The sequence below is a fragment of the Allobranchiibius sp. GilTou38 genome (assembly GCF_017565325.1).
Classification (GTDB): Bacteria; Actinomycetota; Actinomycetes; order Actinomycetales; family Dermatophilaceae; genus Allobranchiibius; species Allobranchiibius huperziae.
On sequence record NZ_JAGEKN010000005.1, the window covers coordinates 168,362 to 223,912 of the forward strand.

General features: G+C 70.6%; 58 protein-coding genes and 1 pseudogene (2 of these 59 only partly in view). 16 read left to right on the top strand and 43 right to left on the bottom strand.

Translation table 11 applies throughout. The features are described from left to right. On the top strand, window positions 1–1,265 hold the 3' portion of the coding sequence (locus JOB34_RS04230; protein WP_208051547.1) for a glutamine synthetase family protein. Its footprint begins 91 nt before the window's first position; 1,265 of the gene's 1,356 nt are visible here — the last part of the coding sequence; its start codon lies beyond the left edge, outside the window; the stop codon is at window positions 1,263–1,265. A 7-nt stretch (window positions 1,266–1,272) separates the two neighbouring features. On the opposite strand, the gene JOB34_RS04235 is transcribed toward JOB34_RS04230, so the two are convergent. From JOB34_RS04235 to JOB34_RS04370, 28 genes are all read right to left on the bottom strand, one after another. Beyond that, window positions 1,273–2,016 carry an N-acyl homoserine lactonase family protein gene (locus JOB34_RS04235; protein ID WP_208051548.1) on the bottom strand — a complete coding sequence of 248 codons (744 nt, stop codon included), beginning with the start codon at window positions 2,014–2,016 and terminating at the stop codon, window positions 1,273–1,275. A 23-nt stretch (window positions 2,017–2,039) separates the two neighbouring features. After that, on the bottom strand, window positions 2,040–2,273 hold the full coding sequence (locus JOB34_RS04240) for a DUF4229 domain-containing protein (protein ID WP_179478848.1): 234 nt from the start codon (window positions 2,271–2,273) through the stop codon (window positions 2,040–2,042). A 5-nt stretch (window positions 2,274–2,278) separates the two neighbouring features. Further along, window positions 2,279–3,277 carry a c-type cytochrome biogenesis protein CcsB gene (ccsB, locus tag JOB34_RS04245; protein ID WP_208051549.1) on the bottom strand — a complete coding sequence of 333 codons (999 nt, stop codon included), beginning with the start codon at window positions 3,275–3,277 and terminating at the stop codon, window positions 2,279–2,281. After that, the gene (locus JOB34_RS04250) at window positions 3,274–4,896 is read right to left on the bottom strand and encodes a cytochrome c biogenesis protein ResB (protein WP_208051550.1); all 1,623 of its coding nucleotides are present in this window, start codon (window positions 4,894–4,896) and stop codon (window positions 3,274–3,276) included. Before JOB34_RS04250 ends, ccsB begins: the two co-directional genes overlap by 4 nt. Beyond that, window positions 4,896–5,645, bottom strand: a complete 750-nt coding sequence (locus JOB34_RS04255) for a cytochrome c biogenesis protein CcdA (protein WP_208051697.1) — start codon at window positions 5,643–5,645, stop codon at window positions 4,896–4,898. Before JOB34_RS04255 ends, JOB34_RS04250 begins: the two co-directional genes overlap by 1 nt. 5 nt (window positions 5,646–5,650) lie before the next feature. Then, entirely contained in the window at window positions 5,651–6,241 is a 591-nt protein-coding gene (locus tag JOB34_RS04260; RefSeq protein ID WP_208051551.1) for a TlpA disulfide reductase family protein, read from the bottom strand. After that, window positions 6,238–6,885 carry a histidine phosphatase family protein gene (locus JOB34_RS04265; RefSeq protein ID WP_208051552.1) on the bottom strand — a complete coding sequence of 216 codons (648 nt, stop codon included), beginning with the start codon at window positions 6,883–6,885 and terminating at the stop codon, window positions 6,238–6,240. Before JOB34_RS04265 ends, JOB34_RS04260 begins: the two co-directional genes overlap by 4 nt. Window positions 6,886–6,966: 81 nt before the next feature. Beyond that, window positions 6,967–8,280, bottom strand: a complete 1,314-nt coding sequence (gene hemL, locus JOB34_RS04270) for a glutamate-1-semialdehyde 2,1-aminomutase (RefSeq protein WP_208051553.1) — start codon at window positions 8,278–8,280, stop codon at window positions 6,967–6,969. Between the two features lie 186 nt (window positions 8,281–8,466). Further along, window positions 8,467–8,943: a MarR family transcriptional regulator gene (locus tag JOB34_RS04275; protein WP_208051554.1), complete on the bottom strand. Its 477-nt coding sequence runs from the start codon at window positions 8,941–8,943 to the stop codon at window positions 8,467–8,469. Window positions 8,944–8,987: 44 nt separating this feature from the next. Then, a complete protein-coding gene (gene hemB, locus JOB34_RS04280; protein ID WP_208051555.1) occupies window positions 8,988–9,962 on the bottom strand; it encodes a porphobilinogen synthase in 975 nt (324 codons plus the stop codon). Continuing rightward, window positions 9,962–11,581, bottom strand: coding sequence for a bifunctional uroporphyrinogen-III C-methyltransferase/uroporphyrinogen-III synthase (locus tag JOB34_RS04285; RefSeq protein WP_208051698.1), 1,620 nt, complete (start codon window positions 11,579–11,581; stop codon window positions 9,962–9,964). Before JOB34_RS04285 ends, hemB begins: the two co-directional genes overlap by 1 nt. 53 nt (window positions 11,582–11,634) lie before the next feature. Next, a complete protein-coding gene (gene hemC / locus JOB34_RS04290) occupies window positions 11,635–12,627 on the bottom strand; it encodes a hydroxymethylbilane synthase (RefSeq protein WP_208051556.1) in 993 nt (330 codons plus the stop codon). Further along, entirely contained in the window at window positions 12,624–13,928 is a 1,305-nt protein-coding gene (locus JOB34_RS04295) for a glutamyl-tRNA reductase (protein ID WP_208051557.1), read from the bottom strand. Before JOB34_RS04295 ends, hemC begins: the two co-directional genes overlap by 4 nt. Further along, window positions 13,925–14,605, bottom strand: a complete 681-nt coding sequence (locus JOB34_RS04300) for a redox-sensing transcriptional repressor Rex (protein WP_218883514.1) — start codon at window positions 14,603–14,605, stop codon at window positions 13,925–13,927. Before JOB34_RS04300 ends, JOB34_RS04295 begins: the two co-directional genes overlap by 4 nt. A 180-nt stretch (window positions 14,606–14,785) precedes the next feature. Further along, entirely contained in the window at window positions 14,786–15,028 is a 243-nt protein-coding gene (locus tag JOB34_RS04305) for a glutaredoxin family protein (RefSeq protein WP_347813714.1), read from the bottom strand. Then, on the bottom strand, window positions 15,025–16,080 hold the full coding sequence (locus JOB34_RS04310) for a lysophospholipid acyltransferase family protein (protein WP_179478826.1): 1,056 nt from the start codon (window positions 16,078–16,080) through the stop codon (window positions 15,025–15,027). Before JOB34_RS04310 ends, JOB34_RS04305 begins: the two co-directional genes overlap by 4 nt. After that, entirely contained in the window at window positions 16,073–17,062 is a 990-nt protein-coding gene (locus JOB34_RS04315) for an NAD-dependent epimerase/dehydratase family protein (RefSeq protein ID WP_208051558.1), read from the bottom strand. Before JOB34_RS04315 ends, JOB34_RS04310 begins: the two co-directional genes overlap by 8 nt. Window positions 17,063–17,170: 108 nt before the next feature. Next, window positions 17,171–17,269, bottom strand: a complete 99-nt coding sequence (locus JOB34_RS04320) for an AURKAIP1/COX24 domain-containing protein (protein ID WP_082775156.1) — start codon at window positions 17,267–17,269, stop codon at window positions 17,171–17,173. A 111-nt stretch (window positions 17,270–17,380) separates the two neighbouring features. After that, window positions 17,381–17,581 carry a helix-turn-helix domain-containing protein gene (locus JOB34_RS04325; RefSeq protein ID WP_179478822.1) on the bottom strand — a complete coding sequence of 67 codons (201 nt, stop codon included), beginning with the start codon at window positions 17,579–17,581 and terminating at the stop codon, window positions 17,381–17,383. Between the two features lie 277 nt (window positions 17,582–17,858). After that, the gene (locus JOB34_RS04330) at window positions 17,859–19,055 is read right to left on the bottom strand and encodes an acetoin utilization protein AcuC (protein WP_208051559.1); all 1,197 of its coding nucleotides are present in this window, start codon (window positions 19,053–19,055) and stop codon (window positions 17,859–17,861) included. A 24-nt stretch (window positions 19,056–19,079) separates the two neighbouring features. Continuing rightward, window positions 19,080–19,646, bottom strand: a complete 567-nt coding sequence (locus JOB34_RS04335; RefSeq protein WP_208051560.1) for a GNAT family N-acetyltransferase — start codon at window positions 19,644–19,646, stop codon at window positions 19,080–19,082. 57 nt (window positions 19,647–19,703) lie between these two features. Next, on the bottom strand, window positions 19,704–20,522 hold the full coding sequence (proC, locus tag JOB34_RS04340) for a pyrroline-5-carboxylate reductase (protein WP_208051561.1): 819 nt from the start codon (window positions 20,520–20,522) through the stop codon (window positions 19,704–19,706). Continuing rightward, complete coding sequence (locus JOB34_RS04345) at window positions 20,519–21,469, bottom strand: proline dehydrogenase family protein (protein ID WP_179483547.1); 951 nt, start codon at window positions 21,467–21,469, stop codon at window positions 20,519–20,521. The genes proC and JOB34_RS04345 overlap by 4 nt, the downstream gene beginning before the upstream one ends. Before the next feature lie 19 nt (window positions 21,470–21,488). After that, the gene (locus JOB34_RS04350) at window positions 21,489–22,334 is read right to left on the bottom strand and encodes a transglutaminase family protein (protein ID WP_208051562.1); all 846 of its coding nucleotides are present in this window, start codon (window positions 22,332–22,334) and stop codon (window positions 21,489–21,491) included. Beyond that, complete coding sequence (locus JOB34_RS04355; RefSeq protein WP_179478812.1) at window positions 22,331–23,260, bottom strand: alpha-E domain-containing protein; 930 nt, start codon at window positions 23,258–23,260, stop codon at window positions 22,331–22,333. Before JOB34_RS04355 ends, JOB34_RS04350 begins: the two co-directional genes overlap by 4 nt. After that, window positions 23,261–24,832, bottom strand: coding sequence for a circularly permuted type 2 ATP-grasp protein (locus JOB34_RS04360; RefSeq protein ID WP_208051700.1), 1,572 nt, complete (start codon window positions 24,830–24,832; stop codon window positions 23,261–23,263). 167 nt (window positions 24,833–24,999) lie between these two features. Beyond that, window positions 25,000–25,917, bottom strand: a complete 918-nt coding sequence (locus JOB34_RS04365; protein ID WP_208051563.1) for an ABC transporter permease subunit — start codon at window positions 25,915–25,917, stop codon at window positions 25,000–25,002. Beyond that, a complete protein-coding gene (locus tag JOB34_RS04370) occupies window positions 25,914–28,502 on the bottom strand; it encodes an alpha/beta fold hydrolase (protein ID WP_208051564.1) in 2,589 nt (862 codons plus the stop codon). The genes JOB34_RS04365 and JOB34_RS04370 overlap by 4 nt, the downstream gene beginning before the upstream one ends. A 218-nt stretch (window positions 28,503–28,720) precedes the next feature. Between JOB34_RS04370 and JOB34_RS04375 the strand changes: the two are divergent. The 3 genes and pseudogenes from JOB34_RS04375 to JOB34_RS04385 all read left to right on the top strand — a co-directional run bounded on the left by JOB34_RS04375 (window position 28,721) and on the right by JOB34_RS04385 (window position 30,531). Continuing rightward, window positions 28,721–29,220, top strand: a pseudogene (locus tag JOB34_RS04375) (DinB family protein). Between the two features lie 132 nt (window positions 29,221–29,352). Continuing rightward, the gene (locus tag JOB34_RS04380; protein ID WP_208051566.1) at window positions 29,353–30,069 is read left to right on the top strand and encodes an MgtC/SapB family protein; all 717 of its coding nucleotides are present in this window, start codon (window positions 29,353–29,355) and stop codon (window positions 30,067–30,069) included. Window positions 30,070–30,177: 108 nt separating this feature from the next. Further along, window positions 30,178–30,531, top strand: a complete 354-nt coding sequence (locus JOB34_RS04385; protein WP_208051567.1) for a UBP-type zinc finger domain-containing protein — start codon at window positions 30,178–30,180, stop codon at window positions 30,529–30,531. Between the two features lie 135 nt (window positions 30,532–30,666). Here JOB34_RS04385 and JOB34_RS04390 read toward each other — a convergent pair whose 3' ends face one another. Continuing rightward, complete coding sequence (locus JOB34_RS04390; RefSeq protein ID WP_347813730.1) at window positions 30,667–31,467, bottom strand: sugar phosphate isomerase/epimerase; 801 nt, start codon at window positions 31,465–31,467, stop codon at window positions 30,667–30,669. A 2-nt stretch (window positions 31,468–31,469) separates the two neighbouring features. Further along, window positions 31,470–32,411, bottom strand: coding sequence for a Ppx/GppA phosphatase family protein (locus JOB34_RS04395; protein ID WP_208051569.1), 942 nt, complete (start codon window positions 32,409–32,411; stop codon window positions 31,470–31,472). A gap of 122 nt (window positions 32,412–32,533) precedes the next feature. Between JOB34_RS04395 and JOB34_RS04400 the strand changes: the two genes are divergently transcribed. The 4 genes from JOB34_RS04400 to JOB34_RS04415 are packed head-to-tail and all read left to right on the top strand — an operon-like array spanning window position 32,534 to window position 36,755. Beyond that, window positions 32,534–33,337 (top strand): hypothetical protein, encoded by an 804-nt coding sequence (locus tag JOB34_RS04400; RefSeq protein ID WP_208051570.1) that lies wholly within the window; start codon window positions 32,534–32,536, stop codon window positions 33,335–33,337. Window positions 33,338–33,378: 41 nt separating this feature from the next. Further along, on the top strand, window positions 33,379–34,773 hold the full coding sequence (gene radA / locus JOB34_RS04405; RefSeq protein WP_179478792.1) for a DNA repair protein RadA: 1,395 nt from the start codon (window positions 33,379–33,381) through the stop codon (window positions 34,771–34,773). A 10-nt stretch (window positions 34,774–34,783) separates the two neighbouring features. Then, complete coding sequence (gene disA, locus JOB34_RS04410; protein ID WP_233763843.1) at window positions 34,784–35,860, top strand: DNA integrity scanning diadenylate cyclase DisA; 1,077 nt, start codon at window positions 34,784–34,786, stop codon at window positions 35,858–35,860. Window positions 35,861–35,870: 10 nt separating this feature from the next. Further along, the gene (locus tag JOB34_RS04415) at window positions 35,871–36,755 is read left to right on the top strand and encodes an A/G-specific adenine glycosylase (protein ID WP_347813715.1); all 885 of its coding nucleotides are present in this window, start codon (window positions 35,871–35,873) and stop codon (window positions 36,753–36,755) included. Here the strand turns inward: JOB34_RS04415 and JOB34_RS04420 are convergent. Next, window positions 36,737–37,297 (bottom strand): gluconokinase, encoded by a 561-nt coding sequence (locus JOB34_RS04420; RefSeq protein ID WP_208051571.1) that lies wholly within the window; start codon window positions 37,295–37,297, stop codon window positions 36,737–36,739. The two genes, JOB34_RS04415 and JOB34_RS04420, sit on opposite strands and share 19 nt — an antisense overlap. A 75-nt stretch (window positions 37,298–37,372) precedes the next feature. Here JOB34_RS04420 and JOB34_RS04425 point away from each other — a divergent pair, with 75 nt between their 5' ends. Genes JOB34_RS04425 through JOB34_RS04440 form a run of 4 tightly spaced genes read left to right on the top strand, consistent with a single transcriptional unit; the run spans window position 37,373 to window position 40,290 of the window. After that, complete coding sequence (locus JOB34_RS04425) at window positions 37,373–38,167, top strand: ABC-2 family transporter protein (RefSeq protein ID WP_343048382.1); 795 nt, start codon at window positions 37,373–37,375, stop codon at window positions 38,165–38,167. After that, window positions 38,160–38,975, top strand: coding sequence for an ABC-2 family transporter protein (locus JOB34_RS04430; RefSeq protein ID WP_208051572.1), 816 nt, complete (start codon window positions 38,160–38,162; stop codon window positions 38,973–38,975). The genes JOB34_RS04425 and JOB34_RS04430 overlap by 8 nt, the downstream gene beginning before the upstream one ends. Next, window positions 38,972–39,928 (top strand): ATP-binding cassette domain-containing protein, encoded by a 957-nt coding sequence (locus tag JOB34_RS04435; RefSeq protein WP_208051573.1) that lies wholly within the window; start codon window positions 38,972–38,974, stop codon window positions 39,926–39,928. Before JOB34_RS04430 ends, JOB34_RS04435 begins: the two co-directional genes overlap by 4 nt. Then, the gene (locus tag JOB34_RS04440) at window positions 39,928–40,290 is read left to right on the top strand and encodes an MGMT family protein (protein ID WP_208051574.1); all 363 of its coding nucleotides are present in this window, start codon (window positions 39,928–39,930) and stop codon (window positions 40,288–40,290) included. The genes JOB34_RS04435 and JOB34_RS04440 overlap by 1 nt, the downstream gene beginning before the upstream one ends. Here the strand turns inward: JOB34_RS04440 and JOB34_RS04445 are convergent. Further along, window positions 40,280–40,792: an amino-acid N-acetyltransferase gene (locus JOB34_RS04445; protein ID WP_347813716.1), complete on the bottom strand. Its 513-nt coding sequence runs from the start codon at window positions 40,790–40,792 to the stop codon at window positions 40,280–40,282. The two genes, JOB34_RS04440 and JOB34_RS04445, sit on opposite strands and share 11 nt — an antisense overlap. A gap of 86 nt (window positions 40,793–40,878) precedes the next feature. After that, a complete protein-coding gene (locus tag JOB34_RS04450; protein ID WP_179478782.1) occupies window positions 40,879–43,425 on the bottom strand; it encodes an ATP-dependent Clp protease ATP-binding subunit in 2,547 nt (848 codons plus the stop codon). A gap of 186 nt (window positions 43,426–43,611) precedes the next feature. Between JOB34_RS04450 and JOB34_RS04455 the strand changes: the two genes are divergently transcribed. Continuing rightward, window positions 43,612–44,685 (top strand): hypothetical protein, encoded by a 1,074-nt coding sequence (locus JOB34_RS04455; protein ID WP_208051575.1) that lies wholly within the window; start codon window positions 43,612–43,614, stop codon window positions 44,683–44,685. 110 nt (window positions 44,686–44,795) lie between these two features. On the opposite strand, the gene JOB34_RS04460 is transcribed toward JOB34_RS04455, so the two are convergent. Continuing rightward, window positions 44,796–45,785: a Ku protein gene (locus tag JOB34_RS04460; protein ID WP_208051576.1), complete on the bottom strand. Its 990-nt coding sequence runs from the start codon at window positions 45,783–45,785 to the stop codon at window positions 44,796–44,798. Window positions 45,786–45,801: 16 nt separating this feature from the next. On the opposite strand from JOB34_RS04460, the gene ligD (JOB34_RS04465) reads away from it, so the two are divergent. Then, on the top strand, window positions 45,802–46,761 hold the full coding sequence (gene ligD, locus JOB34_RS04465) for a non-homologous end-joining DNA ligase (RefSeq protein WP_208051577.1): 960 nt from the start codon (window positions 45,802–45,804) through the stop codon (window positions 46,759–46,761). Next, window positions 46,754–47,650 carry a non-homologous end-joining DNA ligase gene (ligD, locus tag JOB34_RS04470; RefSeq protein WP_208051578.1) on the top strand — a complete coding sequence of 299 codons (897 nt, stop codon included), beginning with the start codon at window positions 46,754–46,756 and terminating at the stop codon, window positions 47,648–47,650. Before ligD (JOB34_RS04465) ends, ligD (JOB34_RS04470) begins: the two co-directional genes overlap by 8 nt. 2 nt (window positions 47,651–47,652) lie before the next feature. Here ligD (JOB34_RS04470) and JOB34_RS04475 read toward each other — a convergent pair whose 3' ends face one another. The 6 genes from JOB34_RS04475 to JOB34_RS04500 form a co-directional block, all read right to left on the bottom strand. Further along, the gene (locus JOB34_RS04475; RefSeq protein WP_208051579.1) at window positions 47,653–47,991 is read right to left on the bottom strand and encodes an Lsr2 family protein; all 339 of its coding nucleotides are present in this window, start codon (window positions 47,989–47,991) and stop codon (window positions 47,653–47,655) included. A 105-nt stretch (window positions 47,992–48,096) separates the two neighbouring features. Next, a complete protein-coding gene (locus tag JOB34_RS04480) occupies window positions 48,097–48,291 on the bottom strand; it encodes a hypothetical protein (protein WP_208051580.1) in 195 nt (64 codons plus the stop codon). Between the two features lie 30 nt (window positions 48,292–48,321). Continuing rightward, window positions 48,322–48,879, bottom strand: coding sequence for a methylated-DNA--[protein]-cysteine S-methyltransferase (locus JOB34_RS04485; protein WP_218883512.1), 558 nt, complete (start codon window positions 48,877–48,879; stop codon window positions 48,322–48,324). After that, window positions 48,876–50,381 (bottom strand): AlkA N-terminal domain-containing protein, encoded by a 1,506-nt coding sequence (locus JOB34_RS04490; protein WP_208051581.1) that lies wholly within the window; start codon window positions 50,379–50,381, stop codon window positions 48,876–48,878. Before JOB34_RS04490 ends, JOB34_RS04485 begins: the two co-directional genes overlap by 4 nt. A gap of 77 nt (window positions 50,382–50,458) precedes the next feature. Continuing rightward, window positions 50,459–51,337, bottom strand: coding sequence for a pantoate--beta-alanine ligase (gene panC, locus JOB34_RS04495; protein ID WP_208051582.1), 879 nt, complete (start codon window positions 51,335–51,337; stop codon window positions 50,459–50,461). Beyond that, window positions 51,334–52,230, bottom strand: coding sequence for a DUF2520 domain-containing protein (locus JOB34_RS04500; protein WP_179478764.1), 897 nt, complete (start codon window positions 52,228–52,230; stop codon window positions 51,334–51,336). Before JOB34_RS04500 ends, panC begins: the two co-directional genes overlap by 4 nt. 46 nt (window positions 52,231–52,276) lie before the next feature. Between JOB34_RS04500 and JOB34_RS04505 the strand changes: the two genes are divergently transcribed. Further along, window positions 52,277–53,257, top strand: coding sequence for an SAM-dependent methyltransferase (locus tag JOB34_RS04505; protein WP_208051583.1), 981 nt, complete (start codon window positions 52,277–52,279; stop codon window positions 53,255–53,257). Here the strand turns inward: JOB34_RS04505 and JOB34_RS04510 are convergent. The 3 genes in view from JOB34_RS04510 to JOB34_RS04520 are tightly spaced (at most 55 nt apart) and all read right to left on the bottom strand, a layout consistent with a single transcriptional unit that may run on beyond the window. Then, a complete protein-coding gene (locus JOB34_RS04510; protein WP_208051584.1) occupies window positions 53,217–54,155 on the bottom strand; it encodes a hypothetical protein in 939 nt (312 codons plus the stop codon). The genes JOB34_RS04505 and JOB34_RS04510 overlap by 41 nt on opposite strands. Window positions 54,156–54,210: 55 nt before the next feature. Then, a complete protein-coding gene (locus tag JOB34_RS04515) occupies window positions 54,211–55,095 on the bottom strand; it encodes a hypothetical protein (protein ID WP_208051585.1) in 885 nt (294 codons plus the stop codon). 10 nt (window positions 55,096–55,105) lie between these two features. Then, window positions 55,106–55,551 carry the 3' portion of a CGNR zinc finger domain-containing protein gene (locus tag JOB34_RS04520; protein WP_208051586.1) on the bottom strand. It continues 142 nt past the right edge of the window, so only the last 446 of its 588 coding nucleotides appear in the window; its start codon lies beyond the right edge, outside the window; it ends in the stop codon at window positions 55,106–55,108.

The window sequence follows — 55,551 nt, forward strand, 5'->3', positions numbered from 1 at the left end:
CCGTCAACGCCGCCGGGCTGACTCTCGCCAAGAGCGTGCCGATGCCGCGCTTCGAGGCGTTCCACCGCACGGGCCTCGGGGCGGCGCGGGTGTGGCCGGTGTTCTGCATCGACGCCGCGATCGCCTCCGCCCCGGGCATCGACGCCACCGGAGATCTGCGGCTGCGCATCGACATCGACGCGCTGCACGACCTCGGCGACGGACTCGCGTGGGCTCCAGCCGATCTGCGGACGCAGCAGGGGGATCCGGTCGGCGCGTGCACGCGCAGCCTCCTTCGGACCGTCGAGCAGCAGCTGGCGTCCGCGGGGTTGGCGGCACTCGTCGGCCACGAGCTGGAGTTCGTGCTGGTCGGCTCCGACGGAGCGGCGCAGGGCGGCGGCTGGGTGCCGTACGGCGCGACCGGACTGCTCGACCAGGAGGCCTTCGCCTCCGACCTGCTCATGGCCGCCGAGGCCGGTGGGCTCCGGATCGAGCAGCTGCACAGCGAGTACGGCCCGCAGCAGTTCGAGTTCTCCCTCGCACCGCAGTCACCGGTCGACGCGGCCGACGCCGTCGTGCTGGCCAAGCTTCTCGTCGGGCGCACGGCACGACGTCACGGGATGCGGACGTCGTTCTCCCCCAAACCGTTCCACGGGGCGGTGGGCAACGGTGCGCACCAGCACTTCTCGCTGCAACGAGACGGCCGGCCGCTCTTCGGAGGCGGTGACGGACCGCACGGCATGACCAGCGACGGCGGTGCTGCGATCGGCGGTGTCCTGCGCGGGCTGGCCGAGGTGCAAGGTCTGCTGACCGGGTCGCTGCTCTCCGGTGCGCGCCTCTCCCCCGGCATGTGGTCCGGCGCGCACGCCGGCTGGGGTCTGGAGAACAGGGAGACCGCCGTACGCCTCATCCGGGGCAGCACCCCGGACGGCTCCAACGTGGAGGTGAAGTGCATCGACCCGTCAGCCGGCGTCTACGCCGCGAGCGCGGCGGTGTTGGCGCTCGCCCTCGAGGGCATCACCGACGGCACGTCGTTGCCCGCCGAGGTCGACGAAGACCCCAGCGGATGGAGCGACGAGGACCGGGCTGCGGCCGGGGTGCCGCTGCTACCCGACGACCTGGCGACTGTCCTGGCGGCGCTGGACGGATCCGCGCGCGCCCGGCGGCTGCTGGGCGACGACATCGTCGACGCTACGGTCGGCGTACGACGGCACGAACTCGACACCTACGGCGACCGGGAACCGGAGGAGGTCGCCGAGCTGTTTCGGCTCGCCTGGTCGATCTGACGCCGGCTCAGCGGTAGGAGGAGTGCGGCGCGAGACGCAGGGACTGGGGCCGCGCCCGGTCGTGGCCGTAGATCAGCAGCCCGCCCGTCGCGTCGGCCAGCTCCCGTAGTGAGTACGCGCTGCGCCGAGCCGCTACCGGATCGTGATGGGCCGTCCAGTCGTCCCGCTCGAAGCTGCTCGCGACGTGCACAGCATCTCCCGCGAGGATCACCGTCCCGGTCTGCGGGAGCTGCACCACGACGGACTGGTGGCCGGGCGTATGTCCTGGAGTGGGCAGCACCCGCACCCCCGGCGCGACTTCGGCCGGGCCGTCGAGCAGCTCGTACGCCAGCTGCGGCAGGTCCCAGAAACGCGCCGGGTAGTCGGGGTTGTCGCGCGCGAAGTCGACCTGGGCACGCTGCGCGAAGCACCGCGCGTGCGGGAAGAGGTCGTTGTCGCCGGCGTGATCGAAATGCAGGTGGGTGTTGACGACGTACCCGACGTCCACGGGCGTCAGACCGAGCTCACCGAGCCGGTGGGTGAGCGTGTCCGCAGGAGTCATCACCCCGCGCAGATCGCCCTGGGAGTCCGTTCCCCGCCAGGCCAGGTCCGGGTCGTCGACGTGACCCCGGTGCATCCCCGTGTCGACGAGCAGGTGGGCACCGTCGGCGAGCCGCACCAGGTACGCCGAGACCGGAAGCCGCAGACGCGACCCGCCCGAGCGGGGCGCCACGGTCGAGGCGGTGCAGTCGCACACCCCCAGGTCGAGCACCCACAGCTGCTCGGCGCAGGAGGTCAGTCGTCGTCCTCGGCCGTGCGCATCGCGTCGGCCTTCTCGCGCTTCTTCTCGACCCGGCGCTCGACCTGGGCGGCGAACCGCTCACGAGGCACCCGCAGCGCGTAGACCGAGATGACCGCGGACACCACTGCGGAGATCACCAGCAGCGGCCAGCCACGCAGCTGGCAGAACCACAGCGCGATGAGGACGAGGAAGAACGTCGACAGGCGCAGGAGGGTGTAGCGGGCCATTCAGGTCACAGCCCGGAGTAGGAGTGCTGGCCGACGAAGTACACGTTGACGACGCCGTAGTTGATCAGGATCGCGGCGAAACCGGCCAGCGCGATGTACGCCGCCTTCTTGCCGGACCAGCCGGCCGTCGCGCGGGCGTGCAGGTAGGCGGCGTAGACGACCCAGATGACGAGCGTCCAGACCTCCTTGGGGTCCCAGTTCCAGTAGTGGCCCCACGCCTCCTGCGCCCAGATCGCCCCGGCGATGAGCGTGAAGGTCCACATCGGGAACGCCACGATGAGCACGCCGTACGTCGTGCGGTCCAGCGACGCCGCGGACGGCAGCGCGTCCATCCACTTGAGGCGCTCGCGACCCGCCTCGCCCCGCTCGTCGCGCCAGTTCTGCACGAAGTAGGCCACGGTCAGGCTGAACGCCAGCGTCGACAGCGCCACGGACAGGGTCGCGACAGTGACGTGGATGGACAGCCAGTAGCTCTGCAGCGACGGCATCAGCGAGCTGGCCGCGGTGTAATAGACGACGGCGGCGAGCATCTCGAAGAGCACGATCGGGCCGGTCACGAAGACGCCCAGCCAGCGGATGTCCGACTTCAGGCTCCACGCGAGGAAGAACACCATGGCGAACATGCAGCCGACCATGGAGAACTCGTACATATTGCCCAGAGGCGGGCGACCCACCGCGATGGTGCGGGTGGCGACGGCGACGATGAGCAGCAGCGTGCCGAGCCAGGACAGCGACATGCCGATGCCGCCCCACTGCCGCTTCTCCGGCGTCAGCTGCGTGGTGGCGGGCGCGTCGACGAGCACGTCGCCGTCGGCCGTGGCCCGGGTCTGCGCGGCGGTGGACCGACGTGCCTCCAGGCGCGCCGCTCGGTGCGGCGCACCGGCCAGGTCGAGCGCGAAGGAGACCATCGCGAGCGTGAGCACCAGCGCCGAGGCCCACAGGAAGTGGGAGGAGAGGGTGGCGACGCCCGTGTTGATGTGGTCGTTGCTGAAGTCGAACTTCATGTGCGGGCACCTGCCTGAGTACGGAGCTGTACGTGCGTGCTGTCATCGCCGGCCACCGCGAGCGCCAGCCCGTCGATCGCCACCTGCAACCGCGGGTCCTCGCCCTTGGCGAGGCCGCCGACCCTGACCAGGCTACGCGCGGGATCCTGGGGGTCCGCCGACACCTTCACGAAGACCCGCCGGCGGCGCAGCGTCATCGACATGATCAGCCCGATCAGGCCGAGCAGCGCGCCGTAGAGCGCGGGCATCTTGCCGGGGTCGTGCCGGGTCGAAAGGCCCGCCCAGCGCTGCACGTTGTCGAAGGTGATCGAGCCCCGTCCGCCCGGCAGCTTCGTCGTCTGCCCCGGCTTGAGGACGATCCGCAGCGGCTGCTTGGCCTGAGCGCCGGTGCCCTGCACCTGCTTCATGGCCGAGGGGTCGAGCGTGTAGACCGATTGGGCCGCGCCGTTCGGGAAGAGATTACCCACCCACATCCCGAGCACCAGCGCGGGGTCCTTCGGCGCGGGGAAGGTCGAGACGGGACCGGCCGTGTCGGAGAACGCAGCGGTCGGCAGGAAGAACCCGTAGAACCCCATCTGCTTCGCAGCAGGCAGCGACGACACCTTGATCGCACCGGTGGACTTGTAGTTGTTGTCCTGGGACAGGAACGGCGTCTCCTGCCGGTAGAGCACGTTGCCCTTGGCGTCGCGCACGGTGATCATCGGCGCGTAGCCGTTGCCGAGCAGGTAGACCGAGCTGCCGCCGATCGGCAGCGAGTGGTTGACGGAGATCACCTCGCGCTTGGACTTGCCGTTCGTGCCGGTGACCGTGGTGTACGCGGTGAAGTGGCGCGGCTGGCCGTACTGCGGCGACGTCGGCGGGACCTTGTCCTCGAACGACACGTCCAGGCTGTTCAGGCGGATCGACCACGGGCTGAACTTCGAGTCGTCGACGAGCGGCCCGAGGTTCTCGGTGTCGTAGCCGCCGCTGTTGGAGAAGCCCTGGCCGACCGGCACGATCACGTCGGCGCGCCATCCCCACAGGTGCCCCGCGGCGACGGCCAATACGACCCAGATCAGGCACGAGTGGAAGATCAGGTTGCCGGTCTCGCGCATCCGACCGGCTTCCGCCGCGATGGACCACGACGACTGCGCACCGCCCTCGACGGTCTCGTCCTCGCGCACCCGGTAGCGCTTGCGCTTCAGCACCTCCCGCGCGCGGTCGAGCACGACGTCGGCCGGTTCGTCGACGCTGCGCTCGACGTACGCCGGCAGCCGCGACAGGTTCTTGGGCGTCCGCGGCACCGGCGCCCGCAGCGTGCGCAGGTGGATGCGGATGCGCGGGATCACGCAGCCGATGAGCGAGATGATCAGCAGGATGTAGATCGCCGCGAACCACGGCGACGTGAAGACGTTGAAGAAGCCCAGTCGGTCGAGCCACGGCGCCAGGCTCGGGTGGTTGGTCTTGTACGTCGCGACGCGGCCGGCGTCGATGCCGGTCTGCGGGATGATCGACCCGGGGATCGCCGCGACCGCCAGCAGCAGGAGCAGGAACAGCGCCGTGCGCATCGAGGTCAGCTGCCGCCAGAACCATCGAGCGGTCCCGAGCGGGCCGAGCCGGGGCTGGGTGATGGTGCTCATCAGATCGCCGGCTCGAACGCGCCGTTGCCGACGAGCTGTATCTGGATCCAGGTCACGAAGTCCTCCCAGAGACCGCTCACCATGAGCACTCCCACGATGAGCATCAAGGTGCCGCCTATCAGCTGCACCGCCCGGTGGTGGTCGCGCAGCCAGCGCGAGGCGCGTTCGGCGCGGGACCAGCCCGCCGCGATGAGCACGAAGGGGATGCCGAGCCCGATGGTGTAACAAATGGCGAGCACTACCCCGCGCGGTACCGACCCGCTGTCGTGGTTCAGCGGTGCCGCCGCGACCAGGATCGCGCCGTAGACAGGGCCGACGCAGGGGCTCATGCCGAGCCCGAACACCACGCCCAGCAGCGGTGCGCCGAGCAGGCCGGCGGCGGGGCGCCAGCTCACCGGCAGCCCTCGCTGCCCGAGGAAACCGAGGTAGACCAGCGCCAACAGGATGACGACGACCCCGCCGACCCGGGTCACCAGACCCAGGTGGTTGCGGGTCAGGTCCAGCGCCCAGCTGAGGGCGAGGGAAACGCCGACGAGGACGACGCCGAAACCCAGCACGAAGAGCAGCGCGCCCGAGACGAGTCTGGTGCGGCGGCGTTCGTCGGTCAGACCGGTCACGTAGGCGAGGAATCCGGGCACCAGCGGCAGCACGCACGGGGAGGCGAACGACACCAACCCGGCGGCGAGAGCGAGGCCCACCGCGAGCGGGAGGCTGCCGGTGGCGACGACCTGCTGCACGTCGGCTGACATCGCCGTCACTTGCCGGACAGGGTGTCGTCGACGAGGCCGACCAAGGTGGTGCTGTCGACCGGTCCGGTGACCCGCGCGGCCACGCGGTGCTGGGAGTCCAGCACCAATGTGGTCGGTGCGCTGCCCCCGAAGTTGCCACCGAGCGCGGCGATCGTCTGGCCGTCGCCGTACTGCAGCGACGGGTAGGTCATCCCCCGCTCCCGCGTCGTCGCGAGCGCGGTGTCGGTGCCTTCCTTGTAGTCGAGGCCCATCAGCACGACCGGTTTGCCGCTGGCCTTGAGCTGCGTCCACGCCTTCTGCAGGTCGCCGAACTCCGTCTGGCACGGCCCGCACCACGAGCCCCAGACGTTGAGCACGACGACCTTGCCCTTAGCGCTGGCGGTGCTCGACCACGGCGCACCGGTCAGCTCCGTGCCGGACACCGCGAGCGGCTTGCCGCGCTGCGCGACCGACAGCTGCTCGACGGTCCTGTCGCTGCCGCCGCCGCCGGCGTTGCGGGCCTGCCCGCCGATGGTGTTGCCTCCGCCACCGCTGCTGCACGCCGTCAGGAGGACGGCCGCGCACACCGCACCCGCGGTCAGACGTAGCGGCCTCATGCGCCGACCACCGCGGATGCGAGGGGAAGCAGCGAGGCGGCCGGCTCGGCGTACGTCACCATCGTGACCTCCGGGCCGCGGAAGGTCAGGCTGGTGACCGAGGCGAGTGTGCACTCGCGGTTGCGCGGGTTGTGCCACAGGCGGCGGTGTTCGGCGTCGAGCCGCGAGATCCATACGGGCAACTGGTGGCTCACGATCACTGCCTCACGACCTTCGGCCTTCACCCGTGCATCGGCGATCGCCGCGCGCATGCGGGCGGCGATCTGTACGTACGGCTCCCCCCAGGACGGCTTGACCGGGTTGACCAGCTTCGGCCAGAAGCGCGGTTGGAGCAGCTGACGGGGCGAGGCGCCCACTGTCAGCCCCTCGAAGTCGTTGTCGGCCTCGATGACGCGATCGTCCAGCGTCACCGGCAACCGGGCCACCTCGGCGAGCGGCTCAATCGTCTGCTGAGCGCGTTCCAGAGGCGAGGACACGAGGTGGGCGATGTCGTTGTCGGCGAGGTAGGCCGCGGTCATGTGCGCCATCCGCACACCGAGCTCCGACAGCTTGAAACCCGGCATCCTGCCGTAGAGCACCTTGCCCGGGTTGTAGACCTCCCCGTGGCGCACCAGGTGCACGATCGTGCGGTCCCCTCCCGTCATGTCCCCCAGTTTCTCATCCGTGTCTGTGTGGTTCGTGACCGCCGGGGCACCGCCGCGAACACGACGCGCAGGGGCGGCGATTCAGGCCGCCGCCGCGGCAGCGGCAGCCGTCGGCAGCGCCGCGAGTACGGCGTCGACGGCCTCGTCGTCGTGCGAGGCGCTGACGAACCACGACTCGAACGCGCTCGGCGGAAGATGCACGCCCTGCTGCAGCATCGAGTGGAAGAACCGCCCGAACGCGGCCGTGTCCTGATCGCGCGCATCGTCGTAGTCACGCACCGGCTCGTCGCGGAAGAACACGTTGAACATCGAGCCGGCGCAGCCGATCACGTGCGGCACTCCGGCGGCGCTGAGCGCCTCGGTGGCGCCTGTGATCAGCGCGTCGCTGACCTCCATGAGGCGGTCGTAGACAGCCGGGGTGCACCCGCGCAGGGTCGCGAGGCCGGCGGCCGTCGCGACGGGGTTCCCCGACAGCGTGCCCGCCTGGTAGACCGGCCCGTCCGGTGCGAGCCGGCTCATCAGCTCGGCCGACCCGCCGAACGCCGCCGCCGGGAAGCCGCCGCCCATCACCTTGCCGAAGGTGAACAGATCCGGTGCGCCGCCCTCGGGCTCGCCCTCCAGGCCATACCAGCCGGCGGTCGAGCAGCGGAAGCCGGTCATCACCTCGTCGCTGATCAGCAGCGCCCCGTGCTCCCGGGTGATCCGCCGCAGCGCAGCAGTGAACCCGGGCTCCGGCGGCACCACGCCCATGTTGCCGGCGGCTGCCTCGGTGATGACACAGGCGATCTCGTCGCCGTGCTCCGCGAACGCCGCCTCGACGGCGGACACGTCGTTGTAGGGCAACACGATGGTCTCGTGCGCACTGGACACCGGCACTCCGGCCGAGTCCGGCAGCGCGAACGTCGCCAGCCCGCTGCCGGCCGCGGCCAGCAGCGCGTCGACGTGGCCGTGGTAGCAGCCGGCGAACTTCACGACCTTGCTGCGGCCGGTCGCGCCGCGCGCGAGGCGCAGCGCGCTCATCGTCGCCTCCGTGCCGGAGCTCACCAGGCGCACCTGCTCCAGCGGCGCGACCCGGTCGACGATCTCGGCGGCGAGCAGGACCTCGTTCTCGCTCGGCGTGCCGAAGGAGAACCCCTTGGCCGCCGCGTCCCGCACGGCCTGCTCGACGTCCGGGTGGGCGTGCCCGAGGATCATCGGACCCCACGAGCAGATGAGGTCGACGTAGCGGTTGCCGTCGACGTCCGTGAGCCAGGGACCCGTGCCGGACGCCATGAAACGCGGTGTGCCGCCTACGGATCGGAAGGCTCGGACCGGCGAGTTCACCCCGCCGGGGATCACTGTGCGCGCGGTGCGCATCAACTCGTCGGACCGGGTGGTGGGCTGTGCAGCAGGCATGTCGCCATCCTCGCAGGCGCCGCGCAGTCCGGCTCGGCCCCCACCACCAGGCACGACGGAGGGACGTGGACCACTGCGTCTACGTGGCCGGTTTACGTCTGCGGCCAGTGCTGCAGCACTGGCCGAGAACGCAGACCGCACACCCCGACACACAGCGACGCGTTGCCGCGGTCGGGCAGCTGACGGTCAGGCGACCTCGGTGTCCTTGCCGGTCAGATGCCGGCGTACGGCGTCCATCGCCTCGCCCAGCACCTCCAGGTCGTGAACGCCGATCTGCTCGATGAAGTGCTCGCGCACCCCCTGCACGTGCAGGCGTGCGGCGCGGCGCACGGTGTCCCAGCCGGGCACGGTGAGGGAGAGGACCACACCGCGACGATCCTCGGGCGCGTCACTGCGCACGACCCACCCGCGACGTTCCAGACGGTTGGCGGTGTGGGTGACCCGGCTGCGGGACTGGATGATCAGGTCGGCGAGCTGACTCATCCGCATCGATCCCTCGGGGGCCTCCGAGAGCATCGACAGCAGCTCGTACTCCGCGAACGAGAGCCCGGCGCCCTGCAACTCGGTGTCCAGGCGCACTTCGAGGGCGCGGCTGGCACGTAGATAGGCGCGCCAGGCGTGCTGCTGTTCCTTGGTCAGCCAGACCTGGTCGGTGGCTGTCACGGACGCCCGCTCATGGCAGCCGAGCCTACCGCCGACCGACCTTCTCAGATGGTGGCTCGCAGGATCGTGGCGACCTCGACGGCGTAGTAGGTGAGGATGATCGACGCACCCGCGCGTTTGATGGACGTGAGCGTCTCCAGCATCATCCGGTCCCGGTCGATCCAGCCGTTGGCGCCGGCCGCCTCGATCATCGCGAACTCACCGCTCACCTGGTAGGCGGCGACGGGGACGTCGACCTCACCGGCGACGGCGTGCAGCACGTCGAGGTAGGGCAGCGCCGGTTTGATCATCACGATGTCGGCGTCCTGCGCCAGGTCGAGAGAGACCTCGCGCAGCGACTCGGTGAAGTTGGCCGGGTCCTGCTGGTAGGTCGCGCGGTCACCCTGCAGGGCCGAGTCGACGGCCTCGCGGAACGGCCCATACGCCGCTGAGGCGTACTTGGCGGCGTACGCCAGGATGATCGTGTCGGTGAAGCCCGCCTCCTCCAGGGCCGCGCGGCACGCGGCGACCTGGCCGTCCATCATCCCGGACAACCCCAGCACGTGGGCGCCCGCGCGGGCCTGCGCCAGCGCCATCTGCGCGTAGAGCTCCAGGGTGGCGTCGTTGTCGACGCGACCACGGTCGTCGAGCACTCCGCAGTGCCCGTGGGAGGTGAACTCGTCGAGGCACAGGTCGGACATCAGGACCGTGCTGTCACCCAGCTCGTCGCGCAGGCGGCGCAGCGCGACATTGAGAATGCCGTCCGGATCCGTTGCGCCCGAACCGATCTCGTCGCGGTGCTCGGGCACTCCGTAGATCATCAACCCGCCGACGCCGGCCGCGACCGCGTCCCGTGCCGCGACCACGAGGGAGTCCAGACTGTGCTGCAGCACGCCCGGCATCGAGGCGAGCGGGACCGCGTCGGTCAGGCCCTCTTTGACGAACATCGGCAGCACCAGATCGGCCGGGTGCAGCCGCGTCTGTGCCACCAGCCGCCGGACCGCGGGGGTCTGGCGGAGCCTGCGCGGGCGGTGCTCCATCAGGCCTTGGCCTTGCGCCGCGCCGCCGTACGCCGCTCGCTCGGACGGCGTACGTCGTCGCCCGCCTCGGCGGCGGACAGCGCGAGGCCGCGGCCGTAGTCGGCCAGGGCGTCGACCAGTGACGCGGCGGACGGCTCGGCGGCCAGGACGTCGACCCGCAGGCCGTGCTCCTCGGCGGTCTTCGCGGTCGCCGGGCCGATACACGCCACCACGGTGGACGTGTGCGGCTTGCCCGCGATGCCCACCAGGTTGCGCACGGTGGAGCTGGAGGTAAAGAGCACCGCGTCGAATCGACCGGACTTGATCGCCTCGCGCACCTGCGGAGCCGGCGGAGCGGCGCGCACCGTGCGGTAGGCCGTCACGTCGTCGACCTCCCAGCCCATCTCCTGCAGGCCGGCCACCAGCGTGTCGGTGGCGATGTCGGCGCGCGGCAGGAAGACCCGGTTGATCGGGTCGAGCAGGTCGTCGTACTCCGGCCAGCCCGCGAGCAGTCCCTTGGCCGACTGCTCACCGTCCGGCACCAGGTCCGGCTCCAGTCCCCACTCGCGCAGGGCATCGGCCGTGACTCCCCCGACGGCGGCGATCTTCAGCCCGGCGAACGCGCGGGCGTCCAGACCGAACTCGGCGAACTTCTCCTTGACCGCACGCACCGCGTTCGCCGAGGTGAAGCCGATCCACTCGTAGCGACCGGTGACCAGGCCCTTGATGGCCCGCTCCATCTGCTGCGGGGTGCGCGGCGGCTCGACGCTGATGGTCGGCACCACATCGCTGGCCGCACCGAACGACGCCAGCCGCTCGGTCATCGTGCCGGCCTGCTCCTTCGTGCGCGGCACGAGGACGTTCCAGCCGAAGAGCGGCTTGTTCTCCCACCAGGACAGCTGGTCGCGCAGCGCCACGGTGCCGCCCACGACCGCGACGGTCGGCGCGTGCACCTTGTCGGCGCGGATCGCATCGGCCGCATCGGCGAGGGTGGTGACCTGGGTGGCCTGCTCGATCAGGGTGCCCTGCGAGGTGAGCGCGACACCGGTGTCGCCGTCCCGCCCGGCCGCGAGCAACCGGCCCAGCGCGTCGGCGATGTTCTCGGTGGCACCGAGCAGCACGACGGTCGTGTCGTCGCCGGCGGAGCGCTCCCACGCGACCTTGCTGTCACCGGCACTGATGACGTGCACAGCACGAGTCGCGTTGTTGGTCAACGGGATTCCGGCGTACGACGGCACCGCGGACACCGCGCTGACGCCGGGCACGATCTCGAAGGGGATGCCGGCCTTGCGCAGGGCGACCGCCTCTTCGGCCAGACCGTTGAACATCGCGGGGTCGCCGTCCATCAGGCGGACCACCAGGGTCTCCTCGGAGGACGGGTCGCTCGGCGACGCCTGTTTCGCGGCGCGCACGACGAGCTTCGCGCGGGAGGCGTGGGTCAGCGGCTGGCCGGCCTCGCCGTGCCCGGCGTCGACGATCTCGACGTCGGCGCGGGCGTAGGGCGCGACGAAGTCCTCGCGCGCGATCCGGTCGATCACGATGACGTCGGCGCGACGCAGCAGGCTGACGGCCCGCGTGGTCAGCAGTCCGTGGTCGCCGGGGCCCGAGCCGACGAAGGCGACGGTGGGCAGGGCCTTCACGGCCTTGGCGCCCTTCGCCGTGCCGCTCTTGCGATTCGATGCAGTGGTGGTGCTCACGATTCACGCTCCGCAGCGTTTGTTGGGACGAGGTCTTCGGGGTGGGTGGGGAACGCATCCGGTTTCGGAGGCGCCCCTGGAGGTATGACGTCGGCGGCACCGTCCTGGAGCAACAGCTGTGCCAGTTCGATACCCAGCCGGGGGGCGGCCTCAATCGGGCCGGTGACGGATCGACGCAGTTCGAAACCGCCGTCCTTGCTGCCGACGAACGCGCGCAACGAGATCGTCAGAGAACCGTCGAGCTCCTCGACGACCTCGGCCAGCGCCCCGATCGGCGACGAGCAGCCCGCTTCCAGCGCACCGAGCAGCGCGCGTTCGGCAGTGACCGCGGCACGGGTGTCGGGGTCGTCCAGGGGCGCGAGCGCCGCGCGCAGCTCCGTGGCGTCCTCGCGGACCTCGAGCGCCAGCGCGCCCTGACCGGGAGCCGGCAGCATCTGCAACGGGTCGAGGACCTCGGTGATCGCCGCGGTGCGACCGATCCGTGCCAGCCCGGCGCGCGCGAGGACGACGGCGTCGACCGTGCCGCTGGTCACCAGCGACATGCGTGTGTCGATGTTGCCGCGGATCCCGCGCACGGCGAGCCCGAGCCCGAGGGCGTTCAGCTGAGCGGCCCGCCGAGGCGAACCGGTGCCGACGACAGCGTCCTGGGGCAGTTCGGCGAGCGTGAGTCCGTCGCGGGCGACGATCGCGTCGCGGGGATCCTCACGGGACGGGATGGCGGCGAGCACCAGGCCCGGTTCCGGCTGCACCGGCAGGTCCTTCAGCGAGTGGACCGCGAGGTCGACCTCGCCGGCGAGCAGCGCGTGGCGGATCGCGGCGGCGAACACGCCTGTGCCGCCCATGGTCTCCAGAGGTCCGCGATTGGTGTCGCCCTCGGTGGTGATCATCACCAGCTCCACCTCGTGGCCGCGGTCGCGCAGCAACTGCGCCACGCTCTCGCTCTGGGTGGTCGCGAGCGCACTGCGCCGGGTGCCGAGTCGCACCATCATCGGCGATCACCGTCCGACAGCCGCGGGACCCGCGAGACGCGGGCCTCGTGCGGGTCGAGGTCGAAAAGGGTGCGCAGCAGTGCGGCGTAGTCCTGTCCGTGCTCCTCACCGGCGAGCTGCTTCATCCGGACCGTGGGCGTGTGCAGGATCTTCTCCGTCACCCGGTGCAGGGTCTGGCGCACCTGCGCCGCCTGCGCATCGGTCAGCTGCAGGCGACCGACCAGCCGGTCCATCTCCGCGTCGACGACGTCCGCGGCGCGCACCCGCAGCGCGGAGACGGTCGGCACGACCGCGGCCGAGCGGCGCAGCACCAGGAACTCCGCGACCTCGGCGGTGACCAGGTCCTGTACGACGCGCAGCGAGTCGCGCTGCGGGCCGTCGGCGGTGGTCCGGGCGCCGAGCTCCTCGAGCGTCACGAGCGTGACGCCGTCGAGCTCGCCGCACGCGGGGTCGATGTCGCGCGGCAGCGCAAGGTCGATCAGCACCATGTGCCGGGCGGGCGGGCTGTCGGCGGTCAGCAGGTGCGGCACCAGGATGTGGCCCACGGCACCGGTGCAGGAGATCACGATGTCGGCCCCGGCGAGGGCGTCGGTCAGCTGCGCCCAGGGTCGCGCGGTCGCTCCGGTCGCGGCGGCCAGTCGCTGCCCGTGCTCGGGCGTGCGGTTGACGATCGTGAGGCCGCCGACGCCGGCGCGGGTGAGGGTGTGGGCGGCGAGGGCGCTCATCGAACCGGCGCCGATGACGACCGCGGACTGCGCGGACAGTGCGCCGAGGTGCTCCTGCGCGATGCCCAGCGACTGCTCCACCAGCGATCGGCTGACGGTGTCGAGGTCGGTCTCGGCGTGCACCCGCTTGCCCACCCGCAGGGCGTGCTGCACCAGCTCGGACAGCGACGAGCCGAGTCGCCCGGCGTCCTGGGCGGCCCGCATCGAGGCGCGCAACTGACCCAGGATCTGGCTCTCGCCGATGGCCATCGAGTCCAGCCCCGCGGCGACGGAGAAGAGGTGGGCGACGGCCCGGTCCTCGAAGTGCACGTAGAGGTGGTCGCGCAGCGCGGGCAGCGGCATGCCGGTCACCGCGGCGAGCGTCTCGCTGATCGAGGTGACCGCACCATGGAAGGTGCCGACCTCGGCGTACAGCTCGGTGCGGTTGCAGGTCGACAGCACGAGCAGCTCGCTGACGTGCTCGTTGCCGACCAGGGACTCCCCGATCCGGTCCTGCTGTACGTCGTTCAGGACGACGCGCTCCAGCGTGGCGATGTCGGCGGTGCGGTGGGAGATGCCGATGACGATGACGCTCATCCGCTGGCCTCGATCCCGTCGGCGCCGAGGCGGGCGTCGTCCTTGCCGCGCTGCTCGTGGAAGGCCAGGATCTGCAGCTCGGTGGCCAGGTCGACCTTGCGCACCTGGGTGTGGGCCGGGACGTTCAGCACGCCGGGCGCGAAGTTGAGGATGGAGCGCACGCCGAGGGCCACGACGGCGTCGGCGACCTCCTGGGCGGCGACCGGCGGCGTGGAGATGACGGCGATGACCTGCTCGGTCACGCTAGCTGCGAACTGCTCGAAGTCCACGACCTGCATGCCGGCGATCGTGGTGCCCACCACGGCGGGGTCGCGGTCGACGAGCCACTGCACCTTGAAGCCGCGGGTGGCGAAACCGCTGTACGCCGCGAGCGCGTGCCCGAGGTTGCCCATCCCGATGATCGCGACCGACCAGGGGTGCTGCAGGCCGAGCTGGCGGGTGATCTCGCTGGCCAGCCGCTCCACGTCGTAGCCGACGCCGCGCACGCCGTACGAGCCGAGGTAGGACAGGTCCTTGCGCAGACCGGCCGAGCGGACGCCGGCGATGGTCGCGAGCTCCTCGGAGGACACGACCTCCACGCCGGCGGACACGAGGGGGTGCAGAGCACGCAGATAGCCCGGAAGTCGAGCTACCGTCGCGTCCGGGATGTCCCGCCGCGTCATGGGGTCGGTCGTCAAGGGCGCTCGACTCCTCCCGAGGTCGGCAGGCCCTATATCAAACGCCTGCGCAGAGGAAGTAATACCCCCTGACCATAAGACTTTGTGAAGGCATGCACAAAATCGCTCTGAAGCGCTGAAAGTGCTAGGCGGTACTACACCTGCTGCATCTCGCGAACGTTCGGGCGAAGAGTCGGGGGCTCAGGCCAGGGCGGCGCGCAGCCGCTTCTCGTCGACCCGCCAATAGTCGTGCTGGGCGCCGTCCACGAGCGTGACGGGGATCTGTTCGGCGTACTGCTCGCGCAACGCCGGATCGTCGAGGATGGAGACCTCCACCCACCCGACGCCGGTGTCGGCCGCGACCGCGGCGATGACCGTGCGGGCCTCATCACAGAGGTGGCACCCCGGCTTGCTGATGAGGGTGATGCGCGGCTCGTCGTTCACCAGAAGACCGAACGTCGTTGCAGCAGCAGCGAGTAGAGCGTCTGCTGGATGGTCTCGCGCACCTGGTCGGTCAGATCGAAGACCAGCATGGGGTCGTCGGCGGCCGCCGGCTCGAAGCTGTCGGTCGGGATGGGCGCGCCGAATTCGATGATCCACTTGCTGGGCAACGGGAGCAGACCGAGCGGGCCGAGCCAGGGGAAGGTCGGCGTCAGCGGGAAGTAGGGGAAGCCGAAGAGTCGGGCCAGGCTCTTGGCGTTGCCCAGCAGCGGGAAGATCTCCTCGGCGCCCACGATCGAGCACGGGATGATCGGCACGCCGGTGCGCAGCGCCGCGCTGACGAACCCGCCGCGACCGAAGCGCTGCAGCCGGTAGCGCTCTCCGAACGGCTTGCCGACGCCCTTGAAGCCCTCGGGGCAGACGAAGACCAGCTCGCCGGCGCGCAGCAGCCGCTCGGCGTCGGCGTTCGCCGCCAGCGTCGATCCGGACTTGCGCGCCAGATCGCCGAGCACCGGGGACTGGAAGACCAGGTCCGCACCGAGCGCACGCGCGTACCGGTGGCCGGGCGTCTCGTCGTGGATGGCGACCTGGACCATCAGCCCGTCGACCGGCACCGTGCCGGAGTGGTTGGACACCACCAGCGCGCCGCCCTCGAGCGGAAGGTTCTCGATGCCGCGCACCTCGACGCGGAACCAGCGCTTGTAGAGGGGCCGCAGCAGCGGCAGCCACACCTCGTCGGTGAACTCCTGGTCGAAGCCGAAGTCGTCGACCTCGTACTCCCCGGTGATGCGGCGCCGCAGGAACGCGAGCGCCTTGGTGATCCGCCGGTCCAGGTCGTCACCGGAGAGCCCTGCCGCCGAGCCGGCGATCCGCAGGGTGCGCACCAGCAGCTTGACGATCGACTCGATGTCGTACGGCGATCCGCTCGGCTCGGGTGCCGGTGCGGGGTCGGGCACGACGCGCAGCGGTCGGTCGGCGCGCGCGCCGGCGAACGCGGCGCGGGGCGGACGCTTGCGCGCGCCCGTCGCGTCGGATCCGGTGGTCTTGTCAGGCATGGGCTCCCCCTGCTCGCAGCAGCGCCGACACTCGGTTGTCGCCGCCGAAGACGTCGGTGAATGCTTCGCGTGTGGTGCGCTCGGGGGTGTAACCGAGCGATGTACGTAGCGCTGTGGTGTCCATCCCCCGCCCGAAGCAGAGCAGGTCCATCTGCTCCGCGGAGAAGTTGCCGACCCGGGCGCGGGAGGTGAACTGCTGAACGAGCGGCCCGGCCTGCGCGAGCACCGGAAGTGTCGGGCGACCGGCGATGCGGGCGGCCTGGTGCACGGTGAGCACCCCGTCGCCGGCGACGTTGATGACGCCCGTGCAGTCCTCGCGCAAGGTGGCGGCGTGGATGGAGCCGATCGCGTCGTCCAGGTGCAGCACCTGGAACCTGCCGTCGAATCCCAACGGCACGGGGATGACCGGCAGGTGGAAGAGGTCGGAGAAGGTGGTGCGCAGCCCGGGGCCGACGACGTTGGCCATCCGCAGCATGCACACGTCGACGTCGGGGCGGCGGCGGCCGAAGCCGCGTACGTAGGTCTCGACCTCGACGGAGTCCTTGCCGAAACCGCGCGGCGGGGTGCGCCGCGCCGTCATGTCCTCGGTGAACATCGCGGGGTCGCGCGGCGAGCTGCCGTAGACCGCGGAGGACGACTTGACGACGAGCCGTCGCAGCGAGGGCGCCTTCTGGCACGCAGCGAGCAGCTGCATCGTGCCGATGACGTTGATCTCCTTCTGCGTCGTGCGCCCGCCCGCCTGCCGCGGCGTGGTGATCACGCCCAGGTGCACGACGGTGTCGACGTTCTCCTGCTTGATGATCTTGCCGATGATCGGGTTGCGGATGTCGGCACGGACGAACTCCGCGTGGCCGATGTCATGGGCAGGGCGTACGACGTCGACGGCCAGCACCCGCTCGATCCGCGGGTCGGTCGACAGGGCCCGCGCGGCGAGTCCGCCGACGAAACGCGAGACCCCGGTGACGAGCACGGTCGTAGCCATCGGGTTCCCTCTCGCGGGTGCGGATGATCGCTGTGCGCAGATCGTACGACGAAGCCCCCGCCCGCCACGGCTCACGCCAGGCGACAGGGGCCTTCGTAGGTCTTACTGCTACTTCTTGTTACGACGCTGGTGTCGCGTCTTGCGCAGCAGCTTGCGGTGCTTCTTCTTCGCCATCCGCTTGCGGCGCTTCTTGACTACTGAACCCATGCGTGAACGCTGTCCTTCGATGATCGGAAATTTCAGAAAGGCTGCCAGTCAGGCTACGGCATGCCGGGGATGCGGCCGAATCAACCGTCTCCCCGCACCGGCCGGGCGGATTCAGGCGGTGCCCATGTAGGACTGGCTGAGGTACTCGGTCACGGCGGTCTCGGGCACCCGGAACGAGCGTCCCACCCGAACGGCCTCGAGCTCGCCGCTGTGCACCAGTCGGTAGACCGTCATCTTCGACACCCGCATGATGGTGGCCACCTCGGCGACGGTCATGAAGGTGACCTCGCCCACGTGCGTCTCGTGCGGCATGGTGGGGCCTCTATTTTCTGTGCGGTCCGCAACGGATGGTCTTTTCAGCAGGCCAGGAGTGCGGGTCGGCTGGTGCTGAAATGCACCCTAGAGGTTGAACGCATCCTGTGTGAAGTTTGAGACTAAAATGTCCACTCGACACGCCGTACGAGCGTGTTTTTCCTCCTGCCCGGTGACGCGTGCGCCAACGCCCACAACGGGCCACGCGGCACCCTTGCAGCGACGACCCCACCGGATCAGCGCCCACAACGGACCGCGCGGAGCCCTTGCGGCGAGCTCAGTCGAACCAGACGTCGAGCCCGTGCTCGGGGAAGACCGCCTCACGGGTGGCGAGCACGCACTGGTCGACCCGATCGTTCGGGTCGGCGCCGGTGGCCCAGGACTTCCACCACACCCGATCGTGCTCGGCCACCCCGTCGCCCATCCGCGGCGGACCGGGCCGCCCACAGGTCATCCGTGCGTAGTCGTGCCAGGCCGCCGGGATGGCCGTGTCCAGCGGGATCGGTGCGTGCGCGGCGATCGCGAGCAGGTGGGTCCACGTGCGCGGGACGACGTCGACGATCTCGTATCCGCCGCCGCCGAGTGCCACCCAGCGACCGTCGGCCACCTCATGGGCCAGGTCGTGCATCGACTCGGCCGCGGTCCGCTGCGCGTCCACCGACAGGCGCAGGTGCGCCAGCGGGTCCAGATAGTGGGAGTCGCAGCCGTGCTGGGTGACCAGCACCTGCGGGGCGAACGCGCGCAGCAGACCGGGTACGACGGCGTGCAGCGCCCGCAGCCAGGCCGCGTCGCCCACTCCGGGCGGCAGCGCGATGTTTGCGGCGCCGCCGAGCGCGCCCGGGCCGCCGATGTCGGCCGGATCGCCGGTGCCCGGGAAGAGAGTGCGCGGGCCCTCATGGATGGAGATGGTGAGCACCCGCGGGTCGTCCCAGAAGACCTTCTCGACGCCGTCGCCGTGGTGCACGTCGAGGTCGACGTACGCGACCCGCTGAGCGCCGGCCCGCAGCATCGACTCGATCCCGATGGCCACGTCGTTGTAGACGCAGAATCCGGACGCGTTTCCGGGCATCGCGTGGTGCATGCCGCCGGCGAAGTTGACGCCGTGCGACACCTCACCGGACCACACCGCGTCGCAGATGTCGCGGGTGCCGGCCGCGATGAGCGCGGACGCCTCGTGCATCCCGAGGAACGCCGGGTCGTCGGTCGTGCCGAGCCCGTACGTCGTATCGGCCAGCTCGGGGTCGGCGGATGCGACGCGCACGGCCTCGACGTACGCCGCGTCGTGCACCGTGCGGATCAGGTCCTCGGTCGGGTCCGAGGGCCCCGTGACCTGGACACCCGGGGCATCGAAGACGCCGTACTCACGCGCCAGTACGGCGGTCAACGCGAGCCGCCGCGGGTCCATCGGGTGGTGATCGCCGAAGTCGTACCGGGTCAGCCGTTCGTCCCAGACGATCCGGGTCGAGGCGGTCATCGGCTCGTCATCAACGGTCCCGCGTCACAGCACCGAGCTCGGCACCGAGCCGGGGTCCTCGCCGAGGGAGTAGACCATCGCCATCTCGTCCTCGGGGACGTCCGACTCCTCCTGGGTGGAGGGTGTGCCCTCGGGCACGCCGGTGACCTTCATCGGTCGCCGCGCGTCGGTGGGACGGAAGCCGAAGCTGCTCGCGAACGCGACGCCCCGGCCGTTGTCGGTGCCCACCCAGTAGACGACGAACTGGAAGGAGTCGGTGCCGGCCTGCTCGACGCCCGCCTGCACGAGTTGCCAGGCGACGCCCTGACCACGCAGGTCGGGCTTGACCCAGAGGCCGAAGAGCTCGCAGCTGCGGGGGTCCTCCGCGGGCGACCGCCCGACGGACACGACGCCCACGACGTCGTCGCCGCGCTCGGCGATCAACCGGCGGGAGCGGACCAGACGACGTCGCCAGAAGGCGTCGTCGAACTGTCGTTCCTGCGCGACGCTGGCCGCGAAGGCGTCGGGGCTGTCGGACAGTGCAGCCAGCCGTACGTCACGGTAGATCTGCCAGTCCTGCTCCCCGAGAGCACGAACCGTGATGTCAGTCATGCGGGTACTCTCGCACGGCCATCGCGCCCGGGGGTAGCTGCGTCCACCCCTCGCGGCTCACTCCCCTGCGGCCAGCTGGGCCGAGCGCCGTGCCGCCGCCTCGATCGCGGTGAGGAACGCCGCGCGGACCTTGTGGTCGTCCAGTTCGCGCAGTGCGGCCATCGTGGTGCCACCCGGACTGGAGACCTGCTCGCGCAGCACCGTGGGGTGCTCGCCGGTCTCCTTCAGCATGGTCGCGGCTCCGTAGAGGGTCTGCACGACCAGCTCGGTCGAGGTGGCGCGCGGCATCCCCAGCAGCACGCCGGCCTCGATCATGGCCTCGACGACGTAGAAGATGTACGCCGGCCCGCTGCCGCTGATTGCGGTCACCGCGTCGAGGTGGTGCTCCGGCAGCGCGACGACCCTGCCGCAGGCCTGCAGCAGCCCGGTCGCTGTGGCCAGCTGGTCGGCATCGCAGTTCGCGCCGGGGCTCACCGCGGACATGCCCTGATCGACCAGGGCCGGGGTGTTGGGCATCACCCTGGCGACCGAGGTGCCCTCGGGCAGCTGCGCCTCCAGGAACGCCGTGGTGATACCTGCCGCGAGGGAGACCACGAGCGTGCTGTCGCCGACCGCGCCGGAGATCTCCTGCACCAGCGCGCGCATGTCCTGCGGCTTGACCGCGAGCACGAGGGTCGCCGCCTGGGCTGCGGCCTCCGCGGCGGGACGCGCCCGGACGGCGTACTTGTCCTCCAGGTGCGCGAGCCGCTCGGGACTGCGGTCGCTGATCAGGACCGTGGCGGCATCGCGTCCGCCGCGCAGCCAGCCCGAGAGCAGCGCCTCGCCCATCACCCCGGCGCCCAGGATGGCAACGGTGTCGGCGCGCGACACGGTCATCCCCTGCTGATGAGGGAGCGGGCGAAGAACATCGCGTTCGCCGGCCGTTCGGCCATCCGGCGGACGAGGTAGCCGTACCACTGGTCGCCGTACGGCACGTAGATGCGCATCTGGTGGCCGGCGTCGGACAGTCGCTGCTGCTCGTCGGGGCGGATGCCGTAGAGCATCTGGTACTCGAAGGAGTCCGAGGCACGCAGGCAACGGTCGGCCAGCGACCCGGCGATCTGGATGAGCCGGGGGTCGTGGCTGGCGACCATCGGGTAGCCGTCGCCGTGCATGAGCACCTTGAGGCACCGCACGTAGGACAGGTCGACGTGCGCCTTGTCGAGGTAGGCGACGCTGCCCGGCTCGTCGTAGGCGCCCTTGCACAGCCGGATCCGGCTGCCGGCGGTCGCGAGGTCGCGGCAGTCGGCCTCGGTACGCCGCAGGTAGGCCTGCAGGACCGCGCCCACCCAGGGGAAGTCGGCGCGCAGCTCGCGCACGCCCTCGAGGGTGTCGTCGGTGGTGGTGTGGTCCTCCATGTCGATGGTGACCGTCGTGCCCGCGGCGGCCGCGGCCGCGCAGATCTCCCGCGCGTGGTCCACCGCGATCTTGTGCCCGTCGTGCGGCAGCGCCTGCCCGATGGCGCTCAGCTTGACGCTGACCTCCACGCCGCCGCGCTCGGTGAGCCCGGCGTCACTCAGCGCCCGCAGGACGTCGAGGTAGGCGTCGCGGGTGTGCCGTGCTCCTTCGAGATCCGTGCAGTCCTCGCCGAGGAAGTCCAGGGTGCCGAGCAGTCCCTGCCCGTGCAGTCCGGTCGTCGCCTCGACGGCGTCTGAGGTGCCCTCGCCGGCGACGTAGCGGCGTACGACGTCCCGGCTGACGGGCGCGTTCTGCACGACCCGCCGCACCTTGTCGTTACGGGACAGGCCGAGCAGGCCTGCGCGCAGTGCTGCGCTGGGGTCCAACACGATTGATCTCCTCGATTTACGCGAGCCGGCTGATCTCCACGGTCACGAACATCTTGCTGCCCGGGGTGCCGGTGAAGATGCCCCGCAGGGGCACGACATCTGAATGGTCGCGACCTTGCGCCACTTCAATGTAGAAGTCGTCGGGGACCACTCCTGCACTCGGGTCGACCGCGGTCCATGCGCCGTCCCACCACTGGATCCATGCGTGTGACACACCGGTGACGTTCGCACCGACCGGCGCGTCCCGGTCGGGGAAGACGTAGCCGGTGACGAACCTGGCCGGGATGCCCTGCGAACGCAGGGCGCCCAGGGCGAGGTGAGCGAAGTCCTGGCAGGCGCCCTGGGCGTCGTCCCAGGCACCGGCGCAGCGTGCGTAGACCGTGCGCCGTCCCGCGATGTAGTCCAGCCGTTCGCGGATGGCGGCGATGACGTCGGTGAGGAAGACCGCAGGAGTCGGAGCGTTCTCGCGCACCCGCGCGACGACCTCCTCGAAGGCGGGGCCGAGCGCCGTCCGCGGGACGATGCGCAGCACCTCCTCGAACTCGTCGCGCACCGAGGGGTCCGCGTACTGCTCCCAGGTCATGCCCGCCGTCTCGGCGGGGTGGCGGTCGACCGTCACGGTGCTGATCGCGACGACCTTCAGCTCGTCGTGCGGTTCATGAAGCTCGAACGACGTGACGGTCGTGCCCCAGTAGTCGGTCCACTGCTCCATCCACGGCGTCGGCGTGACGTCGACGCGGGAGTGCAGCACGGTCTGGCGGGCGCTCGACAGCGGCGTCAGACGCGCCTCGTTGTAGGACTGCGTCGCCGGGCCGGTGTAGGTGTAGCCGGTGCGGTGCACCAGCCGCATGGTCACGCTCACAGGGCCTCCGTCAGCCACTCGGGCGCCACGACGCCCTCGAAATACCGCTTCGCGATCGCCTCGGTCGCATCGGCGCAGACGCGCTGCAGCTCCTCCATCTCCCGGGGCAGGTCGGTGACCAGGTCGGTCAGGGACAGGTAGGACAGTCGCGCGTGCGCCTGCCCGATGACCCGTGCCGCGTCGCCGCCGAAACCGACCCGCCTCGACCTCGGGTCCAGCTCCTCCAGGCAATGCCCGGCCTGCTCGAGCAGGTGGGAGATCGAGCGCGGGAAGAGCCGGTCGAGCAGCAGGAATTCCGCTGCGGCGCGCGGGGATTCGGTCACGCGGTAGACGCGGGTGAACGCGTGGGCGGCGCCGCACGAGCGCAGCGTGAGCGCCCAGGCGCCGTTCGGCCCGGACACGTAGTTGCCCATCGTGATCAGCCGCGCGGTCATGTCGATCCGCTCGATGCTGCGCCCGAGGACGATGAACTGCCAGCCGTCGTCGTGGCTCTGGGTGCTGTCCGCGAGCGCGGAGATCATGCTGGCCCGCTCGCGCACGAAGCGGAACGCGTCAGCGGGCCGCCGCTGCTGCAGTTGCCCCGCGAGCACCGCGTTGTAGGTGCTGTTGATGGCCTCCCACACTTCCGTGGAGACGACCTCCCGCGAGCGGCGCGCGTTCTCCCGGGCGGTCTCGATCGCGTATGCGATGGAGGGGGCGGCCGTGCGGTCCAGCAACAGGGTCTGCAGCAGCGTCCCGGCGTCCGGGGTGCCCTCGCCGTACGCGATGCCCATGGCAGCCATCACCGAACGGCAGGTGGCCTCCTCGTCGATGACCGGGTCCTCGATGAGCAGCTGCAGGTAGGTGTCGAGGATGCGCGCCGTGCACTCGGCGCGCTCGACGTAGCGGCCGATCCAGAAGAGCGCCTCGGCGATCCGACTCAACATCTAGCGCTCACCGCCGAACGACGTCCGGACCGCGGTCTGACTCTGGCTCTGCTCGCCACCGTGGCCGCTCGGGGGCGGTGCGGCGTCGTCGGCGCCCGATGCGCGCTCTGCGGCCCGCCCGGCCCGCAGGCTCGGGTGCACGACGGCGTCGTCGGCCGCGGGGGCCGGTGACGCCTCGGGAATGGCACCGCGATCGGCGGCCAGCACCCAGGTGTCCTTGGAACCGCCGCCCTGACTGGAGTTGACGATGAGCTCACCCTCCGGCAGGGCCACCCGGGTGAGGCCGCCGGGCAGCACCCAGACCTTCTCGCCGTCGTTGATCGCGAACGGCCGCAGGTCCACGTGCCGCGGCGCCATCGTGTCGCCGATCAGGGTCGGCACCGTGGACAGCTGGATCACCGGCTGCGCGATCCAGCCGCGCGGATCGGCGATCAGTCGCTTGCGCATCTCGTCCAACTGGGCCGCGGTGGCGCGCGGACCGATGATGATGCCCTTGCCGCCGGCGCCGTCGACGGGCTTGACCACCAGCTCCGCGAGTCGGTCGAGCACCTCGGCGCGGTGCTCCGCGTCCTCCATGCGCCAGGTGTCGACGTTGGGCAGGATCGGCTCCTGGCCCAGGTAGTAGCGGATGAGGTCGGGCACGTAGGTGTAGGTCAGCTTGTCGTCGGCGACCCCGTTGCCGACGCCGTTGGCGATCGTGACGTTGCCGGCCCGGGCGGCATTGAGCAGCCCGGGCACGCCGAGCATCGAATCCCTGCGGAAATGAACGGGATCCAGGAAGTCGTCGTCGACGCGTCGGTAGATCACGTCGACCGGTCGCAGGCCGTTCGTGGTTCGCACCAGCACCCGGCCGCCCTGGGCGACCAGGTCGCGGCCCTCCACGAGGCGGGTGCCCATCAGGCGGGCCAGCAGGGCGTGCTCGAAGTACGCGGCGTTGAAGGCCCCGGGTGTCAGCACGACGACCGTGGGGTCGGTGACACCGCTCGGCGCGCAGGCCCGCAGGCTGGCGAGCAGCTTCGCGGGATACTGCGAGACCGGCCGGATGCGGTGGTGCGCGAAGACCTCGGGCAGCGCCGTGGACATCGCGCGCCGGTTGGAGATGACGTAGGAGACCCCCGAAGGGATCCGGACGTTGTCCTCCAGTACCCGGAAGTCGCCGTTGCCGTCGCGCACCAGGTCGATGCCCGAGACGTGCACCCGGACGCCGTGCGGGTAGTTGATGCCCTTGGCGACGCGCAGGAAATGCGGGCTGCTCGTCACGACACGGCGCGGGATGACCCCGTCCCGGAAGACCTGCCCCTCGTCGTAGATGTCGGCGAGGAACGCCTCCAGAGCCCGGACTCGTTGGGCGACACCGGCTTCCACGTGCGACCAGGTCTGCGCCTCGATCAGCCGGGGCACGATGTCGATCGGGAACGGCCGCTCCTGGCCGCCGATGTCGAAGGTGACGCCCTGGTCGAGGTAGGAGTGGCCGAGATAGTCGGCGCGCGCCTGCACCTCCTGCATCGACAGACGCTGCATCTGACGCTGGATGCCCATGTAGTCGGGCCGGCAGCCGGTGCCGTCGTACATCTCGTCGAACGTGTCCGGCCCCGACCGGTATCCGCCGAAAACCTGACCCGAGGTGCCGCCCTGCGTCTGGCTCTGGCTCTGCGTCACGCCGTCACGTTATCGGCACCGTGTTGCATCCCTGTTTCGATCGGCCGCATCGATCCGCACGGAGGTCCGCGCAGGACGCGTCAACTCACGATGTCCTTGCGCTCGAAACGCCACCAGGCCAGGGCCAGGAAGACCGCCGAGTAGGTGAGGGCGACTCCGGTGCCGCGGATCATCCCGTCCCAGTTGACGCTCGGGCCGAGGGCGTCGAGCCAGGAGTACTGGAAGTGGGTGGGCAGGACGTTGCGGTAGGAGCCGAGGGCGGTGATGGCGTCCAGGATGTTGGAGACCACCACCAGCAGCACCGCGCCGCCGACCGCGCCGAGCGGAGCATCGGTCAGCACGCTCAGCAGGAAGGCCAGGGCGGCGACCAGCAGCGACTGCAGGCTCGCGTACGCGACCACGATCAGCAGCCGCTGCAGTCCGACACCGGTGCCGAACGAGCCGCCGAGGGGAGATTGCGCTGGCGCCCAGCCGAAGAACACCCCGCCGATCAGGAACGACCACACGGGCACCAGCAGGTTGGCGCCGAGGCTGAGGCTGAGCGCGACGGTCAGCTTCTGGCGCAGCAGCCGCGAGCGGGGCACCGGGATCGCGAGCAGATACCGCAGGGAGGACCAGCTGGCCTCGCTCGCCACCGTGTCGCCGCAGAAGAGGGCGACGATGACCACGAGCAGGAAGGCAGCAGAGGCGAACTCGGTGTAGAAGGCGAAGTTGGCGGCGCCTGCGCTGCCCAGAGTGATCAGGGCTGAGCCGGACGCGCCGGCCCCACCCCCGCCACGACCTCCGCCGGGGTTGTTGACCTTCAGCGCGATCGCCACGATCACCGGCAGGACGATGAGGAGCAGGGCCGCGAGCTGGGTACGACGGCGGCGCAGCTGGCGCACGAACTCCACCCGCAGCGACAGGGTGCGGCCGGGGCGGAACGCCGCGCGCTCGCCCGGCGGGAGCTCGGCCAGCCGGTCGTGGACACCGCGGCGGGTGGCGGCGATCTCGTTCATTCGTCCGCTCCGACCAGTTGCATGAAGACCTCTTCCAGCGAGTGTCTGGTGGCGACCTGCTGGGCCTCGATGCCGGCGTCCGCGAGCACCCGCACCGCACGTTCGGGATCGGCCACCCGCAGCCGGTCGGGTCCGGCGACCGCGCCGACGATCTCCACGACCGACCCGGCTGTGATCAGACGCCCGTTGTGCATCACCACGACGTGCGTGCAGGTCTGCTCGACCTCGTCGAGCAGGTGACTGGACAGGACCACGGTGCGCCCCGTCTCGGCGTACCGGCGCAGCACCTCGCGCATCTCGATGATCTGCGGCGGGTCCAGACCGTTGGCGGGCTCGTCGAGGATGAGGACCTCGGGAAGCCCGAGCATGGCCTGCGCGATCGCCAGGCGCTGGCGCATCCCCTGGCTGTAGGTCTTCACGCGGCGTTCGATGGAGGGTCCGAGCCCGGCGATCTCCAGCGCGGTCTCGAAGTCGGCGTCCTCCTCCGGACGGCCGGTCGCGGCCCAGAAGAGCCGCAGGTTGTCGCGGCCGGACAGATGCGGCAGCAGCCCAGGGCCCTCGATGAACGCGCCGGTGCGCGACAGCACTGCGGCGCCCGGTCCGATGAGCTCGCCGAAGAGCCGGATGGAGCCGGTGGTGGGCGCGATCAGCCCCATCAGGGTGCGCAGCAGGGTGGTCTTGCCCGCACCGTTGGGTCCGAGCAGCCCGACGACCTGTCCCTGCTGGACCGAGAAGGTGACGTCGTCGACGGCCCGGTAGCCGTCGGCGTACACCTTGCTCAGGTGCTCGATGCTCACCGGCACGTGCTGGAGCGCGGGCTCGAACGAGTGACGTCGGCGACGGCGTACGGCGGCGAACGCGACGCCGAGCAGGAAGAGCGCCATCGCGACGAGGCCGACGATCAACCAGGGCCACGGGTGGCCTGTCGCCTCGGTGCGGCCTACGGCGGTGGAGAGCCCAAGCTGGGGAGAGGCGAGCGCGACGTCGTAGCTGCGGGCGTCGGTGGGCAGCTGGTAGGCGAGGTCGGTCGTCGCGACCCGGACGACGACCCGGTGCCCTGCGGGCACCGACTGCACGATGCCCGGCAGCCGCACCGTGACCGTGGTCGGAACTCCCGGACGCAGGCCCGTCAACCGGATCGGGGCGACGAGACCGGAGGGCAGGGTGTCGCTGCCGTCAGGTGCGACGTCGTGCAGCGACGCGAAGAGGGTCGCGTCGGTGGTGGTCCGCGCCGTGATGCGCAGCTGGACGGTCGAGGAGCCCGCGACCAGCTCCGTCCTGGTGAGCGGCGCGGAGGAGAAGGATGCGAACTGGCCTGGTATCGAAGCCAGTTGGGTAGCCCCGGTCACTCCGGCGAGACCGGCTGCCTGGCCGAGCAGACCACCGAGGCCCGGGACCGCCGTGACTGCGGCGGGGTTTCCGCCCGCCGGGGCGAAGATCGTCCTCGAAGCACCGGACAGGGCGACCGGCACCTGCCGGCCGGCGCCGTACCCGCCCTCGATGCGGACGGTCTGGTCGATGCTCGAGCCGTCCTGCGACGACAGCGCCGCGCCGGTGAGGGACGCGGTGAACGACCGGTCGGGCACCCGCCCATGCTTCAGGATCGGGTCGAACCAGCTGCGCAGGAAGCCCACGAGCTGGGACGTCGAGGTGCCGCCGTCGTGACCTCCGCTGCGCCAGATCACCTTGGTGGGGGTCCCCGCGGCGGCGATGCCGCGGGCGTTGGCGTCGGCCTGGGACAGGTCGAAGAGCGAGTCCTGCTCGCCCTGGCTCAGCAGCGTGGGCGCCGTGATCCGGCTCAGGACCCGCGCGGGACTCGAGGCCCGCAGCAGGCTGAGGATCGTCGCATCGGGCCGGCCGGTGGCAGCTGCCTGTTGGTACGCCGCGCAGACATCGGCCGCGAACCGTCCGCAGCCGTTGCTGCTCGGCGTCCTGCCCGCCGCGGCGCCGAACAGCTGGCCCGCCCACAGCTTCTTGAAGACCCCGGGCGCGTGGCCCTGCGCGGCGTTGGGGAAGAGCGCCGTCGACAGGTCGTTCCAGGTGATGTCGGCGCCGACGGCGTCGATGCGGCGGTCGGTGCCGGCCAGCAGCAGCGCCAGTCCCCCGCCGTACGACGACCCGGCGACACCGATCCTCGGGTCGCCCGGGTGGTCCTTGATGACCTGCGGCATGGCGGCGAGGTAGGAGACGAGGAGTCGCGCGTCGGCGACCTCGTAGTCAGGTGCGTCGAGATGGATCAGACCGCCGGACCGTCCGAATCCTCTTGCCGTGTAGGCGAGTACGACGTAACCGTCCGCGGCGAGAGAGCGCGCTTCACCGGCCAGGTCGGTCTTGCTGCCGCCGAAGCCGTGTGCCAGCAGGATCGCCGGGGCCGGGGTCTTCGCAGGGAGGTAGACCGTGGTGTCGAGTCGCACCGGGGTGCCGCCCTCGGGCGTGCCGGTGACGAACTGCGACCGGGTGGCGATGTGCGGGCTGCCGGGTCTCAAGAGCGCGACCCCGCCGACGGCGAGAGCCAGGACCACGAACGCCGCCAGCAATCCGCGTACGGCGCGCGACCGCGGGATCCTGGTCCGCGGCAGCTTCATGCCTCCAGTAAAGACGGGCGGGCTGTGGAAAGGCCGAGGCGCCCCCATTCGATCGGTCGCCGACAGCACGGGTCGCGGTCCGCGGTCCAGGTCGCGGGGTGTGTCCGAGCCGCCGGTTTGCGTTCGTGCTGCGGGTTTGCGTTCGTGGCCAGGGCGGCAGCACTGGCCGCCGACGCAAACCGTCCACCGCGTCGTACGCCGGTCCTACAGTGACGGGCATGCCCTCGGTGCCTTTCCCGCCCTCTCCCCCGCCTCCGCGGCCGGATGAGGTCGACGGCCTGCTCGGGTTCCTGGAGTGGCAGCGCCACGGCATCCGCTACGCGCTCGACGGGATCACCAACACGCAGGCGCGGCTGACGCCCATCCCATCGACGACCCTCTCCCTCGGCGGGCTGCTGAAGCACGTGGTGGCCACGGAGAGGTCGTGGATCCGCACCGACGTCGAACGCGGCGAGGAGGAGCCCCGCACGGACGAGTTCACCCTGGGCGCGGACGAGACCGTCGCTCAGTGGCTCGCCGCGTGGGAGGTCGAGGCGGCGCACACCGAGGAGGTGGTGCGGTCCGGGATCGACCTCGATCAGGAGGTGCCGACTACCAGGGCGGCGCGTCGAACAACGTGCGCTGGGTGCTGCTGCACCTGGTGGAGGAGATGGCCCGCCACGCCGGCCACGCAGACCTGTTGCGCGAGGCGATCGACGGCCGGACCTACCGCCGCTGACGTCGGCCCTCCCGTTCGACGATCAGCACAGGACTCCGGTGGACGACTGGGCTCGTCGCACGAGCGCCTCGTGCTCGCCGGACCGACCGGGGGTCGGCACGCGCCGCGAGCGACCCTGGATAGCTTGGGCTGATGGCCCATGGAGTGTTCGCCGGACAGGGCGTGGTGCAGATCGCCGAGCTCCTGCTCGCATTCGTCCTCTCCTCCGGCATCGGGCTGGAGCGCACGCTGCGCGGCAAGAGCGCGGGCCTGCGCACCCAGTCGATCGTCGGCACCACCGCGGCGGCAATCCTGCTGGTCTCCAAGTACGGCTTCACCGACGTGCTGCACAGCGGCTCGGTCGTGCTCGACCCCTCACGCGTCGCGGCGCAGGTCGTCTCGGGCATCGGATTCCTCGGCGCCGGCCTCATCCTGTCCCGCGGCGGCGTCGTACGCGGTCTCACCACGGCCGCCGCCGTCTGGGAGACCGCAGCGATCGGGATGGCCGCCGGAGCCGGTCTGTGGCTGATCGCGCTGGTGGTCACCGCCCTGCACTTCGTGACGGTCTTCGGTTACACCGAGCTCGCCCACCACCTGCCGGGGAGCCGCACCAACGCCACGCGGCTGCAGATCATCTACACCGACGGTCGCGGGGTGCTGCGATCACTGATCAACCGGCTCACCGCGCTCGGCTGGCGTGTCGACGGCCTCACCGGGATGCTGGACTCCTCGCGACTGCCCGAGGGCGTCGTCGGCGTGGTCATCACCACATCGGGTCAGGCCGAACCCGAGCGCCTGGTGAAGGTCCTGAGCGGCGTCGACGACGTCGTGGGAGTCGGCGTCGTCGAGGACGACGACGAGCTCGAATAGCGACGTCGCGCTAGCCCGCGTCTCCAGCAGCGTGCGAGCGGAAGTATGTCGTGCGCGCAGTTCGGTCATGCGCCGTACGCCGCAGCCCCACGGGCCTAGCCTGGCGGGATGAGCGACACCGAGGGTTTCGACACCTCCGTCCCGCCGAGCGGTGAGGGATGCGCGGACTGCCTGGACGGCGCGAGCCCCGGCTGGTGGGTGCACCTGCGGCGCTGCGCCCAGTGCGGGCACATCGGATGCTGCGATACCTCCCCGGGCCAGCACGCGACCGCCCACCACGACGCGACCGGCCACCCCGTCATCCAGAGCTTCGAACCCGGCGAGGACTGGTGCTTCGACTACCGCACCGGCGGATTCGCCTACGGGCCCGCGCTCGCACCCCCGACCAGTCATCCCAGAAACCAGAGCGTCCCCGGTCCGGCGGACAGGATCCCGGCCGACTGGCAGGACCAGCTGCACTAGAGGACGCCGGGGCGCGCGACGACGCGTCCGCCGCGAGACGAGGTGTGGGTTCTGCGTTCGCGGCCAGGACTGCAGCACTGGCCGCAGACGCAAAACCCGCACCTGGCGCCCGGCACCGGGCCCGAACCAGCTCTGTCAGGGAAGGGCCGGTGCCGCGAAGTGCAGCCGCGCGAACGCGAGCGCCTCCGCGAGGTCCAGCTCGCGTTCCTCGTCGTCGAGCTTGCGGGTGCCGACCTCCAGGACGATCGACCCGTCGTACCCGCCCGCCGCCAGCGCCTCCAGGAACTGCGCGCACGGCTGCCCACCGCGTCCCGGCACCAGGTGCTCGTCCTTGAAGGACCCGGAGCCGTCGGCCAGGTGCACGTGCGCCAGCCGCTTCCCGAGCGCGGCCTGCATGGCCATCGCGTCCGATCCGGCGGTGGCGGTGTGCGACAGGTCGAGTGTCACGTGCGCGTAGTCGATGTCGACCGGGTCCCAGCCGGGCAGGTACGCCTGCATCTCGCGCTGCCGGGCACGCCACGGGAACATGTTCTCCACCGCGAGCTGTATGCCGGTCGCTTCCTCACGCTGCGCCACCCCGGCGACGAACTCCGCGGCGTAGTCGCGCTGCCAGCGGAACGGCGGATGCAGCACCACCGTCTCGGCGCCGACCTCACGTGCGACCCGGACCGAGTTGTCGACCTTGTCCCAGGGCTCGGTGCCCCAGATGCGTTGGGTGAGTAGCAGAGTCGGCGCGTGGATCGAGACCACCGGCAGCTGGTAGTGGTCGATGAGCCGTTGCAGCGCACCGGCCTCCTGGCTGACCGGGTCGTTCCACACCATCACCTCCACCCCGTCGTAGCCGAGCCGGTCGGCGAGGTCGAACGTGGCCGCGACGCCGTGGGGATAGACCGAGGCGCTGGAGAGGACGACCTTGGCGTCCGGGATGCGGCTGATGCTCACTCGGCCGCGTCCCATCCGTCCATGGCGTCCAGGCGGCGCAGGATGACGCCCTCGCGCAGCGCCCACGGGCACAGCGTCAGGGCGGGTACGTCGAGCAGCTCCATCGTGCCCTCGATGACCACCGCGCCGGCCAGCATCTGCGCCGACCGGCTGGCCGACACCCCTGGGAGGCCCGCACGCTCGGCGGCCGTCATCTTCGCCAGGCGCGGCACCAGCTTGGTCAGGTCGGCCCGCTCCAAGGTGCGCTCGACGTACGGGCCCTCGTCCTTGGGCGCCGCTCCGCAGAGCCGCGCGAGCGACCGGATCGTCTTGCTGGTGCCGACGACGTGGTCCGGGCGGCCGAACCGGGTCAGGTCGCGCATGCTGCGGGCGATCTCGGTGCGCACCTGCTTGCGCATGGCGCGCAGGTCCTCCGCCGCCGGCGGGTCGCCCTGCAGCGTGCGCGTCAGGCGGCCTGCGCCGAGCGGCAGGCTGATCGCCGCGTCCGGCACCTCGTCCTGCCCGTTCGCGAGCTCCAGCGACCCGCCGCCGATGTCGATGACGATCAGCCGCCCGGAGGACCATCCGAACCAGCGGCGTACGGCGAGGAACGTCAGCGACGACTCCTGCTCGCCGGAGAGCACCTGCAGGTGGATCCCGGTCTTGTCGTGGACGGTCTTCAGCACCCCCTCGCCGTTGGGGGCCTCGCGGATGGCGCTGGTCGCGAAGGCCAGCAGCTGCTCGGCGCCCTGGTCCTCCGCGATGGTCTTGCATTCCTCGACGAAGCCGACGAGCGCCGCGATGCCCTCCCGCGCGATGTCACCGCTGGAGGTCGTGTGCTCGGACAGCCGCAGCTCGCGCTTGTGGGAGAACGCCGGGATCGGCTGGGCACCGCGGTGCGCGTCGACGACGAGCAGGTGGACCGTGTTCGAACCGACGTCGATCACTCCGAGGCGCATGCGGCCAAACTAGTCGGCGCACCTGCGGTCGGTGAGCACCATCCACCGCCGGCCGCCGAGGATCTCCCGCGACAGCCTTCTCGGTCTGCTGGGTGCAGTGTGCCGGGGCTACGATCACGCCCGTGGCCGAGACCGATCCGAATGTCGCACGAAGCTGGGTCGAGTTCGACAACCCGGACGACGGTGCCGAGCGGTTCCGCTGCGACCTGACGTGGCTGACCTCCAACTGGACCTGCATCTACGGGCGCGGCTGCCAGGGCATCTACGCCGACCGCCCCGACGACGGATGCTGCACGCTCGGCGCGCACTTCGCCGACAAGGACGACCTGAAGAACGTCCGCCGGGTGGTCAAGGAGCTCGGCCCCGACGAGTGGCAGTACTACGAGGAGGGCCACTCCGACCTGGGCTGGCGCGAGAAGGAGGACGGCGCGACCAAGACGCGCGTCGTCGACGGCGCCTGCATCTTCCTCAACCGGCCCGGCTTCCCCGCGGGCGACGGCTGCTCGCTGCACCAGCACGCGCTGCTCACCGGCGTCGAACCGCACACCGTCAAGCCGGACGTCTGCTGGCAGTTGCCGTTGCGGCGCACCTTCCGCACGGTCGAGCGCGGCGACGACACGTCGTACCTGGAGATCTCGATCGGCGAGTACCAGCGCAGCGGCTGGGGCCCGGGCGGACACGACCTGGACTGGTACTGCAGCTCCAACCCCGAGGCGCACGTCGGCAAGGAGCCGCTCTACCTCTGCAACGCCGGCGAGCTGCGGCACCTGATGGGCGACGCGGCGTACGACGTGCTGGTCACGCACTGCAAGGCACACCTGGCGCTCGCGAAGGCAGCGCGCCGCCCGGGCAACCGCACCCTGCTGCCGCTGCTGATCCACCCCGCCACGCTCGACGCGCAGAAGCAGAACCGCAAGCGCGTCTGACCGGCCGTACGCCTGTCGGCGGCGGCGCATACCTTCTGCGTATGCCGACCGCGAGCGCCCGCAAGAAACCCCCAGCGCCGTCCTACCGCTGCGCCGAGTGCGGCTGGACCGCGATCAAGTGGGTCGGACGCTGCAGCGAATGCCAGGCGTGGGGCACCTTGGAGGAGGTCGGCCAGGTCGGCGTGCACACCGCCGCCGCGACCGTGCTCGAGCGGCCCGCCGTGCCGATCGGCGAGGTGGACGGGTCGCAGGCCTCCGCCCGGCCGACCGGTGTCAGCGAGTTCGACCGCGTGCTCGGCGGCGGCCTGGTGCCCGGGGCGGTCATCCTGGTCGCCGGCGAGCCGGGCATCGGCAAGTCCACGCTGCTGCTCGACGTGGCCGCGCGCGCGGCACGCGGGCCGCGCCGGGTGCTCTACGTCAGCGGTGAGGAGTCGGCCGCGCAGGTGCGGGTGCGGGCCGAGCGGATCGAGGCGCTGGCGCGCACCCTCTTCCTGGCCAGCGAGACCGATCTCGGCACGGTGCTGGCACAGATCGACCAGGTCCGCCCGGAGCTGCTGGTGATCGACTCGGTGCAGACCATCGCCTCCACCGAGATCCCCGGCTCTCCCGGCAACGTCAGCCAGGTGCGTGAAGTCGCGGCGGCGATCATCCAGGTCGCCAAGCAGCGCGACATCAGCGTGCTGCTGGTCGGCCACGTCACCAAGGACGGCTCCATCGCCGGTCCCCGCGTGCTGGAGCACCTGGTCGACGTCGTCGTGCAGTTCGAGGGCGAGCGACACTCGCGGCTGCGCCTGGTGCGCGCCGCGAAGAACAGGTACGGCCCGACCGACGAGGTGGGCTGCTTCGACCTGTCCGACGTCGGCATCGTCGGCCTGCCGGATCCGAGCGGGCTCTTCCTCACCCGCCGGGAGCAGCCTGTGCCCGGCACCTGCGTCACGGTCACCCTCGAAGGGCGCCGTCCACTGGTCACGGAGGTGCAGGCGCTGATGGTCGACGGCGTGCAGGGCAACCCCAGGCGCACCACCAGTGGCATCGACTCCTCGCGGACGGCCATGATCCTCGCCGTGCTGGACCGTCGCGCCGGCCTGCCGGTCTCGCGCAGCGACTGCTACCTCTCGACCGTCGGGGGTGTGCGGCTCAGCGAGCCGGCGGCCGACCTGGCGATCGCGCTGGCCATCGCGAGCGGCGTGCAGGACCGTCCGATGGGCGCGGGCACCGTGGCCGTCGGCGAGGTGGGACTGGCCGGGGAGGTACGCGCGGTGTCCGGTGTCGCGCGACGCCTGGCCGAGGCCTTCCGCATCGGCTTCAGGAGGGCTGTCATCCCCGCGGGGTCGCTGGCCGGGGAAGCCGCACCGGAGGGCATGCAGGTCGTCGAGGTGGACGACGTACGCGACGCCGTGCGGTTGATCGACGGGGGCGGCCCGCGCCTCACATAGAATCCAGCGCGTGCCACCCACCGAGGAACAGTTGCTGCGCGACACGCTCGCCGCGGCCGCTCCGGGCACCCAGTTGCGCGACGCCCTCGAGCGCATCCTGCGCGGCCGCACCGGAGCGCTCATCGTGCTGGGCTACGACACCGTGGTGCAGAGCATCAGCACCGGCGGTTTCCCCATCGACATCGACTTCTCCTCCACGCGGGTGCGCGAACTGGCCAAGATGGACGGCGCGATCGTCCTGGACAAGGGCGTGACGAGGATCATCAGCGCCGCCGTCCAGCTCGTCCCGGACCCCAACATCCGCACCCGGGAGTCCGGCACCCGGCACCGCACGGCGGAGCGGGTCGCCAAGCAGACCGGCCTTCCCGTCATCTCGGTGAGCCAGTCGATGCAGACCATCGCCCTCTACGTCGGGTCGCTGCGGCACGTGATGGAGGGGTCCAACGCGATCCTGTCCCGCGCCAACCAGGCGCTGCAGACCCTGGAGCGCTACAAGTCGCGCCTCGACGAGGTCACCCGCACCCTGTCCGCCCTGGAGATCGAGGACCTGGTCACGGTCCGCGACGTGGCCACGGTGCTGCAGCGGCTGGAGATGGTGCGACGGATCAGCGAGGAGATCGCCGAGTACGTCGTGGAGCTCGGCGTCGACGGTCGGCTGATGTCCCTGCAGTTGGACGAGCTGGTCGGCACCCTGTCGGACGACCGGGAGCTGGTCGTGCGCGACTACGTCGACGTCGCCCGCGACGGCATGACCACCCAGCAGGCGCTGGACCGGCTGGCGGCGATCAGCTCCACCGACCTGCTCGACCTGCACGCCGGTGCCGGCGCGCTGGGCTCGGCCGGTGCCGCGGAATCGCTCGACGCGCCGGTCTCGCCGCGCGGCTACCGGCTGCTCAGCAAGATCCCGCGGCTTCCACCGCTCATCAACGACCGCCTGGTGGAGCACTTCGGCAGCCTGCAGAAGCTGCTCGCGGCCGACTTCGATCAGTTGATGGCCGTCGAGGGCGTCGGCGAGCTGCGCGCCCGCTCGGTGCGCGAGGGCCTGTCGCGTCTCGCCGAGAACAGCATCCTCGAGCGGTACGTCTGAGCGGCGACCGGTGACCGCAGCTGCGCACGCCGGACTGCACCAGCCGGTCCTGGACTGGTACGCCGACCACCGACGCGATCTGCCCTGGCGGGCCCTCGACGCCACGCCGTGGGGTGTCTTCGTCTCCGAGATCATGCTGCAGCAGACCCCGGTCGTGCGCGTGCTGCCCGTGTGGACGGACTGGATGACGCGCTGGCCCGCACCTGCCGATCTGGCCGCCGCCGCACCCGGCGACGCGGTACGGCACTGGGGTCGCCTGGGGTATCCGCGCCGGGCCCTGCGGCTGCACGCCGCTGCCACGGCGATGGTCGCTTCGCACGACGGGGCCGTCCCGGACGATCTGGAGCAGTTGCGCGCGCTGCCGGGAGTGGGCGCCTACACCGCGGCGGCGGTGGGGGCGTTCGCGTTCGGGATCCGCTGCGCCGTCGTCGACACCAACGTGCGCCGGGTGCACGCCCGCGCGGTCACCGGGTCGGCCCAGGCCGCCCCGGCGCTCACCGCCGCTGAATCCCGCCTGGCCGAGGAGCTTCTTCCCCGCGACATTGCGGACGCCGCCACCTGGAACGTCGCGGTGATGGAGCTGGGCGCACTGGTGTGCACCGCCGGCTCTCCCACCTGCGAGCGGTGCCCGATCTCCGACCGGTGCGCGTGGCTGGCCGCAGGTCGACCGGCGTACGACGGTCCGGTGAAACGGGCGCAGCGGTGGGCGGGCACCGACCGACAGGTCCGGGGGCTGCTCCTGCAGGCGCTGCGCGACGCGGACGGTCCCGTGCAGCAGGCCGCCCTGGACCTCGTCTGGTCCGACGCGGCGCAGCGCGGCCGGTGCCTGGCCGGCCTCATCGAGGACGGCCTGGTCGACCCGCTGCCGGGTCGGACCTACGCGCTGCCGGCCTGATCGATCAGGCCCAGCTTCTCGAAGGCCTCGGTGACCACGTGCTGCGGGTCGCCGTGCGCGTGCACCACGACTCCGGGCTCATCGGGCTGCAACGCCTCCAACGTGGCCAGCTGCGACGGGAGCAGGGACGCGGGCATGTAGTGACCGGTGCGCACCGCGAGCCGTCGTTCGAGCTCCTCGACGGGTACGTCGATGCAGCAGAAGCGCACCCGGTCACGACCTTCTCGCAACAGATCGCGGTAGGCCCGCTTGAGCGCCGAACACGTGACGACCGCGCTGCGGCCCTCGCGCGCGTGCTCGTCCATCCACGCACCGATGGCCCGCAGCCACGGCCAGCGGTCCTCATCGGTGAGCGGCACGCCGTGCGCCATCTTCTCGACGTTCGCCTCCGGGTGGAAGTCGTCGCCCTCGGCGAAATCCCACCCCAGCCTGGTCGCCAGAGCCGTGGCGATCGTGGTCTTGCCGGACCCCGAGACTCCCATCACGATGACGAACTGCGGGCGCTCGTCGTTCGGCCGGTCCGGGTCGGGTGCACCGCTCATGGAGCACGACTCTAACGAGGCGGCCGCGACATCCCGATCCCCGGTCGGAGCAGAAGCTGGTAGGTTCCTGCGTTTGTGCCTGTCGCTCTCGCGCCCTACGGGCGCCTCTTCGCCGCGGGCATCCGGCAGCAGACGACCTACCGCCTGGCGATGCTCGGCGGGCTGGTCGCGAACACGACGTTCGGGCTGCTGAAGTCGGTCATCCTGCTCGCCGCGGTCCGCGCGGGTGGCGGGAATCTGCACGGATACGCGGTCGGGACCATGGCGACCTACGTGTGGCTGTCGCAGGGGCTGCTCGGATCGCTCAACCTCACCGGGCGCACCGACCTGGCGGACCGGATCAAGTCCGGTGCCGTGGTCACCGACTTCCTGCGGCCGATCTCCCTGCAGTGGGGCACCGTCGCCACCGATGTCGGCAAGGCCGTATGCGCCCTGCTGCCGCGTGGCGTGCCGAGCATGCTGATCGGCTACCTGTTCGTCGGTATGACGATCCCGCACCGGCCGCTCCCCTGGGTGCTGGGTGCCGTGAGCCTGCTGCTCGGCATCACCGTTTCGTGGGCGAGCGTCTACCTCGTCGCATCGGCCGCCTACTGGCTCGTGGAGATCCGCGGGCTGCAGGTGTTCTACATGATGGTGTCCGGTTTCTTCGCGGGACTCCTGGTCCCGATCTCGCTCTTCCCGCACTGGCTGCTCGTGCTCGCCTCGAGCACTCCGTTCCCGTCGATGCTGCAGTACCCGATCGACGTGTTCACCGGCCGCGGCGGGGTGGGCCTGATCGCCGCGCAGGTGGGGTGGCTCGCCCTCGTGGGGACGGTCGGACACGTGTTGACGAACGCCGGTCGGCGGCGCTTGGAGGTGCAGGGTGGCTGACACCGTCACCGCCCGCACCGCGCCGTACCGGGCCGTGCTCGCCTCCCGCATCCGCGCGCAGCGCTCCTACCGGCTCAGTTTCGGCGTCGACCTCGCCGCGTCGTTCCTGGTGAGTTTCATCGAGCTCGCCGAGGTATGGGTGCTCTTCCACGCCGTGCAGTCGCTGGGCGGATTCGACTTCCGGCAGATCCTGCTCGTCTTCGGCATCGCCGACTTCTGCTTCTCGATGGCCGACATGGTGGTCGGGCACTGCGACGACCTGGACAGGTACGTCCGCGACGGCACCCTCGACGTGTTCTATCTGCGTCCGCAGCCGCTGCTGCTTCAGCTGATTACCAGCAACATCGAGTTGCGCCGCCTCGCGCGAGCGGCGGTCGGCCTGGCCTCCATCGTGATCGCCCTGTCCATCAACGACATCCGGTGGAGCCCGGCCCATGTCGGACTGCTCGCAATGACCCTGATCGCCGGGATCGCGATCTTCTCGGCGATGTTCGTCTGGGCCGCGGGCATCCAGTTCTTCGTCATCAGCGGCGGCGAGCTCACCAACTCCTTCGTGTACGGCGGCCGCTACGCCGCCACTCAGGTCGCCTCCGTGTGGACCCGCCCGGTCAAGGCCGCGTTCGGATTCTTCTTCCCGATGGCCTTCACCGCGTTCCTGCCCGCGCTGCTCCTGCTCGGCAAACCCGGGCCGTCCCTGCTGCCGGCGTGGCTCGGCTGGTGCACTCCGCTCGCGGCGATCTGGGCGTGGGCCGGTGGGCTGTGGCTCTGGCGGATCGGCGTACGGCACTATCAAGGAGCAGGAGGATGACCGCAATGATCATCGAGACTGATTCTCTGACAAGAGTTTTCAAGCGTCGCCGTGGTCTGGTGCGCACCGAACTGACCGCGGTCGATCAGCTGACCCTGCGGATCGAAGCCGGCGAGTCCGTCGGCTACATCGGCGCTAACGGCGCCGGGAAGTCGACCACGATCAAGATGCTCGTGGGCATCCTCGTGCCGACGGGCGGCTCGGTGCGCACCTGCGGACGCGATCCGTTGCGCGAGCGACGCCATCTCGCCCGACAGATCGGGGTGGTCTTCGGCCAGCGTTCCCAGTTGTGGTGGGACCTTCCGGTCAGGGAGTCCTTCGCGATCCTGGCCTCGATCCACGCCCTGCCCGCGCAGGTCCGACGCGCACGCACCGAGGAGTTGATCGAGCAGTTGGAGATGGATGACTTCCTCGACACCGCGGTGCGCCAGCTCTCGCTCGGGCAGCGGATGCGCGCCGAGGTCGCCGCGGCGCTGCTGCACTCCCCCGAGCTGGTCATCCTGGACGAGCCGACGATCGGCCTGGACGTGCTGTCCAAGCAACGGCTGCGCGAGTTCCTCATCCGCGAGCGCGCCGAGCACGGCACCACCCTCCTGCTCACGACCCACGACATGGGCGACATCGAGCGGTTGTGCGACCGGGTCCTCGTCGTCGACCACGGCCGACTGGCGTACGACGGCACCCTGCCCGGGCTCTCCCAGCGGGTGGGGGCGAGGCGGGTGCTCGTCGTCGACCTCGCGGCGCCCGGGCCGGACCTGCTGGGCATCGACGCCACCACCCACCTGGGGAGCGAGGCGGGCGGCATTCGGCAGCGCCTGGCGTTCGATCCCGAGGTCGCCACCGCCGCGACGGTGCTCGCCGCCGTCGCCGCACGGGCCGAGGTGCGCGATCTGTCCATCGAGGAGCCCGACATCGAGGACGTCGTACGCCGCATCTACGCCGGGAGCCGCTGATGGATCTGCGCAGCAGCGTCTACGCCATCGTCCGGCTGGTCCCGCCCGGCACCGTCGTCAGCTACGGCGACATCGCCGGGATGCTCGCCATGTCACCGCGGATGGTCGGCCGTTTCATGGCGTTGTGCGAGGAGGAGGACGTCCCGTGGTGGCGGGTGGTCAGCTCGTACGGCGACCTGCCGGCCCATGTACGGGTACATGCCCTCGACCACTGGGACGACGAGGGACTGGTGCTGAAACCGAACGGACTGGGAGTGGCGATCCGGCGCTACCGGGCCGATCTCGCCGACCTGGCCGACGCCGCGGAGGCTGCCCTCGGACCGCTGCCGGGGCTCGCGGACGACGACTCCTTCACAGGGTGAGCAGCATCCTGGTGTTGCCGAGGGTGTTGGGTTTGACCCGGTCCAGGTCGAGGAACTCCGCGACACCTTCGTCGTAGGACTGCAGCAGCTCCAGGTAGACGTCCGGCTCCACGGGGTCGCCCTCGATCTCCCGGAACCCGTGACGGGCGAAGAAGTCGACCTCGAAAGTGAGACAGAAGACGCGCGCCACCCCGAGGTCGCGGGCGTGCTGCAGCAGGTGGCCGAGCATCTGGTGGCCGGTCCCGTGGCCGCGCATGTGCGGGTGCACGGCGATGGTGCGCACCTCGGCGACGTCCTCCCACATCACGTGCAGGGCACCGCACCCGACGAGCTCTCCGTGGCGCTCGGCCACGATGAACTCCTGCAGCCCCTCGAAGTAGGCGACCGGCGGCTTGGCGACGATGGCCCGGGTCTCGACGTACGGCTCGATCAGGGCACGAATGGCGGGGACGTCGGCGGTGCGGGCAGGGCGCAGGGTCGTGCTCACCGACGCGTGGTCCACGTCACGACCCTAACGAGAGCGTTCCCGGACGCGCATCGGCCCCGGATCCGAGCCGGATCCGGGGCCGATGGGTGCTGCGTTCTGGGTCAGTCCTTGCCGAGGTCGACGCCGTGTTCGCCGCCGCTGTCGCCGACACCGGCCGGCTCGGGCAGCGCGTCGGGCGCCTTCGGCTTCGGCGAGCCGGCGAAGGTGAACTTCGCGGTCTTGCCCTCACCGTCGACATCGACCAGGACGATCTCGCCGGCACCGAGCTCGCCGTAGAGGATCTTCTCGGACATCATGTCCTCGATCTCCCGCTGGATCGTGCGACGCAGCGGCCGGGCACCGAGCGCGGGGTCGTACCCGCGCTTGGCCAACAGCGCCTTCGCGGGCGTGGTCAGCTCGATCGCCATGTCCTTGTCCTTCAGCCGCACGTCGAGCTTCTCGACCATCAGGTCGACGATCTCGACGATCTGCTCCTCGGTCAGCTGCGGGAACACGATGGTGTCGTCCACGCGGTTGAGGAACTCGGGGCGGAAGTGCTGCTTGAGCTCGTCCTGCACCTTCGCGCGCATCCGGTCGTAATCGGTCGCGGCGTCGTTGCCGGAGGCGAAGCCCAGCGAGACACCCTTGGAGATGTCCCTGGTGCCGAGGTTGGTGGTCATGATGATCACCGTGTTCTTGAAGTCCACGACCCGGCCCTGGGAGTCGGTCAGGCGACCGTCCTCCAGGATCTGCAACAGGCTGTTGAAGATGTCGGGGTGGGCCTTCTCGACCTCGTCGAAGAGCACCACCGAGAACGGCTTGCGCCGCACCTTCTCGGTCAGCTGGCCGCCCTCCTCGTAGCCGACGTAGCCGGGAGGCGAACCGAACAGCCGCGAGACGGTGTGCTTCTCGGCGAACTCGGACATGTCGAGGGTGATCAACGCGTCCTCGTCGCCGAAGAGGAACTCCGCGAGCGCCTTGGCCAGCTCGGTCTTACCGACGCCGGTCGGACCGGCGAAGATGAACGAGCCGCCGGGACGACGGGGGTCCTTCAGGCCCGCGCGGGTACGACGGATGGCCTGGGACAGCGCCTTGATCGCGTCGTCGTTGCCGACGACCCGCTTGTGCAGCTCGTCCTCCATCCGCAGCAGTCGCGAGGACTCCTCCTCGGTCAGCTTGAAGACGGGGATGCCGGTCGAGGCGGCGAGCACCTCGGCGATCAGCTCCTCGTCGACCTCGGCCACGACGTCCTGGTCGCCGGCCTTCCACTCCTTCTCGCGCTGCGCCTTGGCGTTGATGAGGTTCTTCTCATCGTCGCGCAGCGACGCGGCCTTCTCGAAGTCCTGCCCGTCGATCGCCGATTCCTTCTCGCGGCGCACGTGCTGGATCTTCTCGTCGTACTCGCGCAGGTCGGTCGGCGCCGTCATCCGGCGGATGCGCAGTCGCGCACCTGCCTCGTCGATCAGGTCGATCGCCTTGTCCGGCAGGTGCCGGTCGTTGATGTAGCGGTCGGCCATGTTGACCGCACCGACCAGCGCGGCATCGGTGATCGTGACCCGGTGGTGGGCCTCGTAGCGGTCGCGCAGACCCTTGAGGATCTCGATGGCGTGCGGGATCGAGGGCTCCATCACCTGGATGGGCTGGAAGCGGCGCTCCAGCGCGGCGTCCTTCTCGATGTGCTTGCGGTACTCGTCGAGCGTCGTCGCGCCGATCGTCTGCAGCTCACCGCGCGCCAGCATCGGCTTCAGGATCGAGGCCGCGTCGATCGCGCCCTCGGCCGCGCCCGCCCCGACGAGGGTGTGGATCTCATCGATGAACAGGATGATGTCGCCGCGGGTGCGGATCTCCTTCAGCACCTTCTTCAGGCGCTCCTCGAAGTCACCGCGGTAGCGCGAACCTGCCACTAGCGACCCGAGGTCGAGGGTGTAGAGCTGCTTGTCCTTCAGCGTCTCGGGCACGTCGCCGCGCACGATGTCCGCGGCGAGGCCCTCGACGACGGCGGTCTTGCCGACGCCGGGCTCACCGATGAGCACCGGGTTGTTCTTGGTACGCCGCGACAGCACCTGCATGACGCGTTCGATCTCGGACTCGCGCCCGATGACCGGATCGAGTTTGCCGTCTCTCGCGGCCTGGGTCAGGTTGCGACCGAACTGGTCGAGCACCAGCGAACCCGCCGGGGTGCCCTCCTGCTGGCCCTGACCGCCGACGCCTGCGCCCGCGGTCTCCTTGCCCTGGTAGCCGGAGACGAGCTGGATGACCTGCTGGCGCACTCGCGCCAGGTCGGCACCCATCTTCACGAGGACCTGGGCGGCGACGCCCTCGCCCTCGCGGATCAGCCCGAGCAGGATGTGCTCGGTGCCGATGTAGCTGTGGCCGAGCTGCAGACCCTCGCGCAGCGAGAGCTCCAGCACCTTCTTGGCCCGCGGGGTGAAGGGGATGTGGCCCGGCTGGGTCTGCTGGCTGGGGCCGATGATCTCCTGCACCTGCTCGCGCACGGCCTCCAGGGAGATGCCGAGGCTCTCCAGGGCCTTGGCCGCGACGCCCTCACCCTCGTGGATGAGGCCGAGCAGGATGTGCTCGGTGCCGATGTAGTTGTGGTTGAGCATGCGCGCCTCTTCTTGGGCGAGCACCACCACACGCCGTGCGCGGTCGGTGAACCGTTCGAACATGTCAACTCCCTTGAGGCTGCTGCCTGCGTCGTTCGATGCTATCCGCAGCGGCTGGGCGACCTGCCCTGCTGCTGGTGTCTGATGACCTCAACGCGACCCACTCACAGTGTGTTCCGCACAGGGGCCTTCGACGAAAGACGTTCGCCGTCAGCAGAAAGCCGAAGCGGCACGTTTACGATCCATACCGTGACGGATGCGACGGTGGTCAAGGTCGGGGCCTTCGGACACACCGTCGACATCGAGGTGCCCGATCAGGTGTCCGCGGGGCGCGTCCGCGACCAGTGGTCACGGTGCCTGGCCGACCCCGGCGCCGGCCCCGCGCTGCGTTCGGTGGAGTACGTCGCCGATCTCGACTCCGATTTCGCCGAGTACTCGGTGGTCTCCGGCGTCACCCTGCGCTTCATCCAGCTGTGTGCCGGGCAACTCACCATGCTGCACGCCTCCGGGGTGGCCGACCCCGAGACCGGTGCGGTGATCGCCCTCGTGGCGGAGTCCGGCACGGGCAAGACGACCGCGGCCCAGCGGTTGTGCGCGGCCGCATTCGCGTACGTGACCGACGAGACGGTCGCCGTACGCGGCGACAGCCGGGTCCTGCCGTTCCCCAAGCCGCTCTCGGTGATCATCGAGGGCGAGGAGCACAAGCACCAGCACGGACCGGACGAGCTCGGCCTGCTGCCGGTGGCAGAGCCACCGATACTGCAGCTGCGGCGCATCGTCCTCCTGCAGCGGGACGGCGCCCCGGGTGCAGCGCCCAGGGTGGAGCAACTGCCCCTGCTCGACGGCATCCTCGCCCTCATCCCGCAGCTGTCCTATCTGACGAAGATGCCCGAGCCCCTGCTGACCCTCACCCGGCACGTGCAGTCCTGCGGTGGCATCCACCGGCTGCACTACAGCGAGATCGAGGAGTGCGCCGACACGCTGCGGGCGCTGGCCGCCGACGCCCCGGCGGAGGTCGCGCAGGTCGAACACCTCTCGCCGCCCACCGACGAGCCCGCTCCCGGGGCGATCGGATCGGTCCGCCGTGGCGCGTACGCGGACGCGGTGCGCATCGACGAGGAGATCCTGCTGCTCATCGAGGACCTGCCGATCCGCTGCAGCGGGTTGGGCGCCACCGTCTGGGATGCGGCCCGCGAGCCGCGCACCCTCGAGGAGCTGGTCTCCATCTGCGTCGAACTGCACGGCGACCACCCTGACGCCGACGCCCTGGTCCACGCCGCCGTCGAGCAACTGTGCGCGCACGGAGTGTTGGCGCAAGGCTGACCCGCCGCCGGGCCAGCCCCCGTTTCGGCCCGCTCGGCCCCGAACGCACCACCCGCTGCCCGGCCCAGGCCCGGTTAGGGCCCGCTCGGCCCCGAACGCACCAGCCCGACTCAGCTGGCTTTCTTGGCCGTGCTCTTCTTGCTCGTCTTCGCGGTCGTCTTCTTCGCGGCGCTCTTCGCGGCCGTCTTCTTCGCGGTCGTCTTCTTGGCCGTCGCCTTCTTCGCCTCGCCCTTGTCGGCGCCGGTCTTCTCGGCTGCAGGCGCCTTCACTCTGCTGTTGCCGGCGCCGGCGCTCTTCTTCGCCGGTGCTTCACCCCGCGACGCCTTCGCCCGGTCCACGCTCTGCTGCAGCGCCGCCAGCAGGTCGACCACCTGGGCGGAATCTCCGTCGTCCTCCTCCTGGGGCGCCTGCACCTCGCCGCCGTCGAGCTTGGCGCGCACGACCTCCTTGACGGCCTGCTCGTAGTCGTCGACGTAGTCGTCCGGCTCGTAGTCGCCGGCCAGCGACTCGACCAGCATCTGCGCCATCGCGAGTTCCGCGGGCTTCGCGGGCGTGTCGTCGGCGTCGTCGAGCACGCCGAAGTCGGCCTCGCGCACCTCGTCCGGCCACAGCAGGGTCTGCAACGCGATCACCCCGCCGCGCACCCGCAGCACCGCGATCGTCATCCGGGTGCGGATCGAGATCGTCACGATGGCGACCCGGTCGGTCTCCTCCAGAGCCGCCCGCAGCAGCTCGTACGGCTTGACCGCTGCCTTGTCCGGCTCGAGGTAGTAGCACTTGTCCAGGTACATCGGGTCGATCTGGTCGCTCGGGACGAACTTGTCCACGGCGATCTCGCGGCTGCTGCTCGTCGGCAGCGACGACAGGTCGTCGTCGGTCAGCACGACCATCTGGCCGTCCTCGGTCTCATACCCCTTGGCGATGTCGTCGTAGGCGACCTGCTCGCCGTCGATCGAGCACACCCGCTGATAGCGGATCCGGCCCCCGTCCTCACGGTGCACCTGGCGGAACTGAACGTCGTGGTTCTCGGTCGCCGAGTAGAGCCGCACCGGCACGTTGACCAGGCCGAACGACACGGCACCTCTCCAAATGGCTCGCACCAGGCAAGATTGCCCCATGCGCCCCATGCTCGCCACCCCTTCCGCACGGGTGCCGAGCGGCGACCGGTGGCAGCACGAGGTCAAATGGGACGGCATGCGGGTGCTGGCCGACGTGCACGACGGCCGGGTGCGGCTCACCTCCCGCACCGAACGCGAGGTGTCGGTGGCCTTTCCCGAGCTGCTGACCGTCACCGCTGGCCTGAGTGCGTACGACGATCTGCTCCTCGACGGCGAGATCGTGAGCCTGCGCGAGGGCCGACCGTCGTTCGGTGCGTTGGCCGAGCGGTTCAACGTCGGCGACGCCCGCACCGCTGCGACCCTCGCGGTGCAGGCGCCGGTGACGCTGATGGCCTTCGACGTGCTGCGGATGGCCGGCACGTCGACGCTGGCACGGCCGCTATCGCAGCGCAGGGAGTTGCTGGAGGGCATCGGCATCGCCACCCCGCGGGTGCAGGTGCCGCCGGTGTTCACCGAGGGCGAGGATTTGTTGCGGGCGACCGCCGATCAGGGCCTGGAGGGGATCGTGTCCAAACGCACCGACTCGGCGTATCTGCCGGGATCGCGCAGCCCGCAGTGGCGCAAGATCGTGCACCGCACCACGGGCTCGTACGTGATCGGTGGCTGGCGGCCGGAGACCGACTCCGCGCGACTGGGAGCGCTCCTCGTGGGGACGCCGACCCCGGACGGACTGGTCTTCCGGGGTCGCATCGGTTCGGGGCTGGCGGGCGCCGCGGGTGACCGGCTGCTGGCACAGCTGCGCTCTCGCAGCCGACCGGACTCCCCGTTCCTGGAACGGGTGCCGGCGATCGATGCGAAGGGCTGCACATGGGTCGAGCCGGACCTGGTGGCCGACCTGGAGTACCACGGGGTCTCCGAGGGGGGCCGGCTGCGGCAACCGACGTGGCGAGGACTGCGCCCGGACCTCAGTCCTGCCGAGCTCATGGACACGGCCGTACAGGATGCCGCCGATGGCTGAGGCGCAGCAGGTGAGCGTCGAGGTCGAGGGACGCCGCCTGGCCCTGAGCAACCTGGACAAGGTGCTCTATCCGGCGACCGAGACCACCAAGGGCGAGGTGCTGCACTACTACGCGCGGGTGGCGCCGGTGCTGCTTCCGATCCTGGCGGGACGGCCCGTCACGCGCGTGCGCTGGCCGCACGGTGTCGGTGACACGTCGTTCTTCGAGAAGAACGTGCCACAGGGCGCGCCGTCCTGGCTGCCGCGGATGACGGTGGCGTCGAGCGGCTCGCGTGGTGGCGGCGACCGCGTCACCTATCCGTTCGTGGAGGACCTCGCCGCGCTGACCTATCTGGCCAACCTCGCGGCGATCGAGCTGCACGTGCCGCAGTGGCGTTGGGTCGAGGACGCCGCGGCCAACCCCGATCGGCTCGTGATCGACCTGGATCCGGGATCCCCCGCCGGCCTGGCCGAGTGCGCGGATCTCGCGCTGCAGGTCCGGGAGGAGCTGGTGGACGCGGGGATGGAACGCGCCGTGCCGGTGACCTCCGGCAGCAAAGGCATGCAGGTGTACGCCGCGCTGGACGGCTCGCGCACGAGCGAGGAGATCCGCGACTGGGCCAAGGACTTGGCTCAGTCGCTGACGCGAAGCAATCCGGACCTGGTCGTGTGGAAGATGACCAAATCCATCCGCGGCGGGAAAGTCCTGCTGGACTGGTCGCAGAACACTGCCGCTAAGACCACCATCGCCCCGTATTCACTACGCGGTAGGGAACGGCCCATGGTGGCCGCCCCGCGCAGCTGGGAAGAAGTGCAGGAGCCCGGCCGCCTCACTCAACTCGATTTCGAAGAAGTGCTGGACCGACTCGATTCCGATGGGGATCTATTCGGCGCGGCGCTGGGCGACTGAATTCAGGAATTCGCCTCGGCGTACGCCGTCTGCAACTCACCGGAAACACGACCGCGGTCGCTCACGGTGAAACCGTTGGCGCGACCCCATTCGCGGATCTTGTTCAGGTCGTCGCGACCTGCGGTGCTGCCGCTGCTGGCCCTGGCAGTAGTCGCTTTGCGGGCACCGCGGACCTTGCGGGCGTGACCGGTCCAGGTGGCCAGGTCATCTCGCAGCCGCGCGGCATTGGCCGCCGACAGGTCGATCTCATAGTTGACACCGTCGAGGGCGAAAGTCACGGTCTCCGCAGCTTCGGAGTGGTCGAGGTCGTCCTCGAGCAGAATCTGTACGCGCTGAGCCATATCTATCTCCTGTGTACCCGATGTGGGTTATGCATCGTTTGATGGACCCTTCAACGACGCACACCTGGGCACCATTTGAAGGAGTTCCAAACCTAACATACTAATTCAGGAGTCTTGAGATGCGCCGGGCGTTGTCGGAGGCTGCGCCGGAGCGTCCGCCCTATCGCTTTTGTGTTCTTCTTCCCACTGCGCTTGCGCTATTCGTTCGCGCCGGTCGCCCTCCATCATGTGGCGCAGCACGAGATACAACAGAAACAGCAGCCCGATCGACGGGACGAGTGTTTCCAGGGCGGCCCACATGGTTCCAGGGTAGGCCGCCCCTCCCGTCGCTCAGCGCGGCAGGTCCAGCATCTGCTGCGTCCCGCCCCTGCCGGAGCCCACGTCACCCTCGTCACCGAGCGTCTCGCGCTCGTGGTCCAGCAGCCACACCTTGCGCTCGATGCCCCCGCCGAAGCCGGTCATGGCGCCGTTCGCCCCGATCACGCGGTGGCACGGGACCACGATGGAGATCGGGTTGCGCCCGTTGGCGAGGCCGACGGCACGGCTCGCGCCGGCCGAACCCAACGCGCGTGCCAGGTCGCCGTAGCTGCGGGTGCGCCCATAGGGGATCGCCCGCAACTGCGCCCACACGCGCTGTTGGAAGTCGGTCCCGGTCGGGTCCAGCGGCAGGTCGAAGGTGCGGCGTTCGCCGTGGAAGTACTCCCGCAATTGGCGCACCGCCTCGCCCAGCACGCCCGTGGCGGATTCCTCGCGCGGGCCGAAGGTGGATTCATCGGGTTGGTGGCGGTGCTCCTGCATGTAGAGCGCCGAGAGGGCCGATCCGCGACGTACGAGCGTGAGGTCGCCGATCGGAGTGCCGGTCATCTGGAAATGCGAGATCTGATTCATGAGATGTCCTCTTCCGGGAGTTTGTTGGCCTCGTGGTCGCCGGTGGCCCACAGATGCTGCACGGCGTAGGAACGCCAGGGCCGCCAGCGGGCCGATGCGCTCTCGATGACGCGGGGCCTGTCCTCGATGCCGAGGGCGCGGGCCGCGATCCGCACGCCGAGGTCGGTGCCGGGAAAGGCGTCGGGATCGCCCAGCGCCCGCATGGCGTAGCTCTCCACGGTCCACGGTCCGATGCCGGGCACGTCGCCGAGCACCCGCCTGGCCTCCTCGCGGTCGGCGCCGGCGCTGGTGTCCAGGGACCCCTGCGACAGCACCCGACACAGCGACCGGATCGTCTCCCGCCGGGTCACGGGCATCGCGAACGACTCGTCGCCGGCCGTCAGCAGCGCCTCCGGCCCGGGGAAGAGCCGCGTCAGACCTCCGCCAGGGTCGTCGACGTGCGCCCCGAACGTCGCCGCGAGACGCCCCGCGTGGGTGCGCGCCGCCTTCGTGGAGACCTGCTGGCCGAGCACGAGGCGGATCGCCATCTCTCGGGAGTCGACGGTCCGGGGCACGCGCCGGCCCGGCGTACGACGGACGAGCGGCGCCAGCTGGGGATCCTCGGCCAGCGCGGCGTCGACGGCCTCCGGATCGCAGTCGAGGTCCAGCAGCCACCGGCATCTGCTCACCGCCACGGTGAGGTCGGATAGATCGGTGAGTGCCAGGTCCGCGCGGACGTGGTCCGGCGTGGGTGACAGCTCGACGATGCCCGGACCGCCGGGCAGGTCCAACGTGCGCCGATAGCGGCTGTCGCGCCACTCCTCCACCCCCGGCACGCCGGTCGCGGCGAGATGGCCGAAGACGTTGTCCGGGTGGAACGGCGCGCGGAACGGCAACCGCAGGGACAGACGCTGCCACGGCGAAGGGTCGCGCTCGGGCGAGGTGCCGCTCCGACCGCGCGCTGTCTTCGCGGCGCGCAGCTGCGACGGCGTCATCGCGAAGACCTCCTGCACCGCCTCGTTGAACGCCCGGATGCTGCCGAACCCGGAGGCGTGCGCCACCTGTGCGAGCGGCAGGGTCGTGGTCTCGATGAGGATCCGCGCGGACTGGGCGCGCCCGGCCCGGGCGATCGCGAGCGGACCGGCGCCGAGCTCGGCCTGGACGGCCCGCTCGATCTGCCGCACCGAGTAGCCGAGCCTCCGTGCGAGCCCCGTGACGCCGTCGCGGTCCACGACGCCGTCGCCGATCAGGCGCATGGCGCGCCCCACCAGGTCGGCGCGCACGTTCCACTCCGGCGAGCCGGGGCTGGCGTCCGGCCGGCAGCGCTTGCAGGCGCGGAAACCGGCCGATTGCGCCGCGGCCGCGGTCGGGAGGAAGGTGATGTTGCGCGCCATGGGCGGGGTCGCCGGGCAACTGGGTCGGCAGTAGATGCCGGTGCTGCGCACGCCGGTCACGAACCAGCCGTCGAACCGTGCGTCACGGGATCGGACGGCCCGCAGACAGGCGTCGGTGTCGGTGTGCATGCGACCAGTCTGCGCCGGTCGCCGGTATGAAGCTAGCGGAAAAACGACATGTCGGTTTCTCGCCAGTTATTGCCTTGTCAGGAGATCGGTCGCGCCCCGCCGTTCGGACCGAGCTCGATGGGCAGGTTGTCGATGAGCCGGGTCGTGCCGACCCGTCCCGCGACCGCCAGCAGGGCCGGTCCGCGGTACCACTCGGCCACTTCGGTGAGCTCGGTCGGGTGCACGAGCACGAGGTAGTCGATCAGGGCGAGCGGCTCGCGGACCAGCACGTCGCGGGCGGCACGTCGTACGGCGGCCGGTCCGATCCGCGCCATGTCGGCGCCTGCGCGCAGCGCCTGTGACAGGCAGCCCGCAACCTCGCGGTCCGTCTCGGTCAGATAGCGGTTGCGACTGCTCAGCGCCAGCCCGTCCTGCTCGCGGGCGGTCTCGACGGCCACCACCTCGGTGGGGAAATCGAGATCGCGGGCCATCCGCTTGATGAGCAGCAGCTGCTGAGCGTCCTTCTGCCCGTAGTACGCCCGTGAGGGCCGGACCAGGTGCAGCATCTTGGCCACGACGGTGAGGACCCCGTCGAAGTGTCCGGGCCGGGCGGCGCCCTCCAGCACGTTGCCCAGCGCGCCCGCCGAGATGCGCACACCGGGTTCGCCGTCCGGATACACGACGTCGGGTGAGGGCGCGAAGACCAGATCCACGCCTTCGCGCGCACAGATCGTCAGGTCCTCCTCGAACGTGCGCGGATACCGCGACAGATCCTCGCCGGCCGCGAACTGCAGCGGATTGAGGAAGATCGTCACGACGACGTGCTCCATCTCATGGCGCGCCTGGCGGATGAGCCGCGCGTGACCTTCGTGCAGCGCTCCCATCGTCATCACGACGCCCACGTCGTCACCGAGCGCCGCACGCGCGGTCTGCAGTTCGTCGCGGCTGTAGGCGATCGTCGGTGTCTCGTGCGTCATCCCTCTTGTCCGTTCGGGTCGAGCAGATCCAGCATCGGTCGGGTGGTGCGCGCCGGGGTCGCGTGGCGCTCCGCGGCACGCAGGGCGGTGGCCAGCGCCATCGCGCGGTAGGAGTCGGGCACGTCGGGTGACTCGTCGGACAGCACCTGCAGATGGGCACGCACCGTCTCCACGTCACCGCGTGCCACCGGCCCGGTGAGCGCCCGGTCACCGTGCTCGAGCGCGTTGGTCAACGCGGCCGTGAGCAGGCCGTCGAGCACCTGCTGTGGCGCCTCGATCCCGGCGTGCCGCAGGATCTGCTGACTCTGCGCGACGAGGGTGACCAGATGGTTGGCGCCGTGGGTGAGGGCGGCGTGGTAGCGCGGGCGCTGCTCCTCCGACAGCGGCAACGGTTCACCGCCGAGGTCGAGCACGAGCGCCTCGGCGATCAGGTCCGCGCCCATCGACGCAGTGACGGCCATCGGGATGCCGAGGAGTCGGGGCAGGTCGCGCGCTGTGCCGGTGAAGGTCATCGCGGGATGCATCGCGATGGCGTCGCCGCCGGCCTCGACGACCGGAGCGAGCACGTCGCAGCCGTGGAAACCGCTGGTGTGGATGACGAGACGGCCGCCGTTCCAGGCCCCCTGGGCGCCCAGCGAACGGGTCAGATCGCCGAGTTCGTCGTCCGGCACGGTGAGGAGCACGACCTCGGCCGACCGGGCGACCTCCGGCGGAGGGAGCACCGGCACGCCGGGCAGCATCTCGGCCGCCCGCTGCAGGGAGGCGTCGCTCACCGCGCTGGTGGCCGTGACCTCATGACCTGCCGCGCGGAACGCGGCACCGAGCACCGCGCCGACGCGGCCGCATCCGACGACCGCGACGCGCAAGCTCGGTGGCCGACCCGTCGTACTCACAGGCAGTGACGCTACCTGCGCGCCGATCAGCACCTACGGTGGCCCGATGAGCTGGACGCCGTGGGAGCGGGCGTGGCAGGACGCGTTGTACGGCGAACGCGGCTTCTACCGCTCGACGCACGGTCCCGCCGCGCACTTCGCGACCTCCGCGCAGGGCATCCCCGGAGGCGGCGCGGTGCTGGCGCGGGCCGTCGTGGCGCTCGCCCGCGTGCACCGGGCACGGCACATCCTCGACTTCGCCTGCGGCAGAGGCGAACTGCTCACACAGTTGAGCGCGCTGGCGCCGGATCTCACCCTGACGGGAGTTGACGTCGTCGACCGTCCTGCAGACCTACCGCAGGACGCCGCGTGGGTCGCCGGGCCCGGCGGGGCGCAGGTGCCGCCGGGTCTGCACGGACTGTCCGACGTGCTGGTCCTGGCCCACGAGTGGCTCGACGTGGTGCCGTGTCCTGTGCTGCAGCACGACGGGCGGCGGCTGCGGGTGGTCGAGATCGACCAGCACGGCGTCGAACGACTCGGAGCGCCGGCATCGGCCGCCGATCAGCGCTGGTGCGAGGACAACTGGCCCGGCTGGGATCGCGAGCACTCCCGGATCGAAGTCGGCCGGACCCGCGACGCGGCGTACGCCGAGCTGCGCGGGTCGGTGGACAGCGGCGTCGTGGTCACGATCGACTACGGCCATCTGCGGGACGCTCGCCCGGACGGCGGCACGCTCATGGGCTACCGCGACGGCCAGGCCTGCGCGCCACGTCCGGACGGCAGCACCGACGTCACCGCGCACGTCGCGATGGACACCCTCGGTGCACCTCGGCTCGTGCGACAGCGGGACCTTTTCACCGCGTTGGGCATTCGCCCGGAAGCTGCCGATGACGCGCTCGCGCGTACGGATCCGCCGGCGTACCTGCGATCGCTCGCGCTCCGAAGTGCCTACACCGCATTGACCGCCCCGGGAGGGCTGGGCGACTTCTGGTGGTCGGTCGATCCGGTCAGCCGCCGGCAGGACGCAGCGACTGCAGCATCGTGGTGATCGTCGAGGAGGACGGGCCTGGGACACCGGGCCAGGTGCCGACGGTGACGAGCAGCATCACCGAACGCCCGTTGGACGTGAACGCCGCGGCGTAGAACGTGATGGCCTTCCCCACCCCGCAGTCCGCGTTCAGCGTGCCCTCGGTCACCGTGAGCTGACCGCGGACGGCGGGGATCGACCCGTTCGCCACGGTGAAGTTCGTCGTGACCGGACTGCCCTGCGCGGCGTGGGTGGTCTTGTCCTTGTTGATGCTCGCCGCGGATCCGAAGTCGACCAGCAGGGACCCGACGGCCTCGGCCGGGTCGCGTTTGCCGATATCGATGAAGCTCGCGCTGGCCTGAGGGCTGTTCGGATATCCCGAGCACTTGCCGAGGTTGTACGCCGCGAGCCCCCAGTCGGTGTGTTCGCCTTCGATGCCGGTGCCGTCGGCATCGTCGAAATAGATGTTGTTGGACTGTTTGACCTGCCACCCGGGAGGAGCGTCGTATGCGCCGTAGATCTGGAAATCGGAGCTGACGATGCCGCCGACGGCCTGCCATCCCGGGACGACCGGACGCACCGACAGGGCACCGTCCGCCGCGGTCGACGTGGTCCCGGACGACGGCGTGCCGCTCGACGCGGATTGCGGTGACGGCGCCGTCGAGGACGACGACGTCACGGCGTCACCCTTGCCGTTCGCGCCGAAGAGGATGAAACCCAGCACGGCGACCAGGACGACGACCAGTGCGCCCGCGCCCAGCGCCAGCCACCGACCGGGGCCACGGCGCGGTGGCCGGTCGAGCGGACCCGACGACTGCGAGTACCGCTGGTAGTAGCGATCCTGGGGCGACCCGGGCGGGCCGGTGGGCGGCTCGCCACCCGGCGGCGGCGGCGGCCCGTAACGCCCGTTGTCGCTCACCCGCGGATCGTATCCGCGCAGCCGCCCCGCGGGAGGGGATCGGGTGAGGTCCGGGTCAGCCGCCCGCCGGGCGCACGGAGCTCAGGATCTTGTCAATGGTGCCGGCGGCCGGCGCCGGGTATCCCGGCCAGGTCGCGATGGCGACGAGCACCATGACCGACCTGCCGTTGGTGGTGAAGGCCACGGCCTGGAAGGTGGTGGTCCGGCCGGTGCCGCAGTCCGCGTTCAGCGTGCCCCCCGTCGCCGTGATGGTGCCGCGCACGGCCGGTATCGATCCCCCGGCCACCGTCGTGTTCTGCACCGACACGGTGCCTTGCGCCGCGTGGGTGGACTTGTCCTTGTTGAGGCTGGCGGCGGAGGCGAAGTCCTGCAGCACACCCTGCACGGCATCGACCGGATCACGCTTGCCGATGTCGACGAAGCTGGCGTTGGCCTGCGAGTTGTTGGGATGGGCGGCGCACTTGCCGTAGTTGAGCTCCGAGAGACCCCAGCTGGTGTGCTGACCGAACATCTTGGTGCCCTGGGCGGTGTCGTAGTAGATGGCGTTGTCTTGCTTGACCTGCCAGTTCGGCGGAGCGTCGTACGCGCCGTAGATCTGGACCTCGTCGTTGACCACGCCGCCGACAGCCTGCCAGCCCGGCACGACGGGCCGGGCGAACAGCGCGCCCTGCGCTCCCGTGGTGGGGCTGGCGGAGGCGGTGACGACATTGCCGGACGACGTGGAGCTCGAGGATGACGCGCCCGCGTCGTTCGTGCTGCCGCGACCGACGAGGACGAAGGCCACGACCGCGACCAGGATCACCACGAGAGCGGCGGCTCCGCCGAGCATCCAGGCCCCGGTGCGCCGACGCCGGCCGCCGGGTCCGCCGAACCCGCCGCCGGCCTGCTCGTACCGCTGGTAGTAGCGGTCCTGCGACGAGGGCTCCCGATGGTCTGACACCTGCCGCAGATTACCCGCGCGCCGCGTCGTCGCCGGATTTGCGGCGGGCCCGGTACGCCGCGACATTCGCGCGGTTGCCGCACCCCGCGTCGCAGAACCGGCGCGACCGGTTCTTGGACAGGTCGATCAGCACGTCGTCGCAGTCGTCGGCCGCGCAGATCTTCAGTCGCCAGATCTCCCCGGCCCGCAGCACGTCCACCATCGCCATGGCCGCCTCGACCATCCAGCGCGTGGCGAACGGCGCGTCCCTCGACGTGGCGTGCAGGTGATAGTCCCATTCGTCATGCCGCACGAGCTGTGGGAGCGCCCTGCCCGCGCGCAGCAGGTCGTTGACCAGGACCACCAGCTCGTCCTCCCCGTCGGCCTCCCACAGCGCGCGCAGTCTCGGTCGCAACGCGCGGACGGCGCGTCGTTCGGCCTCGTCGTGGTCGCGCGCACCGGTCCACTCCCACTGGT

What these genes read in the sequence shown, in the direction of transcription:
- JOB34_RS04505 (WP_208051583.1), top strand. Translation starts at nt 52,277, where the DNA reads ATGAGCTGGACGCCGTGGGAGCGGGCGTGGCAGGACGCGTTGTACGGC.
- ligD (WP_208051577.1), top strand. Translation starts at nt 45,802, where the DNA reads ATGCGCCCCATGCTCGCCACCCCTTCCGCACGGGTGCCGAGCGGCGAC.
- JOB34_RS04240 (WP_179478848.1), bottom strand. Translation starts at nt 2,273, where the DNA reads ATGGCCCGCTACACCCTCCTGCGCCTGTCGACGTTCTTCCTCGTCCTC.
- JOB34_RS04395 (WP_208051569.1), bottom strand. Translation starts at nt 32,411, where the DNA reads ATGCGCCTCGGAGTGATCGACGTCGGTTCGAACACGGTCCACCTGCTC.
- JOB34_RS04260 (WP_208051551.1), bottom strand. Translation starts at nt 6,241, where the DNA reads ATGAGGCCGCTACGTCTGACCGCGGGTGCGGTGTGCGCGGCCGTCCTC.
- JOB34_RS04450 (WP_179478782.1), bottom strand. Translation starts at nt 43,425, where the DNA reads ATGTTCGAACGGTTCACCGACCGCGCACGGCGTGTGGTGGTGCTCGCC.
- ligD (WP_208051578.1), top strand. Translation starts at nt 46,754, where the DNA reads ATGGCTGAGGCGCAGCAGGTGAGCGTCGAGGTCGAGGGACGCCGCCTG.
- panC (WP_208051582.1), bottom strand. Translation starts at nt 51,337, where the DNA reads ATGACGCACGAGACACCGACGATCGCCTACAGCCGCGACGAACTGCAG.
- JOB34_RS04265 (WP_208051552.1), bottom strand. Translation starts at nt 6,885, where the DNA reads ATGACGGGAGGGGACCGCACGATCGTGCACCTGGTGCGCCACGGGGAG.
- radA (WP_179478792.1), top strand. Translation starts at nt 33,379, where the DNA reads ATGCCGACCGCGAGCGCCCGCAAGAAACCCCCAGCGCCGTCCTACCGC.
- JOB34_RS04365 (WP_208051563.1), bottom strand. Translation starts at nt 25,917, where the DNA reads ATGAACGAGATCGCCGCCACCCGCCGCGGTGTCCACGACCGGCTGGCC.
- JOB34_RS04325 (WP_179478822.1), bottom strand. Translation starts at nt 17,581, where the DNA reads ATGCCGCACGAGACGCACGTGGGCGAGGTCACCTTCATGACCGTCGCC.
- JOB34_RS04440 (WP_208051574.1), top strand. Translation starts at nt 39,928, where the DNA reads ATGGATCTGCGCAGCAGCGTCTACGCCATCGTCCGGCTGGTCCCGCCC.
- JOB34_RS04255 (WP_208051697.1), bottom strand. Translation starts at nt 5,645, where the DNA reads ATGTCAGCCGACGTGCAGCAGGTCGTCGCCACCGGCAGCCTCCCGCTC.
- JOB34_RS04315 (WP_208051558.1), bottom strand. Translation starts at nt 17,062, where the DNA reads ATGGCTACGACCGTGCTCGTCACCGGGGTCTCGCGTTTCGTCGGCGGA.
- JOB34_RS04485 (WP_218883512.1), bottom strand. Translation starts at nt 48,879, where the DNA reads ATGAATCAGATCTCGCATTTCCAGATGACCGGCACTCCGATCGGCGAC.
- hemL (WP_208051553.1), bottom strand. Translation starts at nt 8,280, where the DNA reads ATGCCTGCTGCACAGCCCACCACCCGGTCCGACGAGTTGATGCGCACC.
- JOB34_RS04380 (WP_208051566.1), top strand. Translation starts at nt 29,353, where the DNA reads ATGGCCCATGGAGTGTTCGCCGGACAGGGCGTGGTGCAGATCGCCGAG.
- JOB34_RS04295 (WP_208051557.1), bottom strand. Translation starts at nt 13,928, where the DNA reads ATGAGCGTCATCGTCATCGGCATCTCCCACCGCACCGCCGACATCGCC.
- JOB34_RS04420 (WP_208051571.1), bottom strand. Translation starts at nt 37,297, where the DNA reads ATGAGCGGTGCACCCGACCCGGACCGGCCGAACGACGAGCGCCCGCAG.
- JOB34_RS04360 (WP_208051700.1), bottom strand. Translation starts at nt 24,832, where the DNA reads ATGTACGACGGCACCGGCTGCCGGCCCGACTACATGGGCATCCAGCGT.
- JOB34_RS04435 (WP_208051573.1), top strand. Translation starts at nt 38,972, where the DNA reads ATGACCGCAATGATCATCGAGACTGATTCTCTGACAAGAGTTTTCAAG.
- JOB34_RS04370 (WP_208051564.1), bottom strand. Translation starts at nt 28,502, where the DNA reads ATGAAGCTGCCGCGGACCAGGATCCCGCGGTCGCGCGCCGTACGCGGA.
- JOB34_RS04335 (WP_208051560.1), bottom strand. Translation starts at nt 19,646, where the DNA reads ATGACTGACATCACGGTTCGTGCTCTCGGGGAGCAGGACTGGCAGATC.
- JOB34_RS04385 (WP_208051567.1), top strand. Translation starts at nt 30,178, where the DNA reads ATGAGCGACACCGAGGGTTTCGACACCTCCGTCCCGCCGAGCGGTGAG.
- JOB34_RS04330 (WP_208051559.1), bottom strand. Translation starts at nt 19,055, where the DNA reads ATGACCGCCTCGACCCGGATCGTCTGGGACGAACGGCTGACCCGGTAC.
- JOB34_RS04310 (WP_179478826.1), bottom strand. Translation starts at nt 16,080, where the DNA reads ATGCCTGACAAGACCACCGGATCCGACGCGACGGGCGCGCGCAAGCGT.
- proC (WP_208051561.1), bottom strand. Translation starts at nt 20,522, where the DNA reads ATGACCGTGTCGCGCGCCGACACCGTTGCCATCCTGGGCGCCGGGGTG.
- ccsB (WP_208051549.1), bottom strand. Translation starts at nt 3,277, where the DNA reads ATGAAGTTCGACTTCAGCAACGACCACATCAACACGGGCGTCGCCACC.
- JOB34_RS04250 (WP_208051550.1), bottom strand. Translation starts at nt 4,896, where the DNA reads ATGAGCACCATCACCCAGCCCCGGCTCGGCCCGCTCGGGACCGCTCGA.
- hemB (WP_208051555.1), bottom strand. Translation starts at nt 9,962, where the DNA reads ATGGAGCACCGCCCGCGCAGGCTCCGCCAGACCCCCGCGGTCCGGCGG.
- JOB34_RS04490 (WP_208051581.1), bottom strand. Translation starts at nt 50,381, where the DNA reads ATGCACACCGACACCGACGCCTGTCTGCGGGCCGTCCGATCCCGTGAC.
- hemC (WP_208051556.1), bottom strand. Translation starts at nt 12,627, where the DNA reads ATGATGGTGCGACTCGGCACCCGGCGCAGTGCGCTCGCGACCACCCAG.
- JOB34_RS04355 (WP_179478812.1), bottom strand. Translation starts at nt 23,260, where the DNA reads ATGTTGAGTCGGATCGCCGAGGCGCTCTTCTGGATCGGCCGCTACGTC.
- JOB34_RS04480 (WP_208051580.1), bottom strand. Translation starts at nt 48,291, where the DNA reads ATGTGGGCCGCCCTGGAAACACTCGTCCCGTCGATCGGGCTGCTGTTT.
- JOB34_RS04475 (WP_208051579.1), bottom strand. Translation starts at nt 47,991, where the DNA reads ATGGCTCAGCGCGTACAGATTCTGCTCGAGGACGACCTCGACCACTCC.
- JOB34_RS04320 (WP_082775156.1), bottom strand. Translation starts at nt 17,269, where the DNA reads ATGGGTTCAGTAGTCAAGAAGCGCCGCAAGCGGATGGCGAAGAAGAAG.